Genomic DNA, 57,003 nt, shown 5'->3' on the forward strand with positions numbered 1-57,003 from the left:
GGGCTGGCATGGCCTGGGCCTCATCGCCGGCGCGCGCGGGCAGTTCGACCAGGCGGCAGATTACCTGGGGCGGGCGGCCCGGCAGTCGCCCATGGACGCGCGGATTCTTGGCGACCTGGGCTATGCGCGGCTGCGCGCGGGCGATCCGGCGGGCGCGCGGGTGCCACTGGGGCAGGCGGCAGAATTGACGCCGGATAGCGGCAAGGTGCTGGCGAACCTGGCGGTGTTGCTGTTGGTGGAGGGCGATGCGGTGCGCGCGCAGCAGGTAATGGAGCGCGCGCAACTGGGCGAGGAAGCGCGCGGACAGGTGCTGCGCCTGGCCGGCGAGATTCGCGGCCAGTTGGCGCCGGCGCCGGGTGCGTCTGCCGCATCAGCCACCCGGGTCTCCAGCGGCGAGCAGGTTGTGTTGCCGAGGATGAGCCCGCTGATGGAAGGGCTGGGCAATGGTCCCATCGTGCGTTAACCCAATGTTCTGGAAATCCGTCATGACCCGTCCCATATCGCACGCACTTTTGATTCTGGCCTGCGCCGCGATGGCGCCTACCGCTGGACACGCACAAACGAACGCGCCGCTGACGGGCGGCATGTCCGCCGCGCCGGCCGTCATGCCGGACCGGCCGGTGGTGCAGCAGGTGCAGACGCCGCTGCCGGCGGCGCCGGCGGCAACGACAGCACCCGCGGCGCCGTCGGCCCCCGCCACGCCGGAGGCCTTCGGCGATGTGACCCGGGGGCTGCTCGCCGCGCAGGCTGACGGCCGCCGGGCGGGCAATGCCTTGCCGGTGTTGGGCCAGGTCTCCACGGCCGCGTGGAATCGTTATGTGGAGAGTTTCAAGCAGCCCATTCCCGTGTGGTTCGACCGGAACGTGGAAATCCCCAACGTCCAATAGGTTTCCCGCGCGGGTCGCTCCCGCCGCATGCCAAGACGGAGTCGCAAGCGCATGTCAGCCGGCCATCCTCGTCCCATCCCGCCGCCGCGGCAACGCGGCAGCATGACCGTTGCCGCGGTGTTCGCGGTGCTGGTGGCGGCCGTGTTGCTGGGCGTGCTGCAGCTGGGTTACGGCGCTTACATGAAGCGCGAGATGCAGAAGGCGGCGGATCTGGCGGCGCTGTCGGCGGTGCAGGTGCTGAATCTGGGCGCCAGCGCGGACTGCACGCGTGCCGCCGCTGCGGGCCGCGCGTCCGCGCTGGCCAATCTGCCGAACATTCTGGACGCCTTCACGGCCGCCGACCTGACGGTGGAATGCAAGGTGTGGGATCCGGCGCGGTCCGACGCCAGCGGCATGCACGTGTTCGACGCGGCGGGCGGGCAGGCGTACAACGCAGTGCGGGTCGCGGTGCGCAAGCAGCTGGCCAATCTGGTCCCCGGTGTGGGCGGCGTCACGGCGTCGGCCGCGGCGGTGGCGACGCGAACCCCGCCGGTGGCCGCCTTCACGGTGGGATCGCGCCTTCTGCGGCTGGAGCGCGGTGGCCTGCTGTCGCAACTGCTCGCCACGGCGGGCGCCTCGCCGTCGCAGTTGGATGTGCTGGATGCCGCGGGGCTGGCCAGCGTCAACATCACGCCGGCCGGCCTGCTGGAAGCGCTGGGCCTGCCGCTGTCGGCCGCCGCCGGCGTCGGCACGCCCGAGCAACTGGCCGCGCTCAATACCCTGACGCTGGGCCAGTTGCTGAATGCGACGCTCAGCGTGATCGACAAGCAGGCCACGGCCAGCGCCGACGTGGCGCTGCTGCGCAACGCCATCAACACCGTCCTTGCCGTGATGCCGCTGAATCTGCCCGTGAAACTGCTGGGCGACGGCGGCGTGCTGGATCTGCACGTCGGGGGCGGCGACGCCAGCGCCGCATTGCAGGCCGACGTGAATGCGCTGAACATTCTTGAAACCGCGCTCGTCATCGCCAACGGCAGCAACCTGATCAACCTGGGATTGAGCGTGCCGCTGCTGGGCCTGGACGCGCGCGTGCGCATCGTCGAGCCGCCTTCCGTAGGCGTGGGCGGCGTGGGCACGCAGGCGATCAGCGCCGGCATCCGCGTCTATCTGCGCGTCAACACCACCAACATCCCGCTGGTCGGCCCCTTGCTGGCCAACACGCTGAACACCAAGGTGGACCTGCCCATCATCATCGACGTGGCGCAATCGACAGGCACGCTGCGCAAGCTGTGCGAGGCGCCGCTGCAGGAGAACCAGGCGGTGATCGACGTGACGTCGGCCGCGGCCAGTGTCTGCCTGGGACGCTTTCCCGGCATGACGTCAGCCACCGACAGCAGCGCGGCAAACTTCCAGTCGCTCACCAATCGCTGCGAACCCGGCGCGTTCGCGGCAATCGGGCGCCATCAGGTCTTGAACGTGTTGGGCATCCTGCCGCTGACGGCGCGCGTGACGCTGCCGGTGTTCAGCTCGGCGGCGCCCGTTCCGGTCACGCTGACCGAGCCGCCGTCGCCCAACGCCACGGCCACCGTCAATGCCACCAGCGTGAACCTGTCCAAGCTGGCCGCCAACCTCACGGACGCGCTGATCGGCGGCATCCTGGGCGACCTCTTCAACAGTGGCACGCCATTGACCGAGACGCAGCGCAAGGACCTGGCGACCCAGTTGGTGGGAGGCGACAAGAACAACGCGGGCAAGACGATCTCCAAAGTGGTCAACGACATGCAGTGGTCCAAGACCGCGATGGACCAGCTGGGTGCGCGCTTGACCACCGGCGGCCTGACCGGGGTGCTCGGCGGGACGCTGCAATTGGTGGGCGGCATCCTGAACTCGCTGCTGCTGGCCCCGCTCAGCGACGTGACCTGCTCCCTGGCGCTGGTGCCGGATGCGATCCGGCAGTGCCGGGTGAACGCCGTCGGCACGCTTGCCCTGAACGGCAGCGGCCAGGTCGGCGGCGTGCTATCTGTCGTCATGGTGCTGCTGGACCCCTTGCTCAGTTCGCTGTCCGTGGTGCTGCAGCAATTGCTCGACGTGCTGGGCCTGAGCGTGGGCCAGACCGACGTCGCCCTGATATCCGTGGATTGCGGCAAGCCCCGCCTGGTGTACTGATGACAACGCTCCTGACTTCCTTTTCCTTCCCTCCCGCGAGGGCCAAGCGATGAGCGAGAATTTCGCGCGCGAAGAGTTCGACGTGTACGTCTGGGAGGGCGCCTCCGACATCGCCAGCCGCGCCGAGCGCTGCCTGGCGGGCATGGACGTGTCGCTGGTGCGGGCTGATGCCGGCACGGCGTTCCCGCCGCCGCGCGATGCGTCCCGGCGCGCGGTGGCGCTGGTGTCCGTGTCCGTGATGGGCGACAAGCGCTTCGGCGGCTACGACTGGCTGGCGGCGCAAGGCATGCCCGTCATCTGGGTGGCTGCAGAAGCGCGCGGACGCGATCCGCGCTTTTACCCGCCGGAATACTCCTACACGCTGCCGCTGTCCTTCACCAGCGCGGACCTGCGCAAGCTGCTGATGGAACTGCTGGGCACGCTGAACCAGCTGGACCGCGCGGCGCCCCGGCGCGAGCAGCCGCTGATCGCCGTGTCCGAGGCCATGCAGGACCTGCTGGCGGAAGCCGAGGTTTACGCGGACTGCCGCAGCAACGTGCTGATCCATGGCGAAACCGGCGTGGGCAAGGAGCGCATTGCGCGTCTGCTGCATGACGAGGCCGCGTGGAGCGTGGGTCCGTTCGTGGCGGTCAATTGCGGCGCCATTCCCGAAGGGCTCTTCGAAGCCCATTTCTTCGGCCACGCGAAGGGCGCGTTCACCGGTGCGATCGGCGCGCACAAAGGCTATTTCGAGCAGGCCCACGGCGGCACGCTGTTCCTGGACGAGATCGGCGATCTGCCGCTGTACCAGCAGGTCAAGCTGCTGCGGGTGTTGGAGCAGAACACGGTGACGCGGCTGGGTTCGACGGCGGAAGTGCCGGTGGACTTCCGTCTGGTCGCCGCCACCAACAAGGATCTGCGGATGCTGGTGGGGCAGGGCGAATTCCGCGCGGATCTGTATTACCGGCTGGCGGTCATCGAGCTGCGCATCCCCAATCTGGAGCAGCGCGGTCCTCACGAGAAGGCGGCGATCTTTCGCGCCTTGCTGTTAAGCCAGGGCGTGCAGGACGAGCCGCCGCCGTGGCTGCTGGACCGGGTGGCGCGCACGCGCTACGAGGGCAACGTGCGCGAACTGTCCAACGTGGCCGAGCGCGTGGCCATCGTGCGGCGGCAGTTCCAGGGCTGGGACCAGCCGCGCATCGGGCGCATCTTCGATCAATTGGGCGAGCCGCTGCGGCCATCCGGCACGGCGGCCGCGCGGTTCGATCCTGCCAACTTCACCGATGCCGAGCGCGCCGAACGCGAACGCGTGCTGGCGGCGCTGGACGCCAATGGCTGGCGCCGGCAGGACACCGCGCACACGCTGGGCATCAGCCGCAAGGTGCTATGGGAAAAAATGCGCAAGCTGCACCTGGGCGCTGGCCAGAACGAATCCGCCGACGGCCTTGCCGAGACGATATGAACCCGCAATAGGGAATGGCCCGTATGCGGCCACAGTTTCGAAGCCGAATCAGACGAGAGTTCCGCTGTCGGCAGAAATAAATTGATATAGTTCCGCAACCATTTTTCTGGGGTAAACATGAACGTCCAATTTATCCGTGGCGCCGCCCGCATGGCGTTGTTGGGCTCGGCCCTGTCGGCTCTGGCCGCTTGCGCCAGCGCGCAGCCGGAACCGCCCCGGCCCACGGTTAAACAGGTCGAGGACACGCAGGCGGCATCGACGCCCGTGACTCCCCCGGCGCCGCAGCCGGCCGCGCGTCCGGCCTCCACGGTGTCAGAGCTGCAAGGCCTGATCCAGAACCGCCAGGTGTCGGAACTGCGCACGGCCTATAACGGCACCTATGGCGCCAGCCTGCTGTTCAAGCCGGACGATCTGACTTACTACGTCGCGCTGTTCCAGCAGAAGGATTTCTGGCGCGTGGTCAAGACCAAGTCCGACAAGCAGGCCGAAGCCACGTACCGCGCGTTCGTCACCCAATCCGCCGAGCTGGCCGAGGTGGACATCAAGCGCATCAAGATGCAGGCCGAAAACGCGCACGCCGAAAAGCTGCTGGCCAGCCGCAGCGCCGAGCTGAGCGCGCTGCAGGCTGACCGCACCGTGCGTCTGCAACAGGAAGAGCAGGTCGCGGCCCGTCAGCAGCAATCGCGCGAGGAAGCCACGGCGCTGGCCGGCCAGCAAAAGGACGTTCGCCAGCAACTGCGCGATCTGCAGCGCCAGATCGACGCCCTGCAGGCGCAACAGGCGCAGGTCGGCAGCCCTGCGGCGCAAACCCGGGCCAAGTAGCGCGCCTTCTTGTACTCTGGGCGTTGCACCCCATATAGACGCCATGGCTCTGAAAGTTTTTGACCTCCAGTGCGACCACGACCACATCTTTGAAGGGTGGTTCGGGTCGCACGATGACTACGACGCGCAGCAAGCGCGTGGCCTCGTCACGTGTCCGGTCTGCGGGTCGGCCACCATCACCAAGCGCCTTTCCGCGCCCCGTCTGAATGTCGCCCACCTGCACGCGCCCGCGGCCCAGCCGCTCGTGCCGGCCGGCGCGTCCGACGCTGAAAAGATGGCGGCCCTGCAGGCCGCCGTCATGCGCCAGGTGCGCGCGCTGGTTCGCAGCACCGAAAACGTCGGCCCCCGCTTCGCCGAAGAAGCGCGCCGCATCCACGAGGGCGACGCCGACGACCGCCCCATCCGCGGCACCGCCACGGTAGAAGAACGCGAAGCCCTGGCCGAAGACGGCATAGACGTGATGGCCGTGCCGGATTTTCTGGACGACGAACGGCTGCAATAGGGCGCTGACCTGCTCAGCGCCAAAAAAAAGCCAGACCGAAAGGTCTGGCTTTTTTTGCGCTGGGCCGGATCAGTTGTTGACGCGGCTGCGGTATTCGTTGGTGCGGGTGTCGATTTCGATCTTGTCGCCGATGGCGCAGAACAGCGGCACGTTCAGTTCGTAGCCGGTGTTGATCTTGGCCGGCTTGGTCACCTTGCCCGAGGTATCGCCACGGACGGCGGGTTCGGTGTAGGTGATTTCGCGCACGAGCGTGGTGGGCAGTTCAACCGAGATGGCGCGGCCGTCGTAGAAGACCACTTCCACGGGCATCGCTTCTTCCAGGTAGTTCAGGGCGTCGCCCATGCTTTCGGCTTCGATTTCGTACTGGTTGTACTCTTCGTCCATGAAGACGTACATCGGGTCGCCGAAGTAGGAATAGGTGCATTCCTTGCGATCCAGCTGAACAACTTCGAACTTTTCGTCTGCCTTGTAGACCGATTCGCTGGCCGAGGCGGTCAGCAGGTTCTTGAACTTCAGCTTGACGACGGCGGCGTTACGGCCCGACTTGTTGTATTCGGCCTTCTGGACCACGAGGGGATCCTTGCCGACCATGACCACGTTGCCGACTCGCAATTCCTGAGCGGTTTTCATCGATAAAACTCCGGGGGTGATGGGTGCACTCGCCGTGCTTGCATAAGCCGCGTGAGGCTTTGCACACCCCGGGAGGCGTCATAGTTGAGGCCCGACAGATTCAGGGCGACTCAGAAAACTCTCTATTCTAGCGTTTCTTGGCCAACTCTGCGCAAAACGCCGCCAGATTTTCGGCCAAACCCGGCAGGGCGGACTGGCTGGCATTCCATTCGCGCGCGGCATTGGACCACGCCAGCCAGGCGTCGGGCGCCAGCGCAGCGGCGACGGCCGGGGCCGTGCGGCCAGGCTCCGGCCCATTCCACGCGCGGATCATCGCGTGAGCCGTTTCCGGGGCCGGATAGCGCGCCAGCCAGGCCTCCAGCTTTTCGAGGTGGATGTTTTCGTCTTGCGGGTAGATCTGCCAGACCAGCGGGCGGGCGGCCCAGGCGGCGCGCACGAAGGAATCTTCGCCGCGCACGAAATTGAGGTCCGCGCACCACAGCAGTCGGTCGTAGTCGGGCTGAGCCAGAAAGGGCAGCCGGACGATACGGGGCGCGTTGGCGCCCTGGTAGGCCGCTTCCAGCCCGGGCGCCACGCCCTGCGGCACCAGAAGCAGGGTAGGGCGCACATCGGCCGCCAGTGCCTGCGCCAGTTCCGCCACCGGGGCCGACGGATAGCAAAACAGGGACACGGTACGGGCGCCGGCGCGCCGCAGCGCCAGCGCATCGTCCGGCACGCCGGCCGAGCGCAGGAAGGCGTCCTGCATGTCTGCCGAGCCCTGCAGCGCCTCGCGCTCCGCGGTCAGGGCCGGTTCGCGCAGCAGGCCACCCGTGGCTGGCGTGAAGCCCGGGAAGAAAAAGTGCTTCACCAGGCCGTCGGGCCGCTGCGACGGCAGCCCGTGGCAGCTTTCGACCCACGCTTCGGCGCTCAGGTATTCCAGGTTGATCCAGACGGGGTGGCTGCGTCGCATCGATGCGACGAAGACTTCAGGCGGATCGCACGCGAACGCTTCGATCACGACGTCGCGAGCCTGCAGCGCGGCGTCTGGCGCGTCGGACCAGTGCACCACGTCCACGCTCGCCAGCCGCTGGCGCGCCGTGTCCGTCGCGATGCCGGGCTGGATGTGCGCGAAGCTGGCCAGGTCATCAACCCACAGGCGGACATCCCAGTGGAAATCGCGCGCGAGCTGGCGCGCCAGGCGCCAGCAGACGCCGATGTCGCCGTAGTTGTCGACGACCCGGCAGAAGATGTCCGCTTGCATGGCAGGCCTAGTGGAACTGCGCGGGGGCGGCCTCGGCGTCCTCGGGCAGTTCGGCATGCACCAGTTCGCCCAAGGGGTTGGGGAAGTACGGCGCGCCGCAGTCCTCGCAGTATTCGGGCGGCAGCACGCCGGGAATGCGGCGCACGTCGGTGACCCCGAATTCCTTCAGCAGCGCGGCGATCTCGTCGACCACGTCGGGCTGGCCCTCGTCCATGACCAGGTCTTCCTCGCGGCCGTAGAGCGGCCAGACGCAGCCGTAGTACACGTCGTTGCTGCTACGCGCGGTGAAGCCGATGCGGTATTCGTCGATGCGGCCTTCGCCGCAGCCCGCCACCACGGCCCGCAGTTGCGAAGCCTCAAGGTTGACGGCGCCTTCCAGCCAACTGACCGCCGCGCGCAGCGACAGCGGGCGCACCTGGCGGTCGGCTTCGCGGTTGCTGACGTAGTAGGCGTCGGGCAGCAGGGCCTCGAAACCGCACCCCGGCAGCAGGGTGGCCAGCGTGGGCTGCGCTTGCGCGATCCACTGCGCCAGGCAGGCGTCGCGGCTGGCGTCGGCATCGCCCAGGTTTTCCTGCCAGCGGAAGATCGGCTCACCCTCGGGCACGGCGACCGCGCCAACGATGTACCGCGTGTCGGCCAGCATGTTCGCGGTTTCGGTGTCTGTGTTCAGCGCCGGTTTGGTGGTTTCAGCGCCCAGCGCCTGCGATCCCAGGCGTTGCAGCCACTGCCAGGTCTCGGAGAATGTGCGCGGCATCTGGTCCACGCTGACCATGAGGGGCATCAGCGTGGTGCGCGCGTTGCTGGACAGGACATGCCCGTGAAGCTGCGCCAGCAGGGCTTGCTGCGCGCTGGCGGAAATGGGGCCGGTGGGGATCGCATAGCGAGTCCAGGCGACGATGGGCGCGACGATCAGCAGGATGTCGTAGCGGACGCCGTTTTTCTCGATCTTCATCGATTCGGACAGGGTTTCAGCCTGTTCGATCAGAACCTCGTAGGCGCCCACGTCGCTTTGGGCAAGGTGGTCCAGCGCCGCTTCGAGCGGGGCGTCCTGGCCAGCCTTGAGCAGCTTCGGGATCGCTTCGCCAAGCTGGGTCTCCCAAAAGACGTCTTCGACGCGGCTGCCCGAGCGGTTCAGCGCCTGGGCAAGCGCGACCAGCCGGGTAGCGTCACGGGTCATGCGGGGAGCGGATTGGCTGCGGGATCGGGCCATAACTTCGGGGAGCGTCCATTCAGTGTGTAACGACGTAGTTTAACGCCCGGCACCCTTGGCGGGGTGACGGCGCATTGCGCCGGCCTGCCGGGTCCCGCACCCGGGCGGCATCGTGCGTGTCCACGGCAGGCGCGAAAAGCTCGCCAGACCAGAATTGATGCTTATTGGGCAACAGATTATCCCAATGCCGGGGGTTTATTGCTGGTTTGAATCGGCTGACAATGGCGGCATCGTTATTGTTTCTGGAGGCACAGCCATGCGTTGGCCTACGCTTTTTGTTTCCCACGGTTCCCCCATGCTGGCCGTCGAGCCGGGCCGCACCGGCCCCGCGCTGGCGGACTGGAGCGCCGCGCAGGGCCGAAAGCCGCGCGGCATCCTGGTGGTGTCGCCGCATTGGATGGGCGAGGGACTGGCGCTCTCGACGCGCGACCAGCAGGTCGCCTGGCACGACTTCGGCGGTTTTCCGCCGGAGCTCTACACCCTGCAGTACGCCGCGCCCGGATCGCCGGAACTGGCCGCGCGCGTGCAGGCGCTGCTGGCGGAATCGGGCATCGCCGCCGACCGCGATCCTCGCCGTCCGCTGGACCACGGGGCCTGGGTCCCGCTGCGCTACCTGTACCCGGACGTGGATGTGCCGGTCGTGCAACTGTCACTGGACATGGGGCGCGACGCGGCCGGGCAAATGGAACTGGGCCGCGCGCTGGCGCGCCTGCGCGACGAAGACATCCTGATCATCGGCTCGGGGTCGCTGACGCACAACCTGCGCCACGTCCGCATGCCGCAGAACGCGCCGGCCGCCGACTACGTGCCGGGCTTCCAGGCGTGGTACGCGGACAAACTGGCGCAGCATGACGTACCCGCGTTGCTGGACTGGCAGGCGCAGGCGCCCGGCGCGATGCAGGCGCATCCGCACGATGACCATTTGATGCCGCTGTACGTCGCGTTGGGGGCGGGCGGGACGAGCGCGCGGCGGTTGAACGACGAGGTGTCTTACGCGGCGCTGGCGATGGACGCATATCAGTTCGATTGAAGCCATTTGAATTACCAGGTGTCTGACACCCGCTGAGACACTGCGGCAAGCCGAAGATAATCTCTGGAGGGTGTCAGACACCTGCTAATTTTGAATGTCCGACACCCGCCGAGACACTGCAGCAAGCCGAAGATCATCTTTGGAGGGTGTCAGACACCTGCTAATTTTGAAAGGTGTCAGACACCTGCTAATTTGACACCCCCGCCGCAAATGAAAAAACGCCCCGGAACCGAAAGGTCCCGGGGCGTTCCTATTACGCTTCAAGCGTTGCCGATCAGGCCGCCAAAAGCTGGCGCAATACGAACGGCAGGATCCCGCCGTGCTGGTAGTAATCGACCTCGATCGGCGTGTCGATACGCAGCAGCACGGTCACTTCCTGCTTCGAACCGTCCTTGCGCGTGATCGTCAGCGTCACGTCCTGCATCGGCTTGATGCCGTTTTCCAGGCCGGAGATGTCGTACGTTTCTTCGCCGGTGATGCCCAGCGACTGCACGCTGTCGTCGCCCTTGAACTGCAGGGGCAGCACGCCCATGCCCACCAGGTTGCTGCGGTGGATGCGCTCGAAGCTGCGGGTGATGACCGCCTTGACGCCGAGCAGTTGGGTACCCTTGGCGGCCCAGTCGCGCGACGAGCCGGTGCCGTATTCTTCGCCGCCGAACACCACGGTGGGCGTGCCGGCCGCGACGTACTTCATGGCGGCATCGTAGATCGACATCTGTTCGCCGGTGGGCTGGAACAGGGTTTCGCCGCCTTCGAAGCGGCTGCCGTCCGGCAGCGCGGGAATCATGAGGTTCTTGATGCGCACGTTGGCGAACGTGCCGCGCATCATGATTTCATGGTTGCCGCGGCGCGAGCCGTAGCTGTTGAAGTCGGCTTTCATGACGCCGTTTTCCTTCAGCCACTTGCCCGCGGGCGAGCTTTCCTTGATGGAGCCGGCCGGCGAGATGTGGTCGGTCGTGACCGAGTCGCCGAACACGCCCAGCGCGCGCGCGCCTTTGACCGTGGGCATTGCGCCCGGCGTCATGCCGAAGCCTTCGAAGAAGGGCGGTTCGGCAATGTACGTGGAGTCGGGCCAGTTGTAGGTGTCGCCCGTGACGCCCTTGATGTTTTCCCACAGCTTGCCGGGGTTGGTCTTGACTTGGCCGTAGTTGGCTTCGAAGGCATCCGGGTCCAGCGCGTACTTGAGCAACGCGTCGATTTCCTCGGTGGTCGGCCAGATGTTGCCCAGCCACACGTCGCCGTTCTTGCCGCGGCCCACGGGCTCGGTCATCAGATCGCGCGTCACGGTGCCGGCCAGCGCATAGGCCACGACCAGCGGAGGCGAGGCCAGGAAGTTGGCTTTGATGTTCGGGTGGATGCGCGCCTCGAAGTTGCGGTTGCCCGAGAGCACGGCCGAACACACCAGGTCGTTGCTGGTGATGGCTTCGTTCAGGTCCGGCGTCAGGTCGCCGGCGTTGCCGATGCAGGTCGTGCAGCCGTAGGCGGCCACGTCAAAGCCCAGCTTCTCCAGGTACGGCAACAGGCCCGTCTTGGTCAGGTATTCAGTGACCACGCGCGATCCGGGGGCCAGCGAGGTCTTGATGTGCTTGGGCACCGTCAGGCCGGCTTCTACGGCCTTCTTGGCCAAGAGGCCCGCCGCCAGTAGCACGCTGGGGTTGGACGTGTTGGTGCAGGACGTGATGGCGGCGATCAGGATGTCGCCGTTCTTGATCTTGGTGCCGGTGCTGGTGGTGAAGGTCTGATCCAGCTTTTCGGCGGGCTGGTTGAAGCCGTTTTCGGCGACGGGCTTGGAGAACAGGTCGATGAACGTGTTCTTGACGTTGCCGATCTCGATGCGGTCCTGCGGACGCTTCGGGCCGGCCAGCGATGGCGCGACGGTGGACAGGTCCAGCGTCAGCAGCTTGGTGAAGTTGATGTCCTGGGAAGCCGGGACGCCGAACATCTTCTGCGCCTTGAAATAGGCCTCGAAGGCGGCGATTTCGTCTTCGGTGCGGCCGGTGCCGCGGAAGTAGTCGATGGTGCGTTCGTCGACCGGGAAGAAACCCATGGTGGCGCCGTACTCGGGCGCCATGTTGCCGATGGTGGCGCGTTCGGCCACGGTCAGGCTGGCGGTGCCTTCGCCGCAGAATTCGACGAACTTGCCCACCACTTTTTCACGGCGCAGCATTTCGGTGATGGTCAGCACCAGGTCGGTGGCGGTGACGCCGCCGCGCAACTGGCCCTTGAGCTCGACGCCCACCACGTCCGGCGTCAGGAAGTACACGGGCTGGCCCAGCATGCCGGCTTCTGCTTCGATGCCGCCCACGCCCCAGCCGACCACGCCGATGCCGTTGATCATGGTGGTGTGGCTGTCGGTGCCCACCAGCGAGTCGGGGTAGTAGACGTTGTTCTTCTTGTCCTGGTGCACGCCGCGCGCCAGGTATTCCAGGTTGACCTGGTGGACGATGCCAAAGCCCGGGGGCACGACGCCGAAGGTGTCGAACGCCTGCATGCCCCACTTCATGAACTGGTAGCGCTCTTGGTTGCGCTTGAATTCCAGCTTCATGTTCAGGTCCAGCGCGTTCTTTGTGCCGAAGTAATCGATCATGACCGAGTGGTCCACCACCAGGTCCACCGGCACCAGGGGTTCGATGCTCTTGGGGCTCTTGCCCATCTTGTCGGCAACCGAGCGCATGGCCGCGATGTCGGCCAGCAGCGGCACGCCGGTGAAGTCCTGCAGCACAACCCGGGCGACCACAAAGGGAATCTCATCTTCGCGCTTGGCGTTGGCCTGCCAGTTGGCCAGCTGCCGGACGTGTTCTTCAGTGACTTTCTTGCCGTCGCAGTTACGCAGCACGGATTCCAGCACGATGCGGATGGAGACCGGCAGCCGCTGCACATCGATGCCGAGCGATTTGCCCAGCGCCGGCAGCGAGTAGAACTGACAGGACTTGTTGCCGATCTTGAAATTCTTGAGTGTGTCTAGGGTGTTGTGCGGCATGATGGACTCCGTGGTTTTGCCCAGGCTGAAGGCGGCATTTTCAGGCGTTTCGGCAGGTTTGTCATTGTCTCTTGGACAAGTTTGCCGAGGGTCTATATCTTGGTTTATGTCTTATATCTTATATAAGACTTGAGCGATGCGTCAAAGTTCCGGCCCCTGACACGCCAGACCGGTTCGAATTCGGCGAAACCCTTACTGTGGCGGACGCGCGCCAAGCCTGCAAGACCCCACGGCGGCGAGGGTGGGCTTTACGTCAGACGCGCGGGCATCTCGGCGGCCGCATATTCAAGAAAGCGCTTCAACGCCAGGGGCTCGCCGCTGCGCGCCGGCATGACGGCATAAATCCGGGCGGGCGCCGCGGTCCAGTCGGGCAGGATGCGGACCAGATCGCCCTGGTCGAGCTCCGCGACGCACAGATAACGGGGCACCAGCGCCACGCCCAGACCCGCACCGGCCATCGCGCGCAGCGTGTCCATATTGCTGCTCAGGCTGCGCGGCTGGAATTCCACCGACGCCATCTCGCCGCCGGGCCCGGTCAGCCGCCAGGTGTGCGGCCCGTCCTGCGTGCCATGAGCAAGCAGGGGCAGGGCGGCCAGATCGCGCGGATGGCGCGGCGCGGATCGGGCCATCGCGGGACTGCAAACCAGCGCCAACGGCACCGGGGCAATTTCCAGCGCATTGAGTTTTGCATCCGTCAGCGACGACGCCTGGGCGCGGAACGCCAGGTCGTAGCCCTCGCCGACCAGGTCGATGATCTGGTCGCGGGTATCGAGCAGCACCCGCACGCGGGGATGGTCGACGCAGAATCGGGCGACCAGGCCGCCCAGGATCCGGCTTGCGAGGGACGCGGGCGCGGTGATGCGCAGCATCCCGGCGGGGACGTCGCCGATCGATGCGGCCAGGTCGAAGACGCTGCGGGCCTCGCGGGCCAGCGCCTGCGCGTGGGCATGGATCTGCTCGCCCATCGGCGTCAGCGACACGCGGCGCGTATTGCGCTGAAGCAGCCGCACGCCCAGGCGCGCTTCCAGCTCGGCAACCCGCCGGCTCACCTTGGAACGTTGCATATTCAACACACGTGCGGCGGCCGAGAAGCCCCCTTTTTCAACAACTTCGCTGAAAAGCAGGAGGTCTTCAAGGCGATGAACGTAGCTAGGCATACAGCGTTTTAATAGGAGAAATCAGAAATTTTGCTGGCATTGTCCTGACAGCCAGGACAATTATTCCTGAAATTGGCCCCTACTGTCCGTCGAGTCGAACTCATAAGCTGTCGCCGCAATACATGTTCCGTAACAGCAAGGCAGCACTTTTTGACTCTTCACCTCAGCGCCGTCATCGCCGGATCCAGCCGCTACCTGGGCGACGCCTGCACCATCCGTCAGTTTCGCCAAACCGATTTTTCGGGCTGCATGTCGCCCGTGGTGCTGGTGGACCACTTCGTCATGACGGGCCCCACGTTCGAGCCCCACACGCACGCCGGCGTCAGCGCCGCGACATTGCTGCTGGAGGACAGCACGGGTGTCATGCAGAGCCTGGACGGCATCGAGAACAGCCGCGAGATTCGCGCGGGCGACCTGATGTGGACACAATCCGGGCGCGGCATCGTGCACGCGCAGCGGCCGGCAGGCGAGGCCACGCTGCATGGCTTACAGATCTTCATCGACCATCCGGCGCATCTGAAGTCCCTGCCGCCGTCGACGTCTTTGCTGCGCGCCGCGGAAATGCCGGCCATCCAGACGCCGTCGGGTCGGCTGCGTGTGGTGGCGGGCAGCTATGCCGGCCTCGAATCGCCCCTGTGCACACCTGAACCGTTGCTGATTCTGGATGGCTGGCTTCGACCCGGCGCGAGCACCCTCGTGCCCTTGCCGCCCGGCTGGAATGCGTGGTTCTACGCGGTGCAAGGCGACCTGGGCGTGCGCGCCAGGCACCGCAGCAAGGGCGGGCCGCCCCTGCCTAAGGTGGCCGGGGGCGATCCGGACTTTGCGGTGCTGCCCGCCGGCTCCGCCGCGGCCGCCAGCGCCACGCCCGACGGCGAAGAGGGCGTGCTGCTGCTGATGGCGGGCAAGGTGCCCGTGCATTTCGTGCTGGTGGCGGGCCCGGCCGTCGTAGCGGCGCCGGATCAGGGCATCGGCGTCACCCCGGCTGCCGATGCGGCCCTTGCCGAGGCGCTGACGGCATATGACGCCGTGGAGACCCCAGCGACGGCGGATGCGTTGACGACCTGCTGAATTGGGGCGGAATTTGTTGCTCAGCCGCAACGCTGGACGCTAATTCTCTTTGAGGGACGCAATGAGAACGATTCTCTTTTGGTAACATCTAGCGCGTTGCACCTCAAGCGGATCTCCCTCCGCACCGCGGAATCTCTTTCCGCACCACCAGCGTCCCGATATGAAAATCAGAACTCTCGCTTGCATGGCCGCCGCGCTGCCGTGCTTTGGCGCCGTCCACGCCCAGACCGCGCCCCAGACTGCCCCCCAGACCCAACCCGCCACAACCAGTGGCCCCGTGACCTCGATGGACGCCATCCGGGTCGAGGCCAGCGCGGACGCGTCCGCCGGCGGCCTGTCGGCGCCGTTCGCGGGCGGCCAAGTGGCCCGCGGCGGCCGTGTGGGTATCCTCGGGACCGAGGACTTCATGAATACGCCGTTCAGCGTCACCAGCTACACCAACGAGCTGATCCAGGACCGCCAGGCCAAGAGCGTGGCGGACGTGCTGCAGAACGATGCAAGCGTGCGCGTCGCGCGCGGCTTCGGCAATTTCCAGGAGTCGTACTTCATCCGCGGATTCATCACCAGCTCGGATGATGTGGCCTACAACGGTCTTTACAACCTGCTGCCTCGCCAGTACATCGCGACAGAACTGTTTGAGCGAGTGGAGGTGCTGCGCGGCGCATCCGCCTTTCTGACGGGAGCCTCGCCCGGAGGTGGTGGTATCGGGGGCATGATCAATCTGGTGCCCAAGCGTGCTCCCAATGAACCTTTGACTCGCGTCACGACGGGTGTATCCAGCGGCGAGCAGTTCCTGCTGTCGACTGACATTGCGCGACGGTTTGGCCCGGACGATAGCACCGGCATCCGGATCAATGCTGCCCAGCGTACCGGCGGCACTGGCGTCGACGATGAACGCATGAGAACGAGCGTGCTGTCGCTTGGATTGGATTGGCGCTCTGCCGACACGCGGTTGTCGGCTGATATCGGTTGGCAGAACAATAGGCTCAAACGCGCGCGTCCCAACGTGACGCTTCGAGGGGTGACGACGGTGCCAGACGCGCCCGACGCGAGCTCCAATTATGCGCAGCCCTGGACGTATTCCAATGAGCGCGACGTTTTCGGTACGGTGCGCGCCGAACATGACTTCAGCGACAAACTGACTGCGTATGCCGCGTTTGGCATGCGCCGCAGCGAAGAAGCGAATTCTCTGGGCAACGTGACGGTGACGAACGGTGCCACCGGCGACGGCAACTTCTATCGATTCGACAACACGCGTGAAGACAGCGTGAATACCGGTGAGCTGGGCCTGCGCGCCAAGGCTCGCACCGGTCCAGTGGGGCACGAGTTTGTCGCGTCTGCGTCATTCTTCGATTTGAAGAAGAAGAACGCGTACGTGATGGATTATCTGAACACGTTCCCCACGAATATCTACGATCCGATTTCGTACGCCAAGCCTGATTTCAGCGCGGGCGCATTGCGCGGCAACGATCTGGATAACCCTGCGCTGCAAGGCCGCACCCGCTTGAGCAGCTATGCAATCGGCGACACCATGTCTTTCTTTGACGACAAGGTGCTGTTCACGGCCGGCATTCGCCATCAGCGCCTATCGCAGCGTGATTACGCGTACAACACCGGCAATGAAAACGGCGCCTACGACGCCAGCCACAACTCGCCTGCCTTCGGTCTGGTGTTCAAGGTTGCGCCGAGCGTCTCGCTCTATGCCAACTATATTGAAGCGCTTGTGGCCGGAGACACCGCGCCGCTAACCGCGAATGGGCGGGCGGTGACCAACGGGGGGGAAAGCCTCCAGCCGTACGTGTCCAAGCAAAAGGAAGTCGGCATCAAGTACGAGGGCGAAAGCCTGGGCGGCGGATTGGCGTTGTTCACCACGGACAAGCCACGTGCTACCTACACCGCGGATAACACCTTTACCAGTTCGGGCAAGGACCGCCACCAAGGCGTCGAGCTGACCGTCTTCGGCGAGCCCGTGCGCAGCGTGCGTCTCCTGGGCGGCCTGACCTGGCTGGATGCCAAGCAGGTCTCGACGGGCACGTCGTCGCTGAACGGCAACCGTGTGATCGGCGTGCCGCGCTTCCAGGCCAACATGGGCGTGGAATGGGACATCCCGGGCGTGGAAGGCCTCGCCATCGATGGCCGCGTGGTCTACACCGGCTCGTCGTATGCCGATGATGCCAACACGCTCAAGGTTCCCGGCTGGACCCGCTTTGACGCAGGCCTGCGCTACATGATGGATGTGGACGGCCACGTCGTGACCCTGCGCGCCCGCGTCGACAACATCGCCAACCGCAACTACTGGTCGTCGGTGGGCGGCTATCCGGGCAACGGCTACCTCGTCCTGGGCGGTCCGCGCACGTTCTCGCTGTCGGCCAGCATGGACTTCTGATCGCGGCGGGCTGATGCCCGCGCAGGAAAAATCCCGGCCTTGCGCCGGGGTTTTTTTTGCCTGTCGCAGCAACCGTGCGCGAAGGTGTCTGACACCCTGGGGAGACAGTCGTCAGCTTGCAACGGCGTCTCAGCGGGTGTCAGACACCGGCATTTTTTGTCGCAGCAACCGTGCGCGAAGGTGTCTGACACCCTGGGGAGACAGTCGTCAGCTTGCGAGGGCGTCTCAGCGGGTGTCAGACACCAGTATTTTTTGTCGCAGCAACCGTGCGCAAAGGTGTCTGACACCCTGGGGAGACAGTCGTCAGCTTGCGAGGGCGTCTCAGTGGGTGTCAGACACCAGTATTGTCTGTCGCGTGCGCAAAGGTGTCTGACACCCTGGGGAGACAGTCGTCAGGTTGCGAGGGCGTCTCAGCGGGTGTCAGACACCAGTATTTTTTGTCGCGTGCGCAAAGGTGTCTGACACCCTGGGGAGACAGTCGTCAGCTTGCAACGGCGTCTCAGCGGGTGTCAGACACCGAGGGTCATCCGAGCGGGGTGTCAGACACCCCAATCGGCGTCTCACCAGAACCAACCGCCCCGCGAGAGGCTCGATTCGCAGCTCTTGTACTGCGCCGTGAACTTTTCCGCGCGCGCCTGCACTTTTTGCGATACGGTCTTCAACCACGCCTTGCGGTCGTAACTACGGTTGCGGTAACCGGTCCAGCCCTCGTGGTAGTTCAGATACTGCCCGTACGCATCCCATTTCGAGATGCCGTTGATGCGCTGCGTCTTGCTCATGTACCAGCCCATGAAGTCCAGCGCGTCGGCGAAGTTGTCGCGGCTGGATGTCCAGCCGCCCGCTTCGCGCTTGTAATCGGCCCAGGTTTCGTCCTTGGCCTGCGCATAACCGTAAGCGGAACTGACGCGGCCCCACGGGATGAAGCCCAGGAAGTAATAGCGCGGCGGCAGCGCGTCGTGCTTGAAGGACGACTCCTGGTACATCATCGCAATCGGCACCGGCACCGGCGCGCCCCATTTCTTCTGCACGTCCAGCGCCGCGTCGTGCCATTCCGGTTTTTCGCGGAAGATGGCGCAGATGTTGTCGGGATTCGAGGGCGGCGCGGTGGCGCAGCCGGCTAGCGTCAGCAACAGCGTCGGCGGCAATAGCCGGATCATTGGCAGGCTTCCTCCAGGAAAAATGCGCCGGGGCTTCCCCGGCGTTGGCGGCCGACGTTTCACCGGCATGCCTGGATTGTATTGAAACGTTTCGTTATACAGCCTCCGCGCCGATCCGAATTGCCCGGATAGAGGCAAAAAAAACGGCCCCGGGCGAGTGCACGGGGCCGTTGTTCAGGCCGCAGGGCCTGGCAGGGGGATCGGGATCAGACCTCGATCACGTCCGCCACGTCCTTGTAGTCGGGGATCTTGTCGAAGTTCAGGTACTGGTAGATCTGGTCGCCGCTCTTGTTGATGACGCCCATGTCGGCCATGTACTCGTCCTTGGTCGGGATGCGGCCAAGCTTCGAGCAGATGGCGGCCAGTTCCGCCGAACCCAGGTACACGTTCGTGTTCTTGCCCAGGCGGTTCGGGAAGTTGCGGGTGCTGGTCGACATGACCGTCGCGCCTTCGCGGACCTGCGCCTGGTTGCCCATGCACAGCGAGCAGCCCGGCATTTCGGTACGAGCGCCGGCAGTGCCGAACACGCCGTAGTGGCCTTCCTCGGTCAGTTGCGTGGCGTCCATCTTGGTCGGGGGAGCGACCCACAGCTTGACCGGGATATCGCGCTTGCCTTCGAGCAGCTTGGAGGCTGCGCGGAAGTGGCCGATGTTGGTCATGCAGCTGCCGATGAACACTTCGTCGATCTTGGCGCCAGCAACTTCCGACAGCGTCTTGACGTCGTCGGGGTCGTTCGGGCAGGCGACGATGGGCTCATGCACGTCGGCCAGGTCGATCTCGATGACCGCGGCGTACTCGGCGTCGGCGTCCGGCTCCAGCAGCTTGGGGTCGGCCAGCCAGGCTTCCATCGCCTTGATGCGGCGGCCCAGCGTGCGCTCGTCTTCGTAGCCGTTGGCGATCATCCACTTGAGCATCACGATGTTGCTGTTGATGTACTCGATGATCGGTTCCTTGTTCAGGAACACCGAGCAGCCGGCGGCCGAACGTTCGGCGGAGGCGTCCGACAGTTCAAAGGCTTGTTCGACCTTCAGGTCGGGCAGGCCTTCGATTTCCAGGATGCGGCCGGAGAAGATGTTCTTCTTGCCTTGCTTGGCAACCGTCAGCAGGCCTTGCTTGATGGCGTACAGCGGAATGGCGTTGACCAGGTCGCGCAGGGTGACGCCAGGTTGCAGCTTGCCCTTGAAGCGGACCAGCACCGATTCCGGCATGTCCAGCGGCATGACGCCCGTGGCGGCGGCGAAAGCCACCAGGCCCGAGCCGGCGGGGAACGAGATGCCAATGGGGAAGCGGGTGTGCGAGTCGCCGCCGGTGCCGACGGTGTCGGGCAGCAGCATGCGGTTCAGCCACGAGTGGATCACGCCGTCGCCGGGACGCAGCGACACGCCGCCACGCGTGCTGATGAACTCAGGCAGCGTGTGGTGCGTCTTGACGTCGACGGGCTTGGGGTAGGCGGCGGTGTGGCAGAACGACTGCATCACCAGGTCAGACGAGAAGCCCAGGCAGGCCAGGTCCTTCAGTTCGTCGCGGGTCATCGGGCCAGTGGTGTCCTGGCTGCCGACCGAGGTCATCTTCGGTTCGCAGTAGGTGCCCGGGCGGATACCCTTGCCTTCCGGCAGGCCGCAGGCGCGGCCGACCATCTTCTGGGCCAGCGTGTAGCCGCGGCCGGAATCGACCGGATCCTTGGGCAGGCGGAACAGCGTGGAGGGCGCCAGACCCAGCGCTTCGCGGGCCTTGGCGGTCAGGCCGCGGCCGATGATCAGCGGAATGCGGCCACCGGCGCGCACTTCGTCAAACAGCACGTCGGACTTGACCTCGAATTCGGCGATGACTTCGCCGTTCTTGATGGCCTTGCCGTCGTAGGGGCGCAGTTCGACCACGTCGCCCATTTCCATCTTGGAAACGTCGAGTTCGATCGGCAGCGCGCCGGCGTCTTCCATCGTGTTGTAGAAGATCGGGGCGATCTTGTTGCCCAGGCACACGCCGCCAAAGCGCTTGTTCGGCACGAAGGGGATGTCTTCGCCCGTGAACCACAGCACCGAGTTGGTGGCCGACTTGCGCGACGAACCCGTGCCGACCACGTCGCCCACGTAGGCGACCAAGTGGCCCTTTTCCTTCAGGGATTCGATGAACTTGACCGGGCCGCGCTTGCCGTCTTCTTCCGGTTCGAACGCAGCGCCATCGCGCTTGTTCTTGAGCATCGCCAGCGCGTGCATCGGGATGTCGGGACGCGTGGTGGCGTCGGGGGCGGGCGACAGATCGTCGGTGTTGGTTTCGCCAGGAACCTTGAAGACCGTGATGGTCAGGCTTTCCGGCAGTTCCGGACGGCTGGTGAACCATTCGGCGTCGGCCCAGCTTTGCAGCACGGACTTGGCGTTGGCGTTGCCCTTGTCGGCCTTTTCCTTCACGTCGTGGAAGGCGTCGAACATCAACAGGGTCTTCTTGAGCGCATCGGCGGCGATGGTGCCGATTTCCGCATCGTCCAGCAGGTCGACCAGCGGGCCAATGTTGTAGCCGCCGAGCATCGTGCCCAGCAGTTCCGTCGCCTTGGCTCGGCTGATCAGCGCACAAGCTTCCTTGCCCAGCGCCACGGCGGCCAGGTACGAAGCCTTGACCTTGGCGGCATCGTCCACGCCGGCCGGCACGCGGTACGTCAGCAGCTCGACCAGATTCTGCTCCTCGCCAGCGGGCGGGTTCTTCAGCAGTTCGATCAGTTCAGCGGTTTGTTTGGCCGTAAGGGGCAGCGGGGGGATCCCCAGAGCCGCGCGTTCGGCGACGTGTTGGCGGTAAGTATCCAGCATGTGAGGCCTGCTCAAAGTCGGGTTGGAAGAAGGGTTGTCGGCCGGAATTGTAGAAGCAAGTGGGGGCCGGTAGCAAATGTCTTATATCTTATATAAGACTTGGGTCGATAGCTGTTGTGCGGCGGCGACGTCCGGGCCTGGTGCCGGCGGCAGGCGCCGGTGGGGCGGGCGTGCCCGCCGGACAGCAGCCGGCCAAGGCGCCGCGCAATGAAAAAGCGGCCGCCCGGGCCGCTTCGGAAACACCCCGCCGCGAGCCGGTCAGGGCGCCGTGGCGTCGTACACCACCCCGACGCGGGCAAAATTGCCGCCGTACTGCTTGACGTCGACCTGGAACGGCGCGCTGTCGCCGGGCGGCAGGCGCGGCACACGCAGTTCCTGGAATGTGGCGCCGGAGAGCTGGTCCTGGGCGTCGTACAGGCTAACCCACACGCGCACCTTCTCGACCTCGCTGGCGCTGTCGTTGCGCACCCGGCCGTGCACCGTCACGTACTTGTAACGGAACCGGTAGCTGAAGTTCAGCGTGCCGGTGCCGATGGCGGCTTCGGTGTTTTCGACCGTCACGGCAAGGTGCGGCCGGGGGCCGGGCAGGGCGGCGCGCTTGGCGGGCAGCCAGTTCGTCTTGATTTCCGTAAAGCGTTCCACGCGCCCGGTCAGTGCCACGGGCACGCGCTCGCCGGGATACAGGTGCGTGGGCAGGCTCCAGGACTGGCGCAGCTCGAGCGGGCGCGATCCGTCGAACACCGCGATTTCCGCGCGCGGCGACAGCGCAACGTATTGGTCGCTGGTGTTGACCAGTTCCGCATACAGCACCGGGCGCTCGATTTCGTCCAGCAGCCGGCGGGGAGCAGACAGCTTCAGCGCCCCGGTATCGAACAGGGTGAAATCCGGGTCCAGCAATTCCTCGGTGGTCAGACGGACGTGGTCGATGACCCGCGTGTTGGCCGGACTGACGCGCACGATGCGGCTGGCGGGCGGCTCGGCCACCGGCGTGGCCGGTTTGGCCGCAGCCTGCGCCGAGGGCTGGCTGGCGCCATTCGGCAAGGTGTATTTCCACGCGGCATATCCGCCCGCGGCCAACAGGATCAGCGCCAGCCCTGCCAGGGCCGGCCGCGACGGGCGCCGGGAGGAGGAGGGGTCAGCTTTCACTTTGCACCATGTAATCGTAGGAGGCGACCTCGCCGTCGCGCAGCATTTCGCAGCGCACATCGAAGGACGTCAGCGCGTCGGGGGCCAGCGGGCTGGCGGTGGCATAGCCGTTGCCCGTGCCGATCAGCCTGCCGTCGGCGCCGTACAGCATCACGGTGATCTGCGTGCTGCTGGCCGGGTTGGTTCCCTGGTTGCGGATCAGGCCGACCAGACGGTAATTGCCGTCATTGCGCACGAGCTGAACCTTGCTGGCCGCCACGTCGTTGTTCTTGCCGCGCGCGCGCGACGGCGTGCTCACCTGCAGGTCGTAGCGGCTGTACGCCTTGGACGGCGCCGATATTTTCAGCGGGGTGTATTCCCCCGGTTCCAGCGAGCGCGCGGGCGCCGAACCCGATACGGTGGACAGCGACAGGTCGCCCTGGAAGAACGATGCAGTCACGCGCGGCACGTCGATCTTCCGGCCGGTCTCGTTGCGCACGATCATGACCAGCTCGGTGCGGCCGCGCGTCTTCACCTCTTGCACATCGGTCAGCTTGACCAGCGAGGCGTCGATGGGCGGTTCGACGATGCGGGCCGGTGCAGGCGACGGCCGCGAACCCAGGGACGAGACGGCCAGCGGGATGAGGACGGCGGCCAGGATCGCCACCGAGATCGCCGCGATAGCGGCGGGCTTGATGGGCGCCGGCTTCGGCTGCTGGATGTTGCGCAGGATCTTTTCCAGCCGCTGCGCGACGTTGTCTTCGACCAGCGTCACTGCGTGGCAGTGGCTGCACTGGTATTCGTTGGTGTCCAGCTTGGTGAACTGGGCGCTGCCGCATGTGGAGCAGGTCAGCGTCACTGTGTTGATCGTGGTCTGTTTGGGCGTCATCTCGCTACGCAGGCGGGCCGGCCGCATGCCGCGAACCGGGATGGCGCGGCGGGACCGGCGGGTGGGGCTTACCGGGCGGCAAGAATAGCGGCCTGCGGCCACCCCCGGGGTGCATGAGCGCATCAGTTTGTGACCATATGTGTGGAATCGGCGCTGCTGGGGCCGGAATGCCGCGGCCGCCCGGTGCTATCATGCCCCGCGAAAAATCGTTGTCGCGTCAACCATTACCACGCCGTTTCCCGTCGATCCGCTCTCTGCCGCCCTGGCGCGCAGCCGGGCAGAGCCGAGGTCTGGCTCTTCCTGCATGAGCATCTATCAACATTTGCTGTTTCTGGCCTGCGTGGCGCTTGCCACCTATGCCCAGACGATGACGGGCTTTGCATTCGGCCTGGTGCTGCTGGGCCTGTCGGGCGTGTTCCAGCTTGCTTCGGTGTCCGAGGTGGCCAACGTGGTCAGCGTGCTGTCGCTGGTCAATGCGGGCGTTACCTTGCTGCGCGCCAAACCGCAAATAAACTGGTCGCTGCTGACGCCCGCCGCGGTCAGCAGCCTGGCCGGCGTGGGGGTCGGCGTGGCCGCGCTGACGTGGATCAGCGGGTCGATGGCGGTGCTGCTGCAGTTGCTGCTGGGCGTCACCATCCTGGCCTGCGCCATCCTGCTCGTGACCCGCACCCAGCCGCTCGCGCAGTTGTCGTCGCGAACCTCCAGCGTGTTTTTTGGCGGCGTGTCGGGCGTGCTGGGCGGGTTGTTTTCCAGCGCCGGTCCGCCCATGGTCTATCACCTGTACCGCCAGCCGCTGCCGCTGGCCACCATCCGCAACAGTCTGCTGATTCTGTTTTCGCTCAACGCCACTGTGCGCCTGGCGCTCGTGACCGGGCAGGGCGCATTCATGGCGTCGTCGTTCTGGCTGAGCGTGCAGGCGCTGCCGGTGGTGATTGGCGTAACGTGGTTTGCGCGCCGCTACAGCACCGAGAATTCGATGAAGAAGGTCAAGCGCATGGTATTCGTGCTGCTGCTGGCCGCAGGCCTGGGCCTCATCGTCCCGGCGACGAGAATATTGGCGGCCGGCTAGGTGCGGCCCGCTAGGTGCGGCCGGCTAAGTGCGGCCGGCTAGCTGCGGCCGGCTAGGTGCAGCCGGCCAAGTGCGGCCGGCTAGGTGCAGCCGGCCAAGTGCGGCCAGCCCCATCCATCGGTCAGCCGCGCTCTCCCGTGATGTAGCGCTCAAGTTCATGAATGATGAATTTCTGCTCGCTCATCACATCCTTGACCAGGTCGCCGATGGATAGCAATCCGATGAGCTTGTCGTTGTCGATGACCGGCAGGTGGCGGAAATGCCGCTCGGTCATCATGGCCATGCAGTGTTCGCGCGTATCGGTGGGACTGACGTAATACACCGAGTCCGTCATGATGTCGCGCACCTTGGTCGTGCGCGACGAGCGGTCCTGCAGCACGATCTTGCGGGCGTAGTCGCGTTCGGTCAGCATGCCCAGCACCACGTCGCCTTCCACCACCACCACCGCCCCGATGCCGCGGTCGGCCATCGTCTTGATCGCGTCGAAGACCGACGAGTCCGGCGAAACCGTCACAACGGCGTGATTGGCCTTTTCTCTGAGAAGCTCAGCAACTGTCTTCACGATGTGCTCCCGAATCGGTGATGTGGTTCGAAGATCGTTGGCTTGCGGCAGGTGTCTGACACCCTGGGGCGACCGGCAACTGCCCAATTGCCACCGTGTAACCATGCACCATCCTAAGCCTGCCTGCGGCATTGCCGCAAGCCGCGCGCGTTACATCGTGTGTTTGACGCGAAATGCTGGCTGGCCGTTTTCGCCAGTGAAGATGCCCGCCAGTTTTGGGGGCTGCCCAAGTCCCGCACGCGGAGGGCGGACAGCGGCACGTCGCCGCGCCGATCCGCGCTTAAGCAGTTTCCTTGCCGTACAACGCCGTGCGCAGATAGGTCAGCGCGTCGCTGCGGCTGGCCAGGGCGTCAGCCCCGATACGATCATGCCAATGCGATTCCGATCCCGCCGCGAGCCGCCATTCGCGCAGACGGCGCGTGTAAAGCTGCAGGTCGTGTTCCGCGGTGACGCCGATGGCGCCGTGCACCGCGTGTGCAATGTCGGCCACGCGCGGCACAGCCTGGCTGGCGCGGGCCTTGCCCAGCGCGGCGAGCAGCGGGCGGGGCAGGCCGTCCTCGCCCTGGAAGGCGAGTTGCGCCGCCATGCGGGCGGCCCACACCTGTTCGGCCATTTCACTGATCTGCTGCTGCACGGCCTGAAAACGTCCGATGGGCTTGCCGAATTGCGTGCGCTGGTTGGCGTACTCCAGCGTCATCGCCAGCACCCGGCCCATGGCGCCCGCGATCAACCCCGTATAGGCGGTGGCTGCCAGCGTCTCCAGCGGCGCCACGTGGTCGATGCGTTCGGCGTCGGCCAGCGCCCAGGACACTCCGCCGTCCAGGCTGCCATGCACGCCGTTGGGTTCGATGCGCGCCGCCTGCATGGGCAGCAGCCAGGTCTGGCCGCCAATGCCGGCCAGCACGTAGTCAGCGCTCCGCGCCCAGGCCACGTTCGTGCCCGCGACGCGCCCGTCGTCGATGGCAAGGCCTTGCGGCGCAAGCGCGATGGCGCCTGACGCCTGCGGCCGCTGCACGCGGCTCAGCCAGGCGCGCGCCAGCAACGTGTGGGCGATGGGATACGGGCACAGGTGCCGCCCCGCCGCCACCACCACCGGCAGCGCATCGGCCAGACCCAGGCCCGCGCCGCCATGATCCTCCAGCACCAACGCATCCGCGAATCCCGCTTCCTCGCAGGCCCGCCACGCGTCGCCGGAGGGCTGGCCCTGTTCGGCGCGGCGGATGACATCCGGGGTGCAGGTCTGCGCGAAAAGGCGTTCGGCGGCATCGCCAAAAATGTTGTCCATGACGGTCGTCCTTATCGAAGGCCAAGGCCGCGGGCAATGATGCCGCGCAGAATTTCACGGGTCCCCCCGCGCAGCGAAAACGTCGGCGCGACCTGTTCCAGATAGGCCAGGGTGCGCAGCAGCGGCAAGGGCACGGGACGCTCCGGCCGCCGGCCCAGCGAATCGCCGATCAGTCGCGGAATCGCCTGTTCAAGCTCGGTGCCCAGATCCTTGACCAGCGACGCTTCCGTGGCCGGGCTCAGGCCGGCGGCAAGCTTGCCGGCCACGGCCAGCGACATCGCGCGCAACACCGCCATCTGCGACAGGATGCTGCCCAGCGCTGTCCGGCTGGCGGCATCGGCATCGCTATCGTCATCGCGGCAATGCGCCAGCCAGCACTCCAACAGCGCGACGCTGGAACACAGTCGCTCGGGGCCGCTGCGCTCGAAAGCCAGTTCCGCATTCACTTGCGCCCAGCCGCCGCCTTCCTCGCCGATCAGCGCCTCGGCGGGCAATTCGACGTTGTCGAAGAAGACTTCGGAAAAGTGCGCGTCGCCCGCCAGGTCTTCGATCGGGCGCACCGTCACGCCGGGCAGCGACAGATCCACGATGACCTGCGACAACCCCTGATGCCGGTCCTGGGCCGTGCCCGACGTGCGGACCAGCGCGATCATGTAGTGCGAACGGTGCGCGTTCGTCGTCCAGATCTTGCTGCCGTTCAAGCGCCAGCCGCCCGCCGCGGGTTCAGCCCGGGTGCGGATGCTGGCCAGGTCCGAGCCAGAGCCCGGCTCGCTCATGCCGATGCAAAAGAATGCCTGCGCGGCGCAGATGCGCGGCAGATAAAAATCCTTTTGCGCAGGCGTGCCGTACTTCAGGATGAGCGGCGCGCTTTGGCGGTCGGCAATCCAGTGGGCCGACACCGGCGCGCCCGCGCCCAGCAATTCCTCGGACAACACAAACCGCGCAAAATGGCCGCGCGCCGCGCCGCCGTATTCGCGCGGCAGCGTCAGGCCCAGCCAGCCACGTTCGGCAAGCTGCCGGCTGAAGCCCGCGTCGAAACCCATCCACGAACGGGCGCGTTCGTCGGGCTCCAGGCCGTCCAGCGCATCGGCCAGAAAGGCGCGCACCTCGGTGCGCAAGGCTTCATCCTCGGGAGGAATGGCGGTGAGTTCCAGCGTGTCGATCATCAGTCGCTCCGGGTCGGGCTAGGGCGCCGCGACAGGCGCCGACGGCCACTATCCGGGAACGCGCCGATAGCTGTCCAATATTATTTTGTGGCTTTGCGATATGGGTTTTGTATCGAGTCGCGGGCAGTATGATGGAACGCACTTCATGGACCGCATCGCGCGACCCACAACGCACCACAAGGAGGAAACACCATGAATGAAGTCATCGTCGCTTCGGCCGTCCGCACCGCCATCGGGGATTTCGGCGGCGCGCTCAAGGATGTGCCCCCCTGCGATCTGGGCGCCACCGTCATCCGCGCCGCGCTGGAACGCGCGGGCGTTTCTGGCGACGAAGTGGGCCACGTTGCGGTCGGCCACGTCATCAACACCGAGCCGCGCGACATGTATCTGTCGCGCGTGGCCGCCATGAATGCGGGCATTTCCAAGGAAACGCCCGCGTTCAACGTCAACCGTCTGTGCGGATCCGGCCTGCAAGCCATCGTGTCGGCCGCCCAGACGATCATGCTGGGCGACGCCGACATCGCCGTGGGCGCCGGCGCCGAGAGCATGAGCCGCGCGCCGTACATCGCGCCAGCCCAGCGCTGGGGCGCGCGCATGGGCGACAGCGTCATGCTGGACATGATGACCGGCGCGCTGTCCGACCCGTTCGGCAAGATGCACATGGGCGTCACGGCGGAAAACGTGGCCGCCAAGTTCGGCATCAACCGTCAGGATCAGGACGCCATGGCTGCGGAGTCGCACCGCCGCGCCGCTGCCGCGATCGACGCGGGCTACTTCCGCGACCAGATCGTGCCTGTGACGATCAAGTCGCGCAAAGGCGAGATCGTGTTCGACACCGATGAGCACGTGCGCCGCGACGTCACGGCCGACAGCCTGGCGACGCTCAGGCCCGTGTTCCAGAAGGAAAACGGCACGGTCACGGCGGGCAATGCGTCGGGGCTGAACGACGGGGCGGGCGCGCTGGTGCTGATGAACGCTTCCGTTGCCGCCAAGCGCGGGATCAAACCGCTGGCGCGGCTGGTGGCGTATGCGCATGCGGGCGTGGACCCGGACATCATGGGCATTGGTCCGGTGCCGGCCACGCAGGCGGCGCTTAAGCGCGCGGGTCTGACGGTCGACCAGCTGGACGTCATCGAGGCCAACGAGGCGTTCGCCGCGCAGGCATGCGCGGTGTCGCGGGAACTGAAGCTGGACGCCGCCAAAGTGAACCCGAACGGCAGCGGCATCGGCCTGGGCCACCCGATCGGTGCAACGGGCGCCATCATCGCCACCAAGGCCCTGCATGAATTGCAGCGCGTGGGCGGACGCTATGCGCTCGTGACCATGTGCATCGGCGGCGGCCAGGGCATCGCCGCGATCTTCGAACGGATCTGATCCGTCCGGAAGCACCGGCCCGCGAAGACCTGGCATCGCCCGTGTCTTCGCGGGCTTTTCATTGGGCCTCCTGGCCCAGATAGTCCTGGGCCCACGCCTGGCATTCCGCGTGCAGCAATGCGCCCATCTGCGCCCGCCGCGGCGCGTCGAGCCGGCTGCTGATCGCGCCGAAGCTGAACGCCACCCAGGTCAGCTCGGACACCGGAAACGCCACGCCCACACCCGACACGCCGGGCGTGATGGTGTCCACGATTTCGGAATATCCCGCATTGCGCGTCTGCCTGACCGCCTTCATCAGCGCGGTGCTGGAGACGCGGATCTGCGCGTAGCTGGCCGCATGCCGTGCGTACAGCGCGGCGATCTCGTCGTCCGGCAGAGCCGCCATCAGCGCCAGGCCGCCCGCGCCCACGCCCAAGAGGCGGCGTTCGCCCTGGTCGATGGTGAACACCTTGACGGGAAACGAGCCGGCCTCCCGCAGCAGACATAGCGCGTAGTCGCCCTGGCGGATCACCAGGAACACGGTGTCGCCCGACAGGCGTGCCAGCTTTTGCGCGAACGGACGCAAGGCGTCCAGCAAGGGCGTGCGCCGCAAGGCGGCAAACCCCAGTTGCATCGAATCCACGCCCAGCCGATAACGGCGGGTGGCGCGGTCGCGTTCCGCGAACTGCTCTTCGAGCAGGCAGCTGAGCAGGCGATGCGCCGTGGAGCGTTCCAGGCCGGTGGCGGCCATGACGCCCTGCAGGTCGATGCCATCTTCCTGGTGCTGCGCCAGCACGCGCAGCAGGCCGAGCGCGCGGCGCATGCTCTGCGTGCCGCCGGTGGAACCTGGGTTGTTCATATTGTGGGAAAAGTGATGCGAATATTTTGTATTTTAGGTTTTGCGGTGCGTTAATTCAATGCATCGAGATCGCGCCGCATTCGACGGCGCGGCATGACAAGGACGAGGAGACCATGGAATACGCCACCCTGGCCGTCGAACGGCACGATTCGGTATGCCGCATCAGTCTGGCCCGCGAATCCGCGCGCAATGCCCAGAGCCAGCAGATGCTGGACGAACTGGATGACGCCCTCTCGCGCGCCGAGCAGGACGACACCGTACGGGTGGTGGTCCTGGCCGGCCGCGGCGCGCATTTCTCGGCCGGGCACGACCTGAAGGAAGCCCAGGCAAAGCGCGCCGATTTCACGGTCGAGGAACGCTGGGACTACGAGTCCCGCCGCTACTACGGGTACTGCCTGCGCATCTGGGACTTTCCCAAGCCCACCGTGGCGCAGGTGCAGGGGGCGTGCGTGGCCGGCGGATTCATGATCGCCAACATGTGCGACCTGGTGGTGTGTTCGGACACGGCGTACTTCTCGGACCCGGTCGGGCACACCCTGGCGGCGGCCGCCACCGAGGTCCTGATCCATCCCTGGGTCATGGGGCTGCGCAAGGCCAAGGAAATGCTCTACACCGGCGAGAAGGTCGATGCGCAGGAGGCACTGCGCATCGGCATGGTGAACCGGGTCGTGCCCGAAGCGGAACTGGACGCCGCCACGCTGGCGCTGGCGCAGCGCATCGCGCAGGCGCCGCCGTTCGGGCTGCGCCTGATCAAGCGGTCGCTGAACCGCACGGCGGACGCGCAGGGCTTTCGCACCGCGCTGTCGGCGCACTTCGATACGCATCAGTTGTCGCACCTGAGCGAGGAATTCCAGGCAGTGCGCGAGCGCGGCCTCGCGCAGGCCATCCAGCGCAACAAGAAAGGCGAAGCCGCATGACCTCCCGCCTTGAACCGCTGCTGAACCCGCGCTCGATCGCCATGATCGGCGCCAGCGCCAACCCGGGCCGCATTGGCGGCATGCCGCTGGAGCTGTTGACGCGCTTTGGCTTCCAGGGCGGCATTTACCCGGTCAACCCGAAGTACCAGGAAGTCTTCGGCCTGCGTTGCTGGCCCGACATCGAAGCCGTGCCCGAGCCGGTGGACCTGGCAGTGCTGGCCATCGCCGCAGCCGACGTCACGCCCATGTTGCGGCGCTGCCATGCCAGGGGCATCCCCGCGGCCATCGTGTACGCCGCGGGCTTTGCCGAGGCAGGCGGCGAGGGCGCGCGTTTGCAGGACGAACTTGTGGCCTTCGTGTCGGAAAGCGGCATGGCGGTCGCGGGTCCGAATTGCATGGGATTCGCAAACCTGAACACGCAGGCGCATACCGCCTTCGCGTCGGTCTTCAAGACCGCGCCAGCGCAGGAGGGGCCGGGCTCGGTCAGCCTGCTGACGCAGAGCGGCAACGTGTGCGCGGCGGTGTACGCGATCGCGCGCCGGCTGGGTCTGCCGTTTTCGCACTTCATCAACACCGGCAATGAGGCCTGCCTGGACTTTTCGCAGTACCTGGAATACCTGGCGGCGGACCCGCAGACGGAAATCGTGCTCGGCTACATCGAACAGTTGCGCGATGGCGACCGTTTCGTGCGCGCGTGCCGCGAACTGGAACGCCAGGGCAAGCTGCTGATCGCCCTGAAGGCGGGCGCCACCGACAAGGGCGCGCAGGCTGTGCAGTCGCACACGTCGGCGCTGGCCGGCGATCGCCGCGTGTACGCGGCGGCCTTTCGCCAGTTGAATGTCATCGAGGCCACGGACTTCGCGCAGATGGCGCATCTGGCCAGCCTGGCGACGCTGCGCCACCGCACGGCCGGCAAGCGCGTGGCGGTGCTGACGATGTCGGGCGCGCTGGGCGCCATCCTGGCCGACAGGTTCATCGGCGCGGGGCTCGACCTGCCAGAGCTGCCGCCGGATCTGCAGGATGTGCTGCGCGGCGGCATTCCCGATTACGGCATGGTCGGCAATCCGGTGGACGTGACCGGCAACGTGGTCAACGATCCCGCCTTTGTGCGCACCGTGCTGCAGGCGCTGGGCACGTCGGACGCCATTGATGCCGTGGTCGTGTATGCGCCCGGCTACATGCTGGACCGAATGGCCGATGCCTTGGCCGAAGCGTCCCGGCAGCATTCGCGGCTGTTCGTTGCCATCGATACGGGTCTTGCGCAAAGCCGTGCGGCGCTGCGCGAGGCGGAAGTGGCGGTGTTCGAGGACCTGGGCCTGGCCGTCGCGGCGCTGGCGCCGTATCTGCTGTGGTGTGACGCGCGCACGGGCCGGCGGCAGGCGGCGGCGCCCGCATTGGATATGGCCCGCGCGCCGGCCTTGCCGTGCAACGAAGCGGACGCGCGCGCCTACGTGGCCGCGTTCGGTCTGCCTCAGGCCACCACCCCGGTGGCGCGCAGTGCGGAAGACGCCGTGCGCGATGCGCGCGTGGCGGGCTATCCCGTCGCCGTGAAGATCCTGAGCCCCGACATCGCGCACAAGACGGAAGCGGGCGGCGTCGCGCTGAATCTCGAGGACGACGAGGCGGTGCGTGTGGCCCATGCCAACGTGACGCGGGCGGTTGCGCGCGCACAGCCCGATGCGCGCATCGACGGCGTGGTGGTCCAGAAGATGGAGCGCGGCGTGGCGGAGATCATCATTGGCGCCACGCGCGATCCGGTCTTCGGCCCGGTGTTGACGGTGGGCCTGGGCGGGGTGCTGACCGAGATCTACCAGGACACCAGCCACCGGCTCTTGCCGGTGGACGAGGACATCGCCTTGCAGATGTTGCAGGAGCTCAAGGCGTTTGCGCTGCTGGATGGATTCCGGGGCAAGCCCCGGGGCGATCTGGCGGCGGCGTGCAGGAGCATCGTGGCCGTGGGCAACGCCTTGCTTGCGGCGCCCGCACAGGTGGCGCAAATAGAAGTGAATCCCTTGCTGATCAAAGAGGCGGGACAGGGCGTTGCCGTATTGGACGCGCTGATCCTGCCCGCAACCCCGTAGCGCGACCGCGCATCCCCCAGGAGGAGACAAGCATGATCAAAACCCTATTGGCCGGCATCGCACTGGCCTGCATCGGCGCCACGGGCGCCGCGCATGCTCAGGACAACTACCCCACCCGCCCCGTGCGTATCGTGGTGCCGTTCTCGCCCGGCGGCGCGACCGACATCATGAGCCGCCTGCTGGCCGAAAAGTTGAGCGGCAGACTGGGCCATCCGGTGATCGTGGAAAACAAGCCGGGCGGCGGCACCATGATCGCGTCCGATTACGTGTCCCGCGCCGAGCCCGACGGCTATACGCTGCTGATGGCCGCGTCCTCGCTGGGCATTGCGCCCAGCATTTACGCCAAGGTCAACTACGACCCCGTCAAGGACTTCGCGCCGATCTCGCAGGTGGCGTCCGTGGTGCACGTGCTGGGTGTGCACCCGTCGGTGCCGGCCAAGAATGTCGGCGAGCTGATCGCCTACCTGAAGGCCAATCCGGGCAAGGTGAGCTACGGTTCCGTGGGCACGGGCAGTTCGACCCACCTGGAGGCCGAACTCTTCAACAGCATGGCCGGCGTGCAGATGGCGCACATCCCGTACAAGGGCAGCGCGCCCGCGCTCAACGACCTGGTCGCAGGGCGTCTGCAAGTGATGTTCGATGCCTGGGCCTCGTCGGGCCCCTTCGTCAAGGACGGCAAGCTGCGCGCGCTGGCGGTCACGACTGCCAAGCCCTCGGCGTCATTGCCCGAGCTGCCCACGGTGGATGCGTCCGGCTTGCCGGGCTATTCGGCCATGCCGTGGCTGGGCCTGGTGGCGCCCGCGCGTACGCCGCAACCGGTGATCGACAAGCTCTACCAGAACCTTGCGCAGATCCTGCAGCAGCCCGACGTGAAGAAGCAGTTCGAGGGGCTGGGGCTGGACATCATCGGCAGTGATCCCAAGGCCTTCGGCGCGTTCATCCAGAAAGACGTGGCCACGTGGGGCAAGGTGGCGCGCGACTCGAACATCCGGCTGGAGTGAGGCATGACGATGCAGGAAACCGCCGTGCCGGACAGCACGGCGCAGGATGACGAGGCGTTTCGGCAGAAGCTTCGGGGCTGGCTCGACACGGCCTACGCGGAATTTGCACGGTCCTGGCCCGGCGGGGCCGCCCCGCGCAATCTGGACTACCGGCGCGCGTGGGAAGACACGCTGTGTGCGCACGGCTGGTCCGGACTGGGCTGGCCGGCAGCCTACGGGGGCAAGGCGCTGCCGCTGTCGCGCCAGGCGGTCTTCCATGAAGAGCACGCGCGTTGCGGCGCGCCGCTGGGCGTGAACCTGATCGGCCACGGCATTCTGGCGCCCACCCTGCTGCATTTCGGGTCCGAGGCGCAGAAGCAGCGTTTTCTGCCCGGCATCCTGTCGAACCGCGAGGTGTGGTGCCAGGGGTATTCCGAACCGGGCGCCGGTTCCGACCTGGCTGCGGTGCGTACGCGAGCGGAACCGGCGCCCGGTGGCTTCCGTCTGAACGGTCACAAGATCTGGACGTCGTTTGCGGACCGGGCGCAATGGTGCTTCGTGCTGGCGCGCACCGATCCGGACGCGCCCCGGCATAAGGGCCTGAGCTTTCTGCTCGTAGACATGCGCAGTCCCGGCGTGCGGGTCGAACCCATCCGGCAGATCACGGGCGAAGCCGAATTCTGCGAGGTCTTCTTCGAGGACGTGTTCGTGCCGCAGGAGGCGCTGCTGGGCGGATTGAACCAGGGCTGGCGCATCGCGATGGCGGCCGCAAGCTTCGAGCGCGGGACGTATTTCATCCCGCGTCTCGTGCGTTTTTCGCAGGAGCTGCGTCAGGTGCGCGCGCTGGCGCTGCAGGCAGATAGGCACGGCCGTGTGCCCGCGTCGTCGGCATCGGTGCGCCACCGCTGGGCGCGGCTGGCCGCCGACAGCCACGTGCTGGCGCTGAAATCCCAGCGCGCGCTCGCCGGCGCGATGCGAGGCGATCCCCCCGGACCGGAAGGATCGTCCACCAAGATCCATTGGAGCGAGGCGCACCAGCGCCTGCTCGAACTGTCCCTGCAATTGCTGGGCGAGGACGCCTGCCTGGGCGTGGACGCGGCCGACGCCCGCGCGGCGCCGCTGACGCACGCCTATCTATGGTCGCGGGCAGAAACCATCCTGGCCGGCACGTCCGAGATCCAGCGCAACATCATCGCCGAGCAGATGCTCGGCCTGCCCAGGGCCTGACCGCAAATGAATCTGCATCTGAGCGAAGACCAGCGCATGCTGCGCGACGCGGCGCAACGTTTCCTGTCGCAGCGCCATCCGGTGGCCGTGGCGCGCGCCGCCTTCGGGCAAGAGGCGCCGGCCCGCCAGGCGCTGTGGCGCGATCTGGCCGAACAGGGTTGGCCCGCCTTGCTGGCGCCCGAGACACAGGGCGGACTGGGCTTGGGCATGCGCGAAGCCTGGATCGTCGCCGAGGAGGCGGGGCGCCATCTGCTGAGCCTGCCGCTCGTATCCAACATGGCGCTGCTGCCGACGCTGTGCGAGGCGGGCGGTGCGATCGCGCAATGGACCGTCGACATGATGGCTGGTGACACCTGGTACGCCGACGCGGCCCTGCGCCCCGACGGATCGGTCTTCATCGAAGGCGCCGGCGAGGGCGTGCGGGCCCTTGCCGTGCGCGAGACCGGTCCGGCATCCCTGCGGCTGGATCTGCTGGCGGCCGTGGCGGGCGTGGCCGGACTGGATCCGACCATGCCGGTCGCGGTGTCGGCGCATCCCGCTGTCCTGGAAAGCGCCGATGTCCAGGTCAAGCCGGGCACCTGGAATCTGCTGCGTACGCGTCTGCGCCTGTTGCGGTCGGCGGAAATGCTGGGTGCGGCGTCGGCAGCGCTGGACATGGCCGCCTCGTACGCCCGCGAGCGCCAGCAGTTCGGCCGCGCCATCGGCGCCAATCAGGCGATCAAGCATCGGCTGGCCGAGGACTGGATGGCGCTGGACGACGCACGGCTTGCGGGCTGGGCCGCGGCAACCGCGCTGGATGACCGCGCGGCGCCGGCGGCGACCGATTGCCTGTTTGCGCCACTGCTGGCCGTCGAAGCCAGCCGCCGCGCCACGCAGAACGCGATCCAGGCGCACGGCGCGCTGGGGGTGACCTGGGAGTGCGATGCGCATCTGTACTTGAAGCGCGTCCTGCGACTGTCGGCCAGCCTGGAAGCCGAAGTGTCCGGCCCGGACCTGCTCGAGCGCATCTGGGAAGCGGCGGCGTAGCTGGCGGCCCGGGGGAGGGGGCGGCCAGCCTACAATCGCGCCCATGCACAAATCCAACTTTCCCTCCGAACTCGACCAGCCGACGCTATCCGAAGTCGACGGCGTGCGATATCTGCACTTCAACACCGAATGGGTGCAGGGCGCGATGAAAATCAAGAGCCCTTCCGACCTGGTGCTGGAATACACCGCGCAGATGATGGCCTGGCTACTGTTCCTGGAACCGCCAAAGGAAGATCCCATCGGCATGCTGGGCCTGGGCGCCGGGTCGCTCGCGCGGTTCTGCGCCAAGCACACGCGCGGTCCGCTGCTGGCCGTGGAATGGAATCCGCGCGTCACCGCCGCCTGCCATATGTTCTTCCGCCTGCCGGGCGCGAACCGGCTGCAGGTCGAACACACCGACGCCGGCGCCTGGGTGGCCGATCCGCTCAATGCAGGACGCTGCCCGGTGCTGATGGTGGACCTGTACGACGCGGCCGCCGAAGGGCCGGTGCGCGATAGCGTGAAGTTCTACCGCGACTGCCGCCGCGTGCTGGGCGAGGTCGGCATCCTGGCCGTGAACCTGTTCGGCCGGCACGAAAGCTTTGGCAAGAACATCGACAACCTGTCCAAGGCCTTCGACGACCGCATCGTGCTGCTGCCCGAAGTCGAGGCCGGCAACCAGATCGTTTTGGCGTTTTCCGGCCCCAGCCTGGCGATCACGCCGGCCGACTTGCTGGCCCGCGCCGAGGTGGTGGAAGGTAAGTACGGGCTACCCGCCCGCCGCTGGGCCCGCTCGCTGACGCGCCATGCGGTTGACGGCGTTCTGCATTTCTGAAGAGATTCAGAAGCGCAGCGTCCTGAGCGGCCGGCAGGCGAGTTTGATTTGCCGTGTGGGCGTATGCCCCCGGTTTGTAGGACCCAATGAGGTGTCTGACACCCTGGGTGGTATGTAGAACTGATGAGGTGTCTGACACCCTGGGTGGTATGTAGAACTGAATGAGGTGTCTGACACCCTGGGGAAGTGATCGGCGGTTTGCCGCTGCGTCTCAGAGGGTGTCAGACACCGGGAACAGAGGGTGTCAGACACCGGAGCAGGGCTTGGTCCATCGCTTCAATCTCAACTGGCGTCAGACCCCACCACCGAGGCCCTCGTCGCCCTTGTTAGGGAAGGTCCCAACCCGCCCGAGCTTTACCTTTCTCCCGCGCCAGGTCTATCATCGGCTTATTCATAATTATGAATTACGGCGTTTCCCCGCCGTCTGCCCATGACCCTACCCATCGTCCGGCAAGCCCTGTATCTGGAAGTCGCGGACCGCCTGCGCGGCATGATCCATGCGCGGTCGCTGCGCAACGGTGAATGGATCGATGAACTCCGCCTGGCTGGCGAAATGGGCATTTCGCGCACGCCGCTGCGCGAGGCGCTGAAGGTGTTGGCCACCGAAGGGCTGGTCCGGCTGGAACCCCGCCGCGGCTGCTTCGTCAACGAGCTGTCCGCGCAGGACCTGGAAGACATCTTTCCGCTGATGGCCATGCTGGAAGGGCGCTGCGCCTACGAGGCGGCGCGCAAGGCCAGCGATGCCCAGCTCGCCGAGCTGGAACCGCTGCACGCCGCGCTCGCCGGTCACGCGAAGGCGGGCCGCATCGACGCCTACTACAAGACCAATTACCTCATTCACGAAGCCGTCCAGGCGCTGGCCGGCAATCAATGGCTGTCCGACATGGTGGGCAACCTGCGCAAGGTGCTGAGCCTGTCGCGCCATCGCAGTCTGTCCCGGCCCGGCCGCATCGACCAGTCCTGCGCCGAACACCTGGCCATTTTCGAGGCCCTGAAGGCCCATGATTCCGACGCCGCGCAGGCGCTGGCGCACACCCATTTGATGCGCCAGCTTGAAGCGCTGCGCGTACTCAGCCACGAAGACGCCGCCGACGCGGCGCCGTCCGATCCCATCGTCATCGAGGAGCCTGCCCATGTCCGCACCCGCCAATCTCGCGCCCGCGCGCGGCGCACGCACGCCTGAGCCCGAGGCCGATCTGGTCGATGCCGCCGCCGCGGCCGAAAGCGCCAGTCTGATCACGCGGCTGGGCCGCCTGTGGGAGCGCGGTCGCCTGCCGAGCGAATCCGAAGTCCGCCGCCTGTTCGAGGCGCGCCTGACCGACGTAGCCGCCAACAAGCTGGCGCGCCGCTGGTGCGAGCAATACGCCGCGGCCGACGGCAAGGACCGCCGCCTGATGCTGGCCGCGCTGGCGCAGATCCGTGCCACCTATGCAGGCGATGGCGGCGAGGGCGTGCGCCTGTTCAAGCGATTCAACGCGCAGCCCCAAGGCTTGCGCTTTCTGGTCGAACTGCGCGCAGACATGCTGCGCTGGCGCAAGCAGGTGGCGGGCATCCAGTCGCTGGACAAGGATCTGGAAGGTCTCTTGTCGGCCTGGTTCGACGTGGGCCTTCTGGAACTGCGTCCGCTGACCTGGGATTCGCCGGCGTCGCTGCTGGAAAAGCTGATCCTCTACGAGGCCGTCCACGAGATCAAATCCTGGGACGACCTGCGCCACCGCGTGGCGCCCGACCGCCGCTGCTATGCGTACTTTCACCCGCAGATGCCGGGTGTGCCGCTGATCTTCGTGGAAGTGGCCTTCGCCAGCCAGATGGCCGACAACGTGCAGGTGCTGCTGGACAGCACGCTGCCGCCGCAGGACCTGGACAAGGCGCGCTGGGCGATCTTCTATTCCATCTCGAACACGCAGCCGGGCCTGAAGGGCATCAGCTTCGGCAACTTCCTGCTCAAGCGCGTGGTCGAGCAACTGCTGGAAGAACTGCCCAAGCTGAAGGCCTTTGCCACCTTGTCGCCGATCCCGGGGTTCACGGACTGGCTGGGCAAGCAGGACGCGCAGGCCGTCGAGGCCATCGTGCGCGAGGACAAGACGCGCGCCAAGGACTGCAAGCGCGAAGGCGTGCCGGACGGGCAGCGCTGGGTCGCGCGTCTGGCCAAGGCCGCGCAGGGCAAGACGCCCGACGTGGTCAAGCGCGCCGGGTTCCGGCTGGCCGCCTGCTATTTGAAGTCGATGAAAAACGGGCTGCCGGTGGATCCGGTGGCGCGCTTTCACCTGGGCAACGGCGCGCGCATCGAGCGCCTGAACTGGGCGGCGGACACGTCGCCCAAGGGGCTCAAGCAGTCGTGCGCCATGATGGTCAATTACCTGTATGACCTGGACGAACTGGACACCAACCTTCAGCACCTGAACGACGGCAAGCCGCAGATCAGCCGCGGCGTGGGGCGCGTGGCCTGACTGCCGGAAACACGGCGGCGGCTTTCAACAACGACAAGAAGGGCAGGGGACATGACGGAGAACGTGGCACTCAATGGCCAAGGTCAATCCCAGGTGCGGCTTGAGCGCGACGGGCATCTGGCCTGGGTGACGCTAGCGCACCCGGGGCGCCTGAATGCGATCACGGTAGGCATGTGGCGCGAACTGCGCGACGTCTTCACGCGCATCGCGCAGGATGACGCCGTGCGCTGCGTGGTCGTGCGCGGCGAGGGCGGCAATTTCGCTGCTGGCGCCGACATCCGGGAATTCCCTGCCGAACGCGCGGACATGGACGGCGTGCAGCGCTACCACCGCGAGATCCTGGCGCCCGCCCTGCGCGCCGTGGCCGAATGTCCGCAACCGGTGATCGCGCAGATCGAGGGCGTATGCGTGGGCGGCGGGCTTGAAATCGCCTGCCAATGCGACCTGCGCATCGCCGGCGCGTCGGCCCGTTTTGGCGTGCCGATCAACCGGCTGGGCTTTCCGATGGCCCCCGACGAAATGCGCGGCCTGCTGGCGCTGGCCGGCCGGGCCGCGACGCTGGCCATCCTGCTGGAAGGCCGGGTGTTCGGCGCGGTCGAAGCCAAAGACCTGGGTCTGCTGACCCGTATCGTCGAAGACGGCGAGGTGGCCGCGTCCGCCCGGCGCAGCGCTGACCGCATCGCCCAAGGCGCGCCGTTGGCCGCCCGCATCAACAAACGCTTGTCCGCCAGGCTCGCCACCGGCGCCGCCTTGACCGAGGACGAGTATCGGGATTATTTCTCCTATGCCGAAAGCCGGGACCACAGAGAGGGCGTGCGCGCCTTCCTGGCCGGCGAAGACCCTTCCTTTTCCGGAGACTAGACAGGTGAGCAACGCCAACCTATATGCTGTCCTGCAAGGCGGCTTCCCCAAAGACCGCAGCAAAGTCGCGCTGGAAACGCCCGACCTCCAATACACCTGGGACGACATCGACCGCGCGACCGCGTGCCTGGCGAACCTGCTGCAATCGCTGAACCTGCCGGAGGGCGCGCGCGTGGCGGTGCAGGTGGAAAAGTCGCCTGAGGCGCTGCTGCTGTACCTGGCCACGCTGCGCGCTGGCCTCGTGTACCTGCCGCTGAACACTGCTTACCGCGAATCCGAAATCGAATACTTCCTGGGCAATGCCGAGCCGTCCGTCGTGGTCTGCGCCAGCAAGAACCTGGACTGGGTCAAGCGCGCCGCCGCCAAGGCCAACTGCCCGCACGTCTACACGCTGGACGAGGACCGCACCGGCACGTTGCTGGACGCGGCCGGCGGCCTGTCCCAGACCTTCAAGACCGTTGAAAGCAAGCCGGACGACCTGGCCGCGATCCTGTACACGTCGGGCACGACCGGCCGCAGCAAGGGTGCGATGCTGTCGCACGGCAACCTGGCGGCGAACGCGCGCACCCTGCATGAATACTGGGGCTGGCGCGAGGACGACGTGCTGCTGCACATGCTGCCGATCTTCCACGTCCACGGCCTTTTTGTCGCATCGCATGGCGCGCTGCTGGCGGGCGCGCGGATGATCTGGCTGCCCAAGCTGGACGCCGACCAGGCGCTGCACTACCTGCCGCAAAGCACCGTGATGATGGGCGTGCCGACTTACTACGTGCGTCTGCTGGCCGATCCGCGCTTCAATCGCGACGTCTGCGCCAACATGCGCCTGTTTATCTCGGGCTCCGCCCCGCTGCTCGCCGAGACGTTCTCCGACTTCAAGGAGCGCAGCGGCCATCCCATTCTTGAACGCTACGGCATGAGCGAAACCGTCATGCTGACGTCCAATCCTTACGACGCCGCGCTGGGTGAGCGCCTGGCGGGCACCGTCGGCCGCGCCTTGCCGGGTGTGGATGTCCGGGTGGTCGACGACGCCGGCAAGCCGCTCGCGCCGGGCGAGATCGGCAACGTGCAGGTGCGCGGTCCCAACGTGTTCTCGGGCTACTGGCGCATGCCGGAAAAGACCCGCGAGGAATTCACGGAAGACGGCTGGTTCAAGACCGGCGACGTTGGCCGCTGGGGCGGCGAGTCCGCCGGCCGCAACGCGCCGGACGACTACCTGTCCATCGTCGGTCGCAGCAAGGACCTGATCATCTCCGGCGGCTACAACGTGTACCCCAAGGAAATCGAAACGCTCATCGACGACATGCCGGGCGTGTCGGAGTCGGCGGTGATCGGCGTGCCGCACCCGGACTTCGGCGAGGCCGTGGTGGCCGTGGTGGTGCCCAAGAGCGGCGCGACGCTGGACGCTTCGGCCATGCAGGCGGAACTGAAAAGCCGCATCGCGAATTTCAAGGTGCCCAAGCGCGTGCACATCATCGACCAGTTGCCGCGCAACACCATGGGCAAGGTGCAGAAGAACGTGCTGCGCGACACCTACAAGGCGCTGTAGTCCATATGGAAGCCGGTCCCCGCGGGGCCGGCTTATTTTGTACCCCGTTCAAGGAGACGCATCCCCATCCAGTGCCCCGATAAGACCTGCCCGCCGCATTCAGAAGAAAAAATATCTCAGCGACGAGACGCCAAAAAACAGGCGCCGTCCCCCGATGCAGCAAGAGGAGACAAAATGACTTATCGCACCACCGCTGCGGCCATGTTCGCCGTGGCAGCCCTGGGTTTCGGCGGCGTTGCCGCCGCGCAATGGCCCGAACGCCCCATCACGCTGATCGTTCCGTTTCCCGCCGGCGGCGGCACGGACACGTTCGCCCGTCCGCTGGCCGCGCAGCTCACCACGCAGCTCGGCCAGACGGTGGTCATCGACAACAAGGGCGGCGCGGGCGGCACCGTGGGCGCCGGCGTGGCGGCCAAGGCCAAGCCCGACGGCTACACGTTCTTCATGGGCGGCGCGCACCATGCGCTGGCGCCTTCCCTGTACAAGAGCCTGAGCTACAACATCCAGAAGGATTTCGTGCCGGTCGCGCTGGTGGCGCAGCCGCCGCAGGTCGTCGTCATCAATGCGGGCAAGCTGCCGGTCAAGACCCTGCAGGAGTTCATCGACTACGCCAAGAAGCGCCCCGGCGAGATCAACTTCGGCACGGCGGGCAAGGGCAGCACGCACCACCTGGCCGGCGAGCTGTTTGCGATGCAGACGGGGATCAAACTGGTGGACGTGCCGTATCAGGGCGCCGGTCCCATGCTGTCGGCGCTGATCGGCGGTCAGGTGGACCTGGCGTTCGATGGGCTGGGTTCGTCGGCCGGACACATCCGTGCCGGCGCGATCAAGCCGCTGGCGGTGGCCGCCACCGAGCGTTCGCAATCGCTGCCCGACGTGCCCACGGCCGCCGAGGCGGGCGTGCCGAATTACGTGGTGTCGACCTGGTATGCGATCTGGGCGCCTGCGGGCACGCCCAAGGAAGCCACGGAAAGAATGGCCGCCGAGATCACGAAGGCGCTGAACACGCCCAAGCTGAAGGAAACCTGGGCGGGCAACGGCACCGGCGTGCCCACGCTGACCGGCGCCGAGTTCGGCAAGTTCGTCGACAGCGAAGTCCAGCGCTGGGCCAAGGTGGTCAAGGACTCCGGCGTGACGTTGGACTAAGCGGTTGGACTAAGCGGCATCAGCGCCAATCGCTGGCCTGGCTGAGCCGGGCCAGCTGGTCGTGAGTCAGCGTCAGGCTGGCGGCCTTGACCAGTTCGTCCAGCTGGGCGAGCGAGGTGGCGCTGACGATGGGAGACGTAATGCCCGGCTGCGCGATCTGCCAGGCCAGCGCGGCCTGCGCGGGCGTGCAGCCGGCGTCCTCGGACACCTCGTCCAGCGCCTTCAGGATGCGGTAGCCGCGATCGTTCAGATACGTGTCCACGATCTTCTTGCCGCGCGCGCTCTTGCCCGCGTCGTCGGGGCCGCGATACTTGCCGCTGAGAAAGCCGCTAGCCAGCGCAAAATAGTTGATCGTGCCCATCTGCTGCGTCTTCACCAGGCTTTGCAGCCCGGATTCGAAGGGCTCGCGGGTGTACAGGTTGTATTCCGGCTGGATGCTCTCGTAACGCGGCAGGCTGTGGCGCTCGCTGGTGATCAGCGCTTCCGACAGCCGCACGGCCGTGTAGTTGGACGCGCCGATCGCGCGCACCTTGCCGGCTTCGATGTGCTTGGCGTATTCGGCCAGCGTGTCGGTCAGCGGCGTGTCCGGGTCGTCCTGGTGCGATTGGTACAGGTCGACGTAGTCTGTCTGCAGGCGCGCCAGCGACGCATCCAGGGAGCGCCGGATGTAGGCGGGCGACAGCCCTTTTTCGCCCGGCCCCATTTCCATGCCGACCTTGGTGGCGATCAGCACCTGGTCGCGCTTACCCGAGCGTTTGAGCCATTTGCCGATCAAGGTTTCGGATTCGCCGCCCTGGTTGCCGGGGACCCAGCGCGAATACATGTCGGCCGTGTCGATGAAATTCAGGCCGGCGTCCACCAGCGCATCAAGCAAAGAAAAGGTGCCGGCCTCGTCGACGGTCCAGCCGAAGACGTTGCCGCCGAAAGTGAGCGGGGGAACTTGCAGGCCGGATCGGCCCAGTGCGCGTTTGATCATGGTGGCCTCGGGATGCCGTCGGCGGGCACGCGGAACGGGATGAACGGCGTTTGCCCGGCGGTTGTCAGTATATTCAGGCCGTCGCACAGGGGCGCGGCGCGCCCGTATGGATGCACCATTACAGGGATTCCCCCCAAGTCCATTTGGTGGACGGCACGTTAGACTATACGGCTTTGTGGCAGGGCGAACGGATGGCAAATCCGCGCCTGCCATGAATAAACCGGCAAATTCAACAAGCAACACCAGGGTTCAAGGAGCAAACATATGCTGATCGGAAAAAAACATTTTCTGACGGTTGGCGCGATGGCGTTGGCGATGGCTATCGCCGCGCCGGTCGCCGCGCAGCAAAAGTCTGTCGCGGTGACCGCCATCGTCGAGCATCCGGCGCTGGATGCCGTGCGTGACGGGGTGCAAGACGCCCTCAAACAAGCCGGCTACGAGCCGGGCAAGAACCTGAAGTGGCAGTATCAAAGCGCGCAGGGCAACAACGGAACCGCCGCGCAGATCGCCCGCAAGTTCGTCGGCGACCGCCCGGACGCCATCGTCGCGATCGCCACGCCGTCGGCGCAGGCTGTCGTGGCCGCCACCAAGGACGTGCCGGTGGTGTATTCCGCCGTGACCGATCCGGTCGCCGCGCAACTCGTGTCCAGCATGGACGCCTCGGGCACCAACGTGACCGGCGTGTCGGACCTGCTGGCGCTGGACAAGCAGGTTGAACTCATCAAGAAGATTCTGCCCAACGCCAAGCGCGTCGGCATCGTCTACAACCCGGGCGAGGCCAACTCGGTCGTGGTCGTCAAGAAGCTCCAGGAAATCCTGCCCAAGTCGGGTATGAGCCTGGTCGAAGCCGCTGCCCCGCGTTCGGTGGACGTGGCGTCCGCCGCCCGCAGCCTGATCGGCAAGGTCGACGTCATCTACACCAACACCGACAACAACGTCGTATCGGCGTATGAGTCGCTGGTCAAGGTGGGCAACGACGCCAAGATTCCGCTGATCGCGTCGGACACCGACAGCGTCAAGCGCGGCGGCATTGCCGCCCTGGGCATCAATTACCGCGATCTGGGCGTGCAGACCGGCAAGGTTGTCGTGCGCATCCTGAAGGGCGAAAAGCCCGGGGCGATTCCGTCTGAAACCAGCTCGAAGCTTGAGCTCTACGTGAATCCGGGCGCGGCCGCCAAGCAGGGCGTGACCCTGCCCGAGGCGCTGATCAAGTCCGCCGCGGTGGTCGTGAAATAATACGGCGCGAAATCGGCCCCGCCATGCCTATCCGGCGTGCGCGGGGTTTTTCTTGCGTTTTTCGTGGTGTCTTGCTTACCCGATGTTCCACAGGGCGGCAGCGTTCACAAGATGCTCGCGGCCCGGCTTTCGTTTCTTATCTTGATTGGATCTGACCCATGTCATTGTTCTCGTTGTTAGGCGCGCTGGAGATCGGCTTGATCTTCAGTCTGGTGGCCTTGGGCGTGTTCATCTCCTTTCGCCTGCTGCGCTTCCCGGACCTGACCGTGGACGGCAGTTTTCCGCTGGGCGGCGCAGTCTGTGCGACGCTGATCGCTTCGGGCACCGATCCGTTTTCCGCGACCATCATCGCCACCATCGCCGGCGCGGCCGCCGGGCTGGTCACGGGCTGGCTGAACGTCAAGCTCAAGATCATGGATCTCTTGGCCAGCATCCTGATGATGATCGCGCTGTATTCGATCAACCTGCGCATCATGGGCAAGCCCAATGTGCCGCTGATCACCGAACCCACCGTCTTCACGATCCTGCAGCCCGCGTGGATTTCCGACTACGTCGCCCGCCCGCTGCTCCTGATCGTCATCGTCATCCTCTGCAAATTGGCGCTGGACTGGTTCTTTGCCACGCAGACCGGCCTGGCCGTGCGCGCCACCGGTTCCAACGGCCGCATGGCCCGCGCGCAAGGCGTGAACACCGGCCGCATGATCCTGGGCGGCATGGCGCTGTCGAACGCGCTGGTCGCACTGGCCGGCGCGCTGTTCGCGCAGACGCAGGGCGGATCGGACATCTCGATGGGCATCGGCACCATCGTGATCGGCCTGGCCGCGGTGATCGTCGGCGAAAGCATCCTGCCGTCGCGCAAGCTGGTGCTGGCCACGCTGGCCGTCATCATCGGCGCCATCGTCTACCGCTTCTTCATCGCCCTGGCGCTCAATAGCGATTTCATCGGCCTGAAGGCGCAGGACCTGAACCTCGTCACCGCGGTGCTCGTCACGATCGCCCTGGTCATCCCCATGCTCAAGCGCCGCCTGGTCGGCAAGAAGGGGCGCTGATATGTTGTCCGCAAAAGACCTGAAAATCACCTTCAACGCGGGCACGCCTATTGAGACCCGCGCCCTGCGCGGCCTCACGCTGGAGATCCCGTCGGGCCAGTTCGTCACCGTGATCGGTTCCAACGGCGCGGGCAAGTCCACGTTCCTGAACGCCGTGTCGGGCGATCTGCCGGTCGATTCCGGCCGCATCGACATCAACGGCGTGGACGTGACGCGCCAGCCCGTGTGGGCGCGCGCCGGCAGTGTGGCCCGCGTGTTCCAAGACCCGATGGCGGGCACCTGCGAAGACTTGACCATCGAGGAAAACATGGCGCTGGCGCAGATGCGCGGCGCCTCGCGCGGCTACAGCCGCGCCGTGAAAGCCTCGATGAAAGCGGGCTTTCGCGAGCGCCTTGCCACGCTGGGCCTGGGCCTGGAAAACCGCCTCACCGACCGCATCGGCCTGTTGTCCGGCGGCCAGCGTCAGGCGGTCAGCCTGCTGATGGCGGCGCTGCAGCCGTCGCGCATCTTGCTGCTGGACGAGCACACCGCCGCGCTCGATCCGCGCACCGCGGACTTCGTTCTGCAACTGACGGCACGCATCGTGGCGGAAAACCAGCTCACCACCATGATGGTCACGCACAGCATGCGCCAGGCGCTGGACGTCGGCGACCGCACCGTCATGCTGCACCAGGGGCAGGTCGTGCTGGACGTGTCCGGCGACGAGCGCCGAGGCATGGACGTGCCGGACCTGCTGGCCATGTTCGAACGGGTGCGGGGCGAGAAACTGTCGGACGACGCCCTGTTGCTCGGGTGACGTTGAACCGGCCGATTTGAACCGTGCCCAGTTTGACCGCAGGGATGCGGAACGGGCGGCCTGAATCCTAAATGAAGCGGCCGGGCCGGAATGCCGCGTGGCGGGACGCCGCCCCGCCGTCCTGCATCAGTTCCGCCAGGATCTTCGCGGTGCCCGGCGCGGTGCTGAATCCGATGTGCTGGTGTCCCAGCGCCAGCCACAGGCCGGGATGGCGCGGCGCCTCGCCAATCATCGGGCGGCTGTCCGGCAGCGTGGGCCGGCGGCCCAGCCAGGCGGCCGCGTCCAGCCGGTCGCCCAGCGGGAAGGCCTCGCGGGCGCGTTTTTCCGCCAGATCCAGCTGCTCGGGCCGCGCGGGCGCGTCGCAGGCGTCCAGCTCGACCCCCGTGGACAGGCGCAGCCCGCGCGCCATGGGCGACAGCACGTAGCCGCCGCCCGTGTCGTAAACCGGCCGGGTGACGCGCGCCCCGTCGCGGCCGTCGTAATGCATGTGATACCCGCGTTCGAACGCCATGGGCAGGTCGATGCCGGTGGTCTTGAGCATGGCCTTGGACCACGGCCCCAGCGCCACGACCAACCGGCTGGCAGAGATGGAATCCGACGCGCTCGTGGCCTGTACCGTCCATCCGTCGCCGTCGCGGCGGATGGCAGCGGCATCCATCCTTTTGATCGTGCCGCCCTCGCGCTGGAACAGTCCGGCGTACGCGGCAACCACCCCGTGTGGATCGTCGACCGAATACGAACCCTGAATCCACAATGCGCGATGAAAGATCGGCGACAGGGCGGGTTCGACCTCGGCAAGTTCCGCGGGGTTCAGTTCCCGGGTCGGCACGTCGAACTGCGCGAAGGCGCCGCGCGCCAGCGCACCCGCGTTCCAGGCCGCCGCCGTGCGGTACAGGAAGATCCAGCCAGTGTCGCGCAGCCGGTGGCGCGCGCCGCTTTCGTCCAGCAGCTTCAGGTGCTCGGGCGCGGACAGCCGGATCAGGCCGTTCAGCGCGCGTGCGGTTTCCTGGAAGACGGACGTCCGCGCGTTCATCAGGAATCGCGCCGCCCAGCCCAGGTTGGCCGCCAGGTAGGGCCAGCGGTAACGGAACTGGACCGTGTCGTTCTTTAGCAGACGCGGCAGTTGACCCCACAGGCCAGGATGATTGAACGGCATTAGCGAACTGCGGGCCAGAACCCCCGCGTTGCCCATCGACGTTTCCATCCCGGGCGCCTGCCGGTCGACAAGCGTGACCGTCATGCCGCGACGCTGCAATTCCAATGCACAGCAGATGCCAACGATGCCGGCGCCCAGCACGATCACGTGATTGCCCATGTCTTGTCTCATCCTTGTCGATGGTCACCCAGAATACGCGCTGCCGCCGTCACACCCCACCATGAGGCTTCTTCGAAGACCGAATACCCCGACAGGTCGGCGTGCGCGAACAGCACCGGACCATCCACCGCACGCAGCGCGGCCAGGCCCGGATTGGACAGATAGCCGCAGACCGGCGTGGCCATCGCATGCCCGCGCACCGTGATTTCCAACTGGCGGGCGTTGCGCCAGAATTCCTTGCCATACGCAGCGACCAGATCCACCGCGGCGACGTCACGCAGGTCTTGCGGGCTGGCGCGGGTAAGCCAGTCGCGCGCGGCCTGCGGCGTCTGGCCGCTCAGCGCGTGATAGGCGGTGAAGACGCTGCGCGGCGTGCGCGCCACGCGCAGCAACTGATGCGTGGACACGACGTAGCCCAGCGCCTGGCCTTCGTAGACGACGTTGTCCCACGACAGCGGCTCGCCGGGCGCCTCCAGCGGATAGCCGTCCATGACGAAGTTCGACACCATCCAGGCCGCGTGCGGCGCGGCATGTGCGGCCGGGTCGTAGCCGTACGCGCGGATGTCCGGCAGCAGGCGCTGCGCGACGAAAAGCGGCATGGCGCAGACCGTGCGGCGGGTTTGCAGGGCATAGGCGCGGGTGCCGCCATCCGCCGAATCCTCGATGCACAGGACGCGCGGGCCGGCGGCCAGTTCTTCGATGCGCACCGCCGTGCCCGGCAGCAGCCAGTCCGCGTGACCCAGCTTTTGCGTGATGGCCGCGCGCATCCGATCGGCCAGCACCGCCAGCCCGCCCGGCCACGTCAGCACGGCGCCTTCGCCAGCGTTGGCAGCGTGGCCGTCGCGGCTGGCGAAATAATGCAGGCCTGCCCACGCGGACACCACGTCATAGTCCGCGCCGTAGTCGTCCCGGCAGCAGTAGTTCAAATACCAATGCAGCGCGGGCGAGGTATAGCCCTCGCGCGCCAGCCATTCCTTGAACGTCAGGCTGTCCAGCGCGCGCCAGGCCGGATCCCGCGACGACAGGTCGAGTGGAATGCAGAATACCTTGCGGCCGTCGTTGCCCGCCTGCGTGCGCAATTGATCGACCAGCGCCAGAAAGCGCTGGTGCTGCGCGGCGTCAGCCTCGGGCAGGCCCGTCATCGGTAGCAGGTGTTCTTCCCAGCGCCCGTTGCGCAGCAGCCGTTCCTGCGGCGAATGCACCAGGACGGCTTCGTCGTAGTAGGGACGCGCGTCGCCCGCGCCGCGCTCGATGATGCCGAAGTCGGCCAGCATCTCGCGCACGTGGGTGGACGCCAGCGAGGGCAGCGGCAGGTAGTGCGCGCCCAGCGGGTAGTCCAGGCCATCGCGAATGCCCGCGGCGGCATTGCCGGCGAACTCGGGCCCCTGCACCATGACAAAATCGGTGAATCCTTCGCGGGCCAGTTTCCACGCGCAGGACAGGCCCGCCACACCCGCGCCCAGAATGGCAACCTCGTGCTGCCGGGTCGCCGACGGATGCGGCAGCGCCGCCTTGTCCCGCAGCGCGTGACCGGCCTGCATGCCGGGATAGTGGACGTCGGGCGTTGTTTCGACGACGCGCGCCCGCCAGTAGCCGACCGAGCCCGCGGCGGCGGCCGTGGCAGCGCCCAACAGGAAGCTGCGGCGCCGCATCAGCGGATGACCTTGCGCCAGTCCTCGTCGAAGTAGCGCACGAGCGATTGTTCGTTCAGACGGTTCGGCGGCATGGCCAGCGCCGGCATGTCGGCGGGAAAGTGAAAGAGCTCGCGCACGGTGACGGCGTCCAGATAACGCGTGGGCACGGTGATCTTTTCAGGCGGTGCGTAGTCGCGCCGCTTGCTGGCCAGAATGAAGCCCCAGTCGCCGAACGACGGCACATAGGTGTGATACGGCCAGGTGTTCAGGCCGGCTTCCTTCAGGGTGGCGTCCACGCTCCAGAACGAGCGCGGCGCGAAGTAGGGCGACGTGGACTGCACGACCATGTAGCCGTTTTCAGCCAGATGCCGCGCCATCAGGTGGTAGACCGGCACGGAATAAAGCCGCCCCAGGCCGAAATTGGACGGATCGGGAAAGTCCACGACGATAAAGTCGTAGACCTCGGCGTGCGATTCCAGCCAGCGTCCCGCATCGTCGTTGATGACGGTGACGCGTGGGTCCTTGAGCGCGCCCGCATTCAGCGCGACCAGCGGGTCCGAGCGCGAAAACAGATTCGTCATGGCGGGGTCCAGGTCGACCAGCGTGACGTGCTCGACGTGCTTGTACTTCAGGATCTCGCGCACGGCCAGGCCATCGCCGCCGCCCAGCACCAGAACATTACGCGCCCACGGCAGCACCTGCAGGCCGGGATGCACCAGCGACTCGTGATAGCGGTGCTCGTCGCGCGACGAGAATTGCAGGTTGCCGTTGATGTACAGGCGCAGGTCGTCGTGCCAGCGCGTCACGGCCAGACGCTGGTACTGCGTGGTCTCGGCGTGGATGATGTCGTCGCCATACAGGCCTTTTTCGGCCCAGGCGGTCATGCTGCCCGAATAGACGAACCCCAGGCCCAGAATCCCCAGCACCACGCCGGCTCGCACGGCTTTCTCGCCAGGGCGGGTGACCTCGGCGCGGAACAGCCACGTGGTCCACAGGGCCACGCTGGCGTTCAGGATGCCGAACAGAAAGCTGGTGCGCAGCAGGCCCAGCTTGGGCGCCAGCAGCAGCGGAAACACCAGCGACACCGCCAGCGCGCCCAGGTAATCGAAGGTCAGCACGCGGCTGACGATTTCGCGGAATTCGGCCTTGCGCTGATTGAAAACCCGCATCACCAGCGGGATCTCCATGCCGACCATCAGTCCGATAATGAAGACGCCGACATACAGGGCCGCACGAAACGGCGCGGACAGCCACGCGAACACCAGGAACAGGACCGCGGCCGACACGCCGCCCAGCAGCGCCACCAGCAGCTCGACGTCGATGAAGCGATTCAGAACGTCTTCGTCTCTTACATATTTTGACAACCACGAACCGATGCCCATCGCGAAGAGATAGCACCCGATCACGGAGGAGAACTGCAGGATCGAATCCCCAAGCAAATAGCTGGCGAGCGCGCTGCTGATGAGCTCATAGCCCAACCCGCAGGACGCAACGATCAATACCGAGAGAATGAGAACGCGGTCGCGCATGGGAGTGTCCGAGCCGAAAAATGCGTTCGCAGTATATCGAACGCGACGTATATACTGCGCGCAATTGGGAGGCTGGCAATGGGAGAAGCAATGCATCCGGCGGTGACCTATCTGATCTATATCGTCTCGGCGCTTGTCATGCTGGGCGTTTTCACGGCGGTCTATACGGCCATCACGCACTACAAGGAATTCGACCTCATCCGCGAGGGCAACATTGCCGCCGCCTTGTCTTATGGCGGCGCGCTGGTCGGCTTCAGCCTGACCCTGTGTTCCAGCATCGCGGTCCACGCCAGCTTCGTCATGTTCGTTGTCTGGGGCGTGGCGGCGATGATCGTGCAGATCGTCGTGTATGCGGTGGTATCCAAGGCCATACGCGGCATGACCGACGCCATCGCCGAAAACAACATCGCCATGGGCGGCCTGATCGGCGCGATCTCGCTGGCGGCCGGCATCGTCAACGCCGCCTGCCTGACCTGAGCGGCGCGCACTCTCCGATCTGACACAGGAGGACTTTCCATGAGTCTCGGTTCATTTATCCGCAAGCAGTTCATCGACATCCTGCAATGGAACGAGGATCGCGACGGCGTGCTCGCCTGGCGCCATCCGATGCAGGATTTCGAAATCCAGTACGGCGCCAGCCTGACCGTGCGGGAATCGCAGATGGCGGTGTTCGTCAACGAAGGCAAGGTGGCCGACGTGTTCGGCCCCGGCATGTACAAGCTGACGACGCAGACGCTGCCGATCCTGACCTACCTGAAGAACTGGGACAAGCTGTTCGAGTCGCCCTTCAAGTCGGACGTCATTTTCTTCAGCACGCGGCTGCAGCTGGGCCGGCGGTGGGGCACGGCGCAGCCGGTGACGCTGCGCGACAGCGAGTTTGGCATGGTGCGCCTGCGCGCGTTCGGCGTGTACTCGTACCAGATCTCCGACCCCGGCAAGTTCTACCGCGAAATCAGCGGCACGCGCGACGTGTACACGGTGGACGACCTGGAGGCGCAACTGCGCAACATGGTCGTCGCCGCCATGACGACCGCCCTGGGCAGTTCCAAGGTGCCGTTCCTGGACATCGCCGGCAACCAGGGCCTGATGTCGCAGAGCATCGCCGAACAGCTCGCGCCCGTGTTCGACCGCTACGGCGTCAAGCTGGACAACTTCACGGTCGAGAACGTGTCGCTGCCCGAAGAACTGCAAAAGGCGCTGGACACCCGGATCTCGATGGGCATGGCCGGCGACCTGGGCAAGTTCACGCAGTACCAGACCGCGACGTCGATTCCGCTGGCCGCGCAGAACGAAGGCGGCATTGCGGGCATCGGCGCGGGGCTGGCGGCCGGCGCGGCGCTGGGGCAGACCATGGCGCAGGGACTGGGCGTGGCGCCAGGCCAGCCGCAGCAGCCGGCGCAACAGCAGCAGCCGCAACAGCCCGCCGCCCAGCCCGCGCAGGCCGACCCCGTCCAGCGCCTGCAGCAATTGAAAGACCTGCTGGACAAGGGCCTCATCACGGCGGCGGACTACGACTCGGCCAAGGCCGAGGTGCTGAAGAAACTCACCAGCTAAGGCCCCATGCAGCAGGTTCTGTGTCCGCAGTGCGGCGCCCCAGTCAAGTTCACGTCCGCGGCCTCCGTCATGGCGGTCTGCGGCGCCTGCCGCAGCACCTTGCTCAAGGATGCCGAGTCGGTCAAGCGCATCGGCGAGGCGGCCGACGTCCTGGAGGACTATTCGCCGCTGTGCCTGGGCGCGACCGGCACCCATGACGGCAAGCGATTCGACGTCATCGGCCGCATCCAGATGCGCTTTGACGAGGGGTTCTGGAACGAGTGGTACGTGTGGTTCGATGACGGTTCCGACGGCTGGCTGTCGGACGCCTCGGGCCAGTACGCCGTCACGCGGCGGCGCAAGGTCAAGTCCGTGCAGGAGATGCCGGCGTTCGACAGCATTGCGCCCGGCGACGAACTGAAGCTGGACGGCCAGCGCTTCGTGGCAGCCGACGTGCGCACCAGCCAGGCCGGCGGCACGCAGGGCGAGCTGCCCTTCGTGCCGGGCGACGGCTGGCAGGCCAAGGTGGCCGACTACCGCAGCCTGGACGCGTTCCTGACGCTGGACTTCTCCGACGGTCCGCAGCCCGAACTCTATATCGGCAAGGCATTCGACCTGTCCGCCATGCAGGCGGGCTCGTTGCGCACGAAAGAGCAGGTCGAAGAAACCGCGGGACGCTTCCGCGGCCAGATCAAGGCGCTGGACTGCCCGAATTGCGGCGCGCCGATATCGTTCGTGGCTGCCATGGCCACGAATGTCGTTTGCCCGTCTTGCGCGGCTGCCGTCGATTGCTCAGGCCCCACGGCCGAGGTCATCGAAAAGGCGCGCAAGGTGCAGAAGATTCACGCCACGCTGCCGCTGGGCTCGGTCGCCAAGATGGAAGGCGCCGACTACACGCTGATCGGCCTGATGAAGTGCGCCGATCCCGATCCCGAAGAACCCTCAAGCTGGATGGAATACCTGCTGTTCAATCCGGCCAAGGGGTTCATCTGGCTGGTGGAGTCGGACGAAGGCTGGGAGCGCGTGCAGGTCTGCGATACCTGGCCCAGCCACAACAACGCCACCAGCGTGCGCTGGCGCAATCGCGTGTACCAGAAACTGTACGACTACACCTCGCGCGTGGAGATGGCGCTGGGCGCCTTCAATTGGCGCGTCAAGGTGGGCGACAGCACGCAGATCACCGATTACCAGGTCGGTACGTTGAAGCTGACCCGCGAACTGGCCGATAAGGAATTGGGCTGGTCGGCGTCGGCGCCGGTGTCGCCCGCGCAACTGGCCCAGTGGTTCAGCCGTCCCGAGCTCAATCGCCAGAAGGCCATGCGCGTGTCGTCCGCCAAGGCCGGGGGCGGCTATCGAAAATGGGCCAAGGGCGCGTTGATCGCGATGGTGTTCCTGAACTTCAACAATATTTTTGCCGGCCGCTTCATTCCGGTTTTGATCGGGATGGTGTTTCTCTGGCTACCGGCCATGCTGGCCGACATGCTGACAGGCGAGGACGAATAGATGAAGGGCAAGTTGTTGTATGCCTTGTACGCGATGGTGGTTGTGCTGGCCACCACCAGCGCCAGTGCGCCGGGCACGCGCCTGGGCGGAGGCAGCAGTAGCAGCAGCAGCTGGGGCAGCAGCTACTCCGGCGGCTCAGGATGGTCCTCGGGCGGATCCCACAAGTGACCGTGTACGGGACACCCGGCCGGCACGTGCTGGCGGATTTTCGCGGCGTGGCGCCCGGCCTCCTGACCGACGCGCAAGCGCTGGAGCGGCACATGACCGCGGCGGCGCGCGCGGCCGGGGCGCAGGTGCTGAGCGCGCATTTTCATCATTTCGGGGATGGGGCGGGGGTGACCGGCGTGATCCTGCTCAGCGAATCCCACATCAGCATCCATTCCTGGCCGGAACACCGCTTCGCGGCCCTGGACATCTTCATGTGCGGCGCCGCGCAGCCCGAAACCGCGCTGGACTTCCTGCGCGCCGCGCTGGCGCCCGAGTCTATTCACGTCACCGCTGTCGACCGCGGCTGATCCCGCCGCCGCCCTTGCCCTTGATATTTCGTAAACCCCGCGCCGGGTGAAATTGACGACCGCTATATACCTGGATATATTTCGATCCTGACACGCCGCCACCCACAGGAGAAATACATGTTGCACAAACGCCCGCTCATGGCGTTGACCCTGGCGTTTGCCGCCGTCTGGGGAGCCAATGCCAGCGCCGGAGAAATCGTGGTGTCGGCCGCCGCCAGCCTGACCAACGCCTTCAAGGAAGTGGCGCAAGGCTTTGAAAAGGAACATGCCGGCACCAAGGTGGTCCTGAACTTCGGCGCCTCCGACGTGCTGCTTCAGCAGATCGTGAAGGGCGCGCCCGCGGATGTATTCGCGTCCGCCGACCAGAAGGCGATGGACAAGGCGGTCGAGGAAAAGGCCGTCAAGCCCGCCACCCGCGTGGACTTCGCGGCCAACCAGATCGTGCTGATCGTCCCGACCGACAGCAAGGCGGGCATCAAGTCGCTCAAGGACCTGGAGCGGGCCGAGGTCAAGCGCATCGCGTACGGCAATCCGGCCTCGGTGCCGGTGGGCCGCTACACGCAAGCCGGGCTGCAGGCCCAGGGCCTGTGGGACGCCGTGCAGGCCAAGAGCGTGCTGGCGCAGAACGTGCGCCAAAGCCTCGACTACGTGGCGCGCGGCGAGGTCGATGCGGGCTTCGTGTTCGCGACCGACGCGGCCATCATGCCGGGCAAGGTCGAGGTCGCCGTGCGCGTGCCCTCGACGACGCCGGTGACCTATCCCATTGCGTTGACCACGCGTGAGGCCGCGGCCAAGGAAGCCGAAAGCTTTGTGGCGTATGTCATGTCGCCCGCCGGACAGGCGATACTGTCGCGTTACGGCTTTCAGAAGCCCTGAGCCCCTGTTGAATCGTAGGTTTTGATGAGTGATCCCGTCTGGGTCCCGCTGCTGCTTTCCCTGAAAGTGGCGGGTTGGGCGACGCTATTGGCGACCGTGGCCGGCACGGCCGCGGCCTACGGCCTGTCGCGCTGGCGTTGGCCCGGGCGCGATCTGCTGGACGCCATCCTGACGCTGCCGCTGGTCTTGCCGCCGACCGTGCTGGGCTATTACCTGCTGGTGCTGCTAGGCCGGCGCGGCATCATCGGCGAGACGTTGGCGCGCTGGAACATCGAACTCGTCTTCACCTGGCAGGGCGCCGTGATCGCGGCGTCCGTGGTGGCCTTTCCGCTGGTGTTCAAGTCGGCGCGGGCCGCGTTCGAAAACGTGGATGGCCAGCTTGAAAACGCGGCGCGCGTACTGGGCGTGGGCGAAGCGGGCGTGTTCTTTCGTGTCACCTTGCCGCTGGCCGCCCGCGGCATCGCCGCCGGCATACTGCTGGCCTTTGCGCGGGCGCTGGGCGAGTTTGGCGCCACGCTGATGATCGCCGGCAACCTCCCGGGCCGCACGCAGACCTTGTCGGTGGCCATCTACGAAGCGGTGCAGGCAGGCGACGACGCCACCGCCAACATGCTGGTGCTGGTCACTTCCGTGACCTGCATCGTCGTGCTGCTCGCCGCCGGCAAGCTGGTGCCCATCGGCGCCAATCAGCGCAACGGGGGCGGGCGATGAGCATCGACCTTTCCGTGCGCAAGCACATGGTGTCGGGCGACCGCAAATTCGAGCTCGACGTGCAGTTCACGTCGGCCGCCAAACGCATCGCGCTGTTCGGGCCGTCGGGCGCGGGCAAAAGCCTGACCTTGCGGGCCGTGGCCGGACTGCTGCGTCCCGATGCCGGGCGCATCGCGGTCAACGGGCGGGTGCTGTTCGACAGCCAGACAAATATCTGCCTGCCGGCGCGGTCGCGCCGCGTGGCGTACCTGTTCCAGGACTACGCGCTGTTTCCCCATCTGACCGTGGCGCAGAACATCGCGTTCGGCCTGCGCCGCGGCTGGCTCAATCCGCCACGCCGCGAGGTGACGCGCGAGGCGCAGCGCTGGGTTGACGCCTTTGAACTGGGCGCCATCGTCGGCAGCTATCCCAACGAAATATCAGGCGGCCAGAAGCAGCGTGTTGCGCTGGCGCGGGCGCTGATGCTGCAGCCCGACATCCTCCTGCTGGACGAACCGTTTTCCGCGCTGGATTCGCAGTTG

The 57,003-nt window shown here is 66.2% G+C and carries 50 protein-coding genes (2 of these 50 only partly in view); 33 read left to right on the forward strand and 17 right to left on the reverse strand.

The window, feature by feature from the left end; translation table 11 throughout:
• The 6 genes from AC6LJW_RS06330 to AC6LJW_RS06355 form a co-directional block, all read left to right on the forward strand.
• Positions 1–463: the 3' portion of a tetratricopeptide repeat protein gene (locus tag AC6LJW_RS06330; RefSeq protein WP_498086788.1), read on the forward strand. Its footprint begins 407 nt before the window's first position; 463 of the gene's 870 nt are visible here — the last part of the coding sequence; its start codon lies beyond the left edge, outside the window; it ends in the stop codon at positions 461–463.
• 22 nt (positions 464–485) lie between these two features.
• Complete coding sequence (locus AC6LJW_RS06335) at positions 486–887, forward strand: DUF3613 domain-containing protein (protein ID WP_498086789.1); 402 nt, start codon at positions 486–488, stop codon at positions 885–887.
• A gap of 51 nt (positions 888–938) precedes the next feature.
• On the forward strand, positions 939–3,032 hold the full coding sequence (locus tag AC6LJW_RS06340; RefSeq protein ID WP_498086790.1) for a pilus assembly protein TadG-related protein: 2,094 nt from the start codon (positions 939–941) through the stop codon (positions 3,030–3,032).
• A gap of 49 nt (positions 3,033–3,081) precedes the next feature.
• Positions 3,082–4,473, forward strand: coding sequence for a sigma 54-interacting transcriptional regulator (locus AC6LJW_RS06345; protein ID WP_056563213.1), 1,392 nt, complete (start codon positions 3,082–3,084; stop codon positions 4,471–4,473).
• Between the two features lie 117 nt (positions 4,474–4,590).
• Positions 4,591–5,295: a DUF2968 domain-containing protein gene (locus tag AC6LJW_RS06350; RefSeq protein ID WP_056563210.1), complete on the forward strand. Its 705-nt coding sequence runs from the start codon at positions 4,591–4,593 to the stop codon at positions 5,293–5,295.
• A gap of 43 nt (positions 5,296–5,338) precedes the next feature.
• On the forward strand, positions 5,339–5,797 hold the full coding sequence (locus tag AC6LJW_RS06355; RefSeq protein ID WP_056563207.1) for a DUF1178 family protein: 459 nt from the start codon (positions 5,339–5,341) through the stop codon (positions 5,795–5,797).
• A gap of 69 nt (positions 5,798–5,866) precedes the next feature.
• On the opposite strand, the gene efp is transcribed toward AC6LJW_RS06355, so the two are convergent.
• The 3 genes from efp to AC6LJW_RS06370 all read right to left on the reverse strand — a co-directional run bounded on the left by efp (position 5,867) and on the right by AC6LJW_RS06370 (position 8,877).
• On the reverse strand, positions 5,867–6,427 hold the full coding sequence (gene efp, locus AC6LJW_RS06360; protein ID WP_006225610.1) for an elongation factor P: 561 nt from the start codon (positions 6,425–6,427) through the stop codon (positions 5,867–5,869).
• A gap of 127 nt (positions 6,428–6,554) precedes the next feature.
• On the reverse strand, positions 6,555–7,667 hold the full coding sequence (gene earP / locus AC6LJW_RS06365; RefSeq protein WP_498086791.1) for an elongation factor P maturation arginine rhamnosyltransferase EarP: 1,113 nt from the start codon (positions 7,665–7,667) through the stop codon (positions 6,555–6,557).
• Positions 7,668–7,674: 7 nt separating this feature from the next.
• Complete coding sequence (locus AC6LJW_RS06370; protein WP_056563201.1) at positions 7,675–8,877, reverse strand: DUF2863 family protein; 1,203 nt, start codon at positions 8,875–8,877, stop codon at positions 7,675–7,677.
• A 256-nt stretch (positions 8,878–9,133) separates the two neighbouring features.
• On the opposite strand from AC6LJW_RS06370, the gene AC6LJW_RS06375 reads away from it, so the two are divergent.
• On the forward strand, positions 9,134–9,907 hold the full coding sequence (locus AC6LJW_RS06375) for a DODA-type extradiol aromatic ring-opening family dioxygenase (RefSeq protein ID WP_498086792.1): 774 nt from the start codon (positions 9,134–9,136) through the stop codon (positions 9,905–9,907).
• 274 nt (positions 9,908–10,181) lie between these two features.
• Here AC6LJW_RS06375 and acnA read toward each other — a convergent pair whose 3' ends face one another.
• Positions 10,182–12,887 carry an aconitate hydratase AcnA gene (gene acnA / locus AC6LJW_RS06380; protein WP_498086793.1) on the reverse strand — a complete coding sequence of 902 codons (2,706 nt, stop codon included), beginning with the start codon at positions 12,885–12,887 and terminating at the stop codon, positions 10,182–10,184.
• Positions 12,888–13,135: 248 nt separating this feature from the next.
• Positions 13,136–14,044, reverse strand: coding sequence for a LysR substrate-binding domain-containing protein (locus AC6LJW_RS06385; protein ID WP_056563192.1), 909 nt, complete (start codon positions 14,042–14,044; stop codon positions 13,136–13,138).
• 150 nt (positions 14,045–14,194) lie between these two features.
• Between AC6LJW_RS06385 and AC6LJW_RS06390 the strand changes: the two genes are divergently transcribed.
• A complete protein-coding gene (locus AC6LJW_RS06390; protein ID WP_427986218.1) occupies positions 14,195–15,112 on the forward strand; it encodes a pirin family protein in 918 nt (305 codons plus the stop codon).
• Positions 15,113–15,272: 160 nt separating this feature from the next.
• Positions 15,273–17,498 (forward strand): TonB-dependent receptor, encoded by a 2,226-nt coding sequence (locus AC6LJW_RS06395; RefSeq protein WP_498086794.1) that lies wholly within the window; start codon positions 15,273–15,275, stop codon positions 17,496–17,498.
• Positions 17,499–18,058: 560 nt separating this feature from the next.
• On the opposite strand, the gene AC6LJW_RS06400 is transcribed toward AC6LJW_RS06395, so the two are convergent.
• The 4 genes from AC6LJW_RS06400 to AC6LJW_RS06415 form a co-directional block, all read right to left on the reverse strand.
• Positions 18,059–18,655: a transglycosylase SLT domain-containing protein gene (locus AC6LJW_RS06400; protein ID WP_056563184.1), complete on the reverse strand. Its 597-nt coding sequence runs from the start codon at positions 18,653–18,655 to the stop codon at positions 18,059–18,061.
• A gap of 206 nt (positions 18,656–18,861) precedes the next feature.
• Positions 18,862–21,453, reverse strand: a complete 2,592-nt coding sequence (acnB, locus tag AC6LJW_RS06405; RefSeq protein WP_498086795.1) for a bifunctional aconitate hydratase 2/2-methylisocitrate dehydratase — start codon at positions 21,451–21,453, stop codon at positions 18,862–18,864.
• Positions 21,454–21,711: 258 nt separating this feature from the next.
• A complete protein-coding gene (locus AC6LJW_RS06410; protein WP_056563179.1) occupies positions 21,712–22,599 on the reverse strand; it encodes an FxLYD domain-containing protein in 888 nt (295 codons plus the stop codon).
• A complete protein-coding gene (locus AC6LJW_RS06415; protein WP_498086796.1) occupies positions 22,589–23,494 on the reverse strand; it encodes an FxLYD domain-containing protein in 906 nt (301 codons plus the stop codon). The genes AC6LJW_RS06410 and AC6LJW_RS06415 overlap by 11 nt, the downstream gene beginning before the upstream one ends.
• Before the next feature lie 277 nt (positions 23,495–23,771).
• Here AC6LJW_RS06415 and AC6LJW_RS06420 point away from each other — a divergent pair, with 277 nt between their 5' ends.
• Positions 23,772–24,536, forward strand: a complete 765-nt coding sequence (locus tag AC6LJW_RS06420) for a TSUP family transporter (RefSeq protein WP_056563173.1) — start codon at positions 23,772–23,774, stop codon at positions 24,534–24,536.
• Between the two features lie 121 nt (positions 24,537–24,657).
• On the opposite strand, the gene AC6LJW_RS06425 is transcribed toward AC6LJW_RS06420, so the two are convergent.
• The 3 genes from AC6LJW_RS06425 to AC6LJW_RS06435 form a co-directional block, all read right to left on the reverse strand.
• Entirely contained in the window at positions 24,658–25,098 is a 441-nt protein-coding gene (locus AC6LJW_RS06425; RefSeq protein ID WP_056563170.1) for a CBS domain-containing protein, read from the reverse strand.
• Positions 25,099–25,378: 280 nt separating this feature from the next.
• On the reverse strand, positions 25,379–26,383 hold the full coding sequence (locus tag AC6LJW_RS06430; protein WP_498086797.1) for an acyl-CoA dehydrogenase family protein: 1,005 nt from the start codon (positions 26,381–26,383) through the stop codon (positions 25,379–25,381).
• An 11-nt stretch (positions 26,384–26,394) separates the two neighbouring features.
• Positions 26,395–27,549: an acyl-CoA dehydrogenase family protein gene (locus tag AC6LJW_RS06435; RefSeq protein WP_498086798.1), complete on the reverse strand. Its 1,155-nt coding sequence runs from the start codon at positions 27,547–27,549 to the stop codon at positions 26,395–26,397.
• A 192-nt stretch (positions 27,550–27,741) separates the two neighbouring features.
• Here AC6LJW_RS06435 and bktB point away from each other — a divergent pair, with 192 nt between their 5' ends.
• Positions 27,742–28,923, forward strand: a complete 1,182-nt coding sequence (bktB, locus tag AC6LJW_RS06440) for a beta-ketothiolase BktB (protein ID WP_498086799.1) — start codon at positions 27,742–27,744, stop codon at positions 28,921–28,923.
• Between the two features lie 58 nt (positions 28,924–28,981).
• Here bktB and AC6LJW_RS06445 read toward each other — a convergent pair whose 3' ends face one another.
• The gene (locus tag AC6LJW_RS06445; RefSeq protein ID WP_427988115.1) at positions 28,982–29,761 is read right to left on the reverse strand and encodes an IclR family transcriptional regulator; all 780 of its coding nucleotides are present in this window, start codon (positions 29,759–29,761) and stop codon (positions 28,982–28,984) included.
• Positions 29,762–29,874: 113 nt separating this feature from the next.
• Here AC6LJW_RS06445 and AC6LJW_RS06450 point away from each other — a divergent pair, with 113 nt between their 5' ends.
• The 11 genes from AC6LJW_RS06450 to AC6LJW_RS06500 all read left to right on the forward strand — a co-directional run bounded on the left by AC6LJW_RS06450 (position 29,875) and on the right by AC6LJW_RS06500 (position 42,809).
• Positions 29,875–30,678, forward strand: coding sequence for an enoyl-CoA hydratase (locus AC6LJW_RS06450; RefSeq protein ID WP_056563154.1), 804 nt, complete (start codon positions 29,875–29,877; stop codon positions 30,676–30,678).
• Positions 30,675–32,759 carry an acetate--CoA ligase family protein gene (locus AC6LJW_RS06455; RefSeq protein ID WP_056563149.1) on the forward strand — a complete coding sequence of 695 codons (2,085 nt, stop codon included), beginning with the start codon at positions 30,675–30,677 and terminating at the stop codon, positions 32,757–32,759. The genes AC6LJW_RS06450 and AC6LJW_RS06455 overlap by 4 nt, the downstream gene beginning before the upstream one ends.
• Positions 32,760–32,791: 32 nt before the next feature.
• Positions 32,792–33,760, forward strand: a complete 969-nt coding sequence (locus tag AC6LJW_RS06460; RefSeq protein ID WP_498086800.1) for a Bug family tripartite tricarboxylate transporter substrate binding protein — start codon at positions 32,792–32,794, stop codon at positions 33,758–33,760.
• A gap of 3 nt (positions 33,761–33,763) precedes the next feature.
• Positions 33,764–34,966 carry an acyl-CoA dehydrogenase family protein gene (locus AC6LJW_RS06465; protein ID WP_056563143.1) on the forward strand — a complete coding sequence of 401 codons (1,203 nt, stop codon included), beginning with the start codon at positions 33,764–33,766 and terminating at the stop codon, positions 34,964–34,966.
• 6 nt (positions 34,967–34,972) lie between these two features.
• A complete protein-coding gene (locus AC6LJW_RS06470) occupies positions 34,973–35,992 on the forward strand; it encodes an acyl-CoA dehydrogenase family protein (protein ID WP_498086801.1) in 1,020 nt (339 codons plus the stop codon).
• 43 nt (positions 35,993–36,035) lie between these two features.
• Positions 36,036–36,806: a class I SAM-dependent methyltransferase gene (locus AC6LJW_RS06475; protein ID WP_056563137.1), complete on the forward strand. Its 771-nt coding sequence runs from the start codon at positions 36,036–36,038 to the stop codon at positions 36,804–36,806.
• Between the two features lie 430 nt (positions 36,807–37,236).
• Positions 37,237–37,989, forward strand: a complete 753-nt coding sequence (locus AC6LJW_RS06480; RefSeq protein ID WP_427984071.1) for a GntR family transcriptional regulator — start codon at positions 37,237–37,239, stop codon at positions 37,987–37,989.
• Complete coding sequence (locus AC6LJW_RS06485; RefSeq protein ID WP_498086802.1) at positions 37,940–39,256, forward strand: malonyl-CoA decarboxylase domain-containing protein; 1,317 nt, start codon at positions 37,940–37,942, stop codon at positions 39,254–39,256. The genes AC6LJW_RS06480 and AC6LJW_RS06485 overlap by 50 nt, the downstream gene beginning before the upstream one ends.
• Before the next feature lie 51 nt (positions 39,257–39,307).
• On the forward strand, positions 39,308–40,117 hold the full coding sequence (locus tag AC6LJW_RS06490; RefSeq protein WP_427984073.1) for an enoyl-CoA hydratase/isomerase family protein: 810 nt from the start codon (positions 39,308–39,310) through the stop codon (positions 40,115–40,117).
• A gap of 4 nt (positions 40,118–40,121) precedes the next feature.
• Entirely contained in the window at positions 40,122–41,663 is a 1,542-nt protein-coding gene (locus tag AC6LJW_RS06495) for a malonate--CoA ligase (protein ID WP_056563124.1), read from the forward strand.
• 174 nt (positions 41,664–41,837) lie between these two features.
• Positions 41,838–42,809, forward strand: coding sequence for a Bug family tripartite tricarboxylate transporter substrate binding protein (locus AC6LJW_RS06500; protein WP_056563121.1), 972 nt, complete (start codon positions 41,838–41,840; stop codon positions 42,807–42,809).
• Between the two features lie 19 nt (positions 42,810–42,828).
• On the opposite strand, the gene AC6LJW_RS06505 is transcribed toward AC6LJW_RS06500, so the two are convergent.
• Positions 42,829–43,785 (reverse strand): aldo/keto reductase, encoded by a 957-nt coding sequence (locus tag AC6LJW_RS06505; RefSeq protein ID WP_105239637.1) that lies wholly within the window; start codon positions 43,783–43,785, stop codon positions 42,829–42,831.
• Between the two features lie 264 nt (positions 43,786–44,049).
• Between AC6LJW_RS06505 and AC6LJW_RS06510 the strand changes: the two genes are divergently transcribed.
• The 3 genes from AC6LJW_RS06510 (at position 44,050) to AC6LJW_RS06520 (ending at position 46,866) form a co-directional block, all read left to right on the forward strand.
• The gene (locus AC6LJW_RS06510) at positions 44,050–45,021 is read left to right on the forward strand and encodes an ABC transporter substrate-binding protein (protein ID WP_056563116.1); all 972 of its coding nucleotides are present in this window, start codon (positions 44,050–44,052) and stop codon (positions 45,019–45,021) included.
• 158 nt (positions 45,022–45,179) lie between these two features.
• The gene (locus AC6LJW_RS06515) at positions 45,180–46,070 is read left to right on the forward strand and encodes an ABC transporter permease (RefSeq protein ID WP_056563113.1); all 891 of its coding nucleotides are present in this window, start codon (positions 45,180–45,182) and stop codon (positions 46,068–46,070) included.
• Position 46,071: 1 nt separating this feature from the next.
• On the forward strand, positions 46,072–46,866 hold the full coding sequence (locus tag AC6LJW_RS06520) for an ABC transporter ATP-binding protein (protein WP_056563110.1): 795 nt from the start codon (positions 46,072–46,074) through the stop codon (positions 46,864–46,866).
• Positions 46,867–46,933: 67 nt separating this feature from the next.
• Here AC6LJW_RS06520 and AC6LJW_RS06525 read toward each other — a convergent pair whose 3' ends face one another.
• The 3 genes from AC6LJW_RS06525 to AC6LJW_RS06535 are packed head-to-tail and all read right to left on the reverse strand — an operon-like array spanning position 46,934 to position 51,344.
• Positions 46,934–48,181 carry an NAD(P)/FAD-dependent oxidoreductase gene (locus AC6LJW_RS06525; RefSeq protein ID WP_498086803.1) on the reverse strand — a complete coding sequence of 416 codons (1,248 nt, stop codon included), beginning with the start codon at positions 48,179–48,181 and terminating at the stop codon, positions 46,934–46,936.
• A gap of 8 nt (positions 48,182–48,189) precedes the next feature.
• Positions 48,190–49,833, reverse strand: coding sequence for an NAD(P)-binding protein (locus tag AC6LJW_RS06530; RefSeq protein WP_498086804.1), 1,644 nt, complete (start codon positions 49,831–49,833; stop codon positions 48,190–48,192).
• Complete coding sequence (locus AC6LJW_RS06535; protein WP_498086805.1) at positions 49,833–51,344, reverse strand: polyamine aminopropyltransferase; 1,512 nt, start codon at positions 51,342–51,344, stop codon at positions 49,833–49,835. The genes AC6LJW_RS06530 and AC6LJW_RS06535 overlap by 1 nt, the downstream gene beginning before the upstream one ends.
• A 90-nt stretch (positions 51,345–51,434) precedes the next feature.
• Between AC6LJW_RS06535 and AC6LJW_RS06540 the strand changes: the two genes are divergently transcribed.
• The 8 genes from AC6LJW_RS06540 to AC6LJW_RS06575 form a co-directional block, all read left to right on the forward strand.
• On the forward strand, positions 51,435–51,821 hold the full coding sequence (locus tag AC6LJW_RS06540) for a DUF350 domain-containing protein (RefSeq protein ID WP_105239633.1): 387 nt from the start codon (positions 51,435–51,437) through the stop codon (positions 51,819–51,821).
• A 39-nt stretch (positions 51,822–51,860) separates the two neighbouring features.
• Complete coding sequence (locus AC6LJW_RS06545; RefSeq protein WP_056563094.1) at positions 51,861–52,898, forward strand: SPFH domain-containing protein; 1,038 nt, start codon at positions 51,861–51,863, stop codon at positions 52,896–52,898.
• 6 nt (positions 52,899–52,904) lie between these two features.
• Positions 52,905–54,380: a DUF4178 domain-containing protein gene (locus AC6LJW_RS06550; protein WP_056563092.1), complete on the forward strand. Its 1,476-nt coding sequence runs from the start codon at positions 52,905–52,907 to the stop codon at positions 54,378–54,380.
• Complete coding sequence (locus tag AC6LJW_RS06555) at positions 54,381–54,548, forward strand: hypothetical protein (RefSeq protein WP_200949378.1); 168 nt, start codon at positions 54,381–54,383, stop codon at positions 54,546–54,548. It abuts the gene before it with no gap.
• A complete protein-coding gene (speD, locus tag AC6LJW_RS06560) occupies positions 54,545–54,895 on the forward strand; it encodes an adenosylmethionine decarboxylase (RefSeq protein WP_498086806.1) in 351 nt (116 codons plus the stop codon). The genes AC6LJW_RS06555 and speD overlap by 4 nt, the downstream gene beginning before the upstream one ends.
• Before the next feature lie 117 nt (positions 54,896–55,012).
• Positions 55,013–55,771, forward strand: a complete 759-nt coding sequence (modA, locus tag AC6LJW_RS06565) for a molybdate ABC transporter substrate-binding protein (RefSeq protein WP_498086807.1) — start codon at positions 55,013–55,015, stop codon at positions 55,769–55,771.
• 24 nt (positions 55,772–55,795) lie between these two features.
• Complete coding sequence (gene modB / locus AC6LJW_RS06570) at positions 55,796–56,482, forward strand: molybdate ABC transporter permease subunit (protein WP_498086808.1); 687 nt, start codon at positions 55,796–55,798, stop codon at positions 56,480–56,482.
• On the forward strand, positions 56,479–57,003 hold the 5' portion of the coding sequence (locus AC6LJW_RS06575; RefSeq protein WP_056563081.1) for a sulfate/molybdate ABC transporter ATP-binding protein. The gene runs 162 nt beyond the window's last position; the window shows 525 of its 687 coding nt (coding positions 1–525); the start codon lies at positions 56,479–56,481; the stop codon falls past the right edge of the window. The genes modB and AC6LJW_RS06575 overlap by 4 nt, the downstream gene beginning before the upstream one ends.

The organism is Achromobacter sp. 1012554356, from assembly GCF_059760815.1.

Coding starts and splice junctions, on each gene's coding strand:
- AC6LJW_RS06335 (WP_498086789.1), top strand. CDS start 486: ATGACCCGTCCCATATCGCACGCACTTTTGATTCTGGCCTGCGCCGCG.
- AC6LJW_RS06340 (WP_498086790.1), top strand. CDS start 939: ATGTCAGCCGGCCATCCTCGTCCCATCCCGCCGCCGCGGCAACGCGGC.
- AC6LJW_RS06345 (WP_056563213.1), top strand. CDS start 3,082: ATGAGCGAGAATTTCGCGCGCGAAGAGTTCGACGTGTACGTCTGGGAG.
- AC6LJW_RS06350 (WP_056563210.1), top strand. CDS start 4,591: ATGAACGTCCAATTTATCCGTGGCGCCGCCCGCATGGCGTTGTTGGGC.
- AC6LJW_RS06355 (WP_056563207.1), top strand. CDS start 5,339: ATGGCTCTGAAAGTTTTTGACCTCCAGTGCGACCACGACCACATCTTT.
- efp (WP_006225610.1), bottom strand. CDS start 6,427: ATGAAAACCGCTCAGGAATTGCGAGTCGGCAACGTGGTCATGGTCGGC.
- earP (WP_498086791.1), bottom strand. CDS start 7,667: ATGCAAGCGGACATCTTCTGCCGGGTCGTCGACAACTACGGCGACATC.
- AC6LJW_RS06370 (WP_056563201.1), bottom strand. CDS start 8,877: ATGGCCCGATCCCGCAGCCAATCCGCTCCCCGCATGACCCGTGACGCT.
- AC6LJW_RS06375 (WP_498086792.1), top strand. CDS start 9,134: ATGCGTTGGCCTACGCTTTTTGTTTCCCACGGTTCCCCCATGCTGGCC.
- acnA (WP_498086793.1), bottom strand. CDS start 12,887: ATGCCGCACAACACCCTAGACACACTCAAGAATTTCAAGATCGGCAAC.
- AC6LJW_RS06385 (WP_056563192.1), bottom strand. CDS start 14,044: ATGCCTAGCTACGTTCATCGCCTTGAAGACCTCCTGCTTTTCAGCGAA.
- AC6LJW_RS06395 (WP_498086794.1), top strand. CDS start 15,273: ATGAAAATCAGAACTCTCGCTTGCATGGCCGCCGCGCTGCCGTGCTTT.
- AC6LJW_RS06400 (WP_056563184.1), bottom strand. CDS start 18,655: ATGATCCGGCTATTGCCGCCGACGCTGTTGCTGACGCTAGCCGGCTGC.
- acnB (WP_498086795.1), bottom strand. CDS start 21,453: ATGCTGGATACTTACCGCCAACACGTCGCCGAACGCGCGGCTCTGGGG.
- AC6LJW_RS06415 (WP_498086796.1), bottom strand. CDS start 23,494: ATGCGGCCGGCCCGCCTGCGTAGCGAGATGACGCCCAAACAGACCACG.
- AC6LJW_RS06420 (WP_056563173.1), top strand. CDS start 23,772: ATGAGCATCTATCAACATTTGCTGTTTCTGGCCTGCGTGGCGCTTGCC.
- AC6LJW_RS06430 (WP_498086797.1), bottom strand. CDS start 26,383: ATGGACAACATTTTTGGCGATGCCGCCGAACGCCTTTTCGCGCAGACC.
- AC6LJW_RS06435 (WP_498086798.1), bottom strand. CDS start 27,549: ATGATCGACACGCTGGAACTCACCGCCATTCCTCCCGAGGATGAAGCC.
- bktB (WP_498086799.1), top strand. CDS start 27,742: ATGAATGAAGTCATCGTCGCTTCGGCCGTCCGCACCGCCATCGGGGAT.
- AC6LJW_RS06445 (WP_427988115.1), bottom strand. CDS start 29,761: ATGAACAACCCAGGTTCCACCGGCGGCACGCAGAGCATGCGCCGCGCG.
- AC6LJW_RS06450 (WP_056563154.1), top strand. CDS start 29,875: ATGGAATACGCCACCCTGGCCGTCGAACGGCACGATTCGGTATGCCGC.
- AC6LJW_RS06455 (WP_056563149.1), top strand. CDS start 30,675: ATGACCTCCCGCCTTGAACCGCTGCTGAACCCGCGCTCGATCGCCATG.
- AC6LJW_RS06460 (WP_498086800.1), top strand. CDS start 32,792: ATGATCAAAACCCTATTGGCCGGCATCGCACTGGCCTGCATCGGCGCC.
- AC6LJW_RS06465 (WP_056563143.1), top strand. CDS start 33,764: ATGACGATGCAGGAAACCGCCGTGCCGGACAGCACGGCGCAGGATGAC.
- AC6LJW_RS06470 (WP_498086801.1), top strand. CDS start 34,973: ATGAATCTGCATCTGAGCGAAGACCAGCGCATGCTGCGCGACGCGGCG.
- AC6LJW_RS06475 (WP_056563137.1), top strand. CDS start 36,036: ATGCACAAATCCAACTTTCCCTCCGAACTCGACCAGCCGACGCTATCC.
- AC6LJW_RS06480 (WP_427984071.1), top strand. CDS start 37,237: ATGACCCTACCCATCGTCCGGCAAGCCCTGTATCTGGAAGTCGCGGAC.
- AC6LJW_RS06485 (WP_498086802.1), top strand. CDS start 37,940: ATGTCCGCACCCGCCAATCTCGCGCCCGCGCGCGGCGCACGCACGCCT.
- AC6LJW_RS06490 (WP_427984073.1), top strand. CDS start 39,308: ATGACGGAGAACGTGGCACTCAATGGCCAAGGTCAATCCCAGGTGCGG.
- AC6LJW_RS06500 (WP_056563121.1), top strand. CDS start 41,838: ATGACTTATCGCACCACCGCTGCGGCCATGTTCGCCGTGGCAGCCCTG.
- AC6LJW_RS06505 (WP_105239637.1), bottom strand. CDS start 43,785: ATGATCAAACGCGCACTGGGCCGATCCGGCCTGCAAGTTCCCCCGCTC.
- AC6LJW_RS06510 (WP_056563116.1), top strand. CDS start 44,050: ATGCTGATCGGAAAAAAACATTTTCTGACGGTTGGCGCGATGGCGTTG.
- AC6LJW_RS06515 (WP_056563113.1), top strand. CDS start 45,180: ATGTCATTGTTCTCGTTGTTAGGCGCGCTGGAGATCGGCTTGATCTTC.
- AC6LJW_RS06520 (WP_056563110.1), top strand. CDS start 46,072: ATGTTGTCCGCAAAAGACCTGAAAATCACCTTCAACGCGGGCACGCCT.
- AC6LJW_RS06525 (WP_498086803.1), bottom strand. CDS start 48,181: ATGGGCAATCACGTGATCGTGCTGGGCGCCGGCATCGTTGGCATCTGC.
- AC6LJW_RS06530 (WP_498086804.1), bottom strand. CDS start 49,833: ATGCGGCGCCGCAGCTTCCTGTTGGGCGCTGCCACGGCCGCCGCCGCG.
- AC6LJW_RS06535 (WP_498086805.1), bottom strand. CDS start 51,344: ATGCGCGACCGCGTTCTCATTCTCTCGGTATTGATCGTTGCGTCCTGC.
- AC6LJW_RS06540 (WP_105239633.1), top strand. CDS start 51,435: ATGCATCCGGCGGTGACCTATCTGATCTATATCGTCTCGGCGCTTGTC.
- AC6LJW_RS06545 (WP_056563094.1), top strand. CDS start 51,861: ATGAGTCTCGGTTCATTTATCCGCAAGCAGTTCATCGACATCCTGCAA.
- AC6LJW_RS06550 (WP_056563092.1), top strand. CDS start 52,905: ATGCAGCAGGTTCTGTGTCCGCAGTGCGGCGCCCCAGTCAAGTTCACG.
- AC6LJW_RS06555 (WP_200949378.1), top strand. CDS start 54,381: ATGAAGGGCAAGTTGTTGTATGCCTTGTACGCGATGGTGGTTGTGCTG.
- modA (WP_498086807.1), top strand. CDS start 55,013: ATGTTGCACAAACGCCCGCTCATGGCGTTGACCCTGGCGTTTGCCGCC.
- modB (WP_498086808.1), top strand. CDS start 55,796: ATGAGTGATCCCGTCTGGGTCCCGCTGCTGCTTTCCCTGAAAGTGGCG.